Here is a 55,594-nt window from a genome sequence, read left to right as displayed (position 1 = left end):
GCCGTTACGCTCGGCAGGCTCGCCGTCGCCGTCCTCGCGGCCACGGCGGCGACGGCCACCGCGACGGCCGCGCCGGCGGCGGCGGTCGCCCTGCTCACCGTCAACGTCGCCTTCGCCTCGGGCTTCGGCCGGCGCCCCTTCGCCTTCATTGTTGCCCATCGGTTCGCTGTCGCTCTCCGGCGGCTCGTCGGCTGGCGGCGCGTCGTGGCCGTTCTCGGCGGCGGCGTAGGGACGATCCTCGCCCTCGGCCGAGCGCTCCTCACCACGGTCCTCGCCGTCGCGACGGCCGCGCCGGCGACGGCGGCGGCGGCGGCGGCCGCGGCCGTCGCGATCGCCGTCCTCGTCGCCCGCGGCGCGCTCGCGCTCGCCATCGGCTTCGCCTTCACCGTCTTCCGCCTCGGCTTCCGGGGCGGGCTCGCCCTCGACCGCGTCATAGGTCGCGCGCGCGAGCTCCTGCGGCGCACGGTCGTCGCGGCGCTGGCGCACGCGCTCGATCTCGCAGTCGGCGGCGTGCAGCTCGTCGTCGGCCTCGATGGTGACGTGGAAGGCGTAGCGCTGCTCGATCTCGGAGAGCGCATGGCGCTTCTGGTTGAGCAGGTAGAGCGCCACGTTGGGCGGCACGCTGACCACGATCTCGCTGGAGCGGCGGCGCACGCCTTCCTCCTCGATCGCGCGCAGCGCATGCAGCGCCGCCGATTCGATCGAGCGCACGCGGCCGGTGCCGGCGCAGTGCGGGCAGATCTCGGTAGAGTGCTCGAGCAGGCTGGGGCGCAGCCGCTGGCGCGACATCTCCATCAGGCCGAAGGCGCTGATGCGGCCGATCTGGATGCGGGCGCGGTCGTTGCGCATCGCGTCCTTCACCTTGTGCTCGACCTGGCGCTGGTGGCGATGCTCCTCCATGTCGATGAAGTCGATCACGATCAGGCCGGCGAGATCTCGCAGGCGCACCTGGCGGGCGACCTCCTCGGCCGCCTCGATGTTGGTGCGCAGCGCCGTCTCCTCGATGTTGCGCTCCTTGGTCGAGCGGCCGGAGTTGACGTCGATAGCGACCAGCGCCTCGGTCGGGTTGATGACGATGTAGCCGCCCGAGCGAAGCTGCACGGTCGGGTGGTGCATGGCGTCGAACTGGCTTTCCACCTGGTAGCGGTGGAAGAGGGGGATCGGCTCCTTGTAGAGCTGCACCTTCTCGGCTTGGTGCGGGATCAGTTGGCGCATGAACTCGCTGGCCACCTGGTAGCCCGCCTCGCCCTCGACCAGCACCTGGGCGATGTCGGTGTCGAACACGTCGCGCAGTGAGCGCTTCACGAGGTCGCCTTCCTCGTAGATCAGCGCCGGCGCCGTCGAGCGCATGGTGAGCTCGCGGATCGAGTTCCACAGCCGGATCAGGTATTCGTAGTCGCGCTTGATATCGAGATTGGAGCGCTCGAGGCCGGCGGTGCGCAGGATCACCCCCATGCCCTGCGGCACCTCGAGCTCGGCCAGGATCTCCTTCATCCGCTTGCGGTCGTTGGGATTGGAGATCTTGCGGGAGATGCCGCCGCCGCGGCCGGCATTGGGCATCAGCACGCAGTAGCGGCCGGCCAGCGACAGATAAGTGGTGAGCGCCGCGCCCTTGTTGCCGCGCTCTTCCTTGACGACCTGCACCAGCAGGATCTGCCGGCGCTTGATGACCTCTTGAATCTTGTACTGACGGGTCGGCTGGCGCCGGCGGCGCTCGCGCTTCTCCCGCTCTTCGCCCGCGATGTCCTCGCCGCCCAGAGTCTCGAGCGGCTCGGCCACCGGCTCGACGGCTTCGCTGGCCGCCGAGGGCTCCGACGACTCGGTCGCAGGCGCCGATTCGGCCTCGGCCGTTGCCGGCTCGGCAGTCGGCGCTTCCGACGCGCTTTCGATCACCGTCGGCTCGGCCGGGCCGGCCAGGCTCTCGACGGGGATGGCGGCCGGCTGGGCCTGCGCCTCCTGTACGGGCGATTCGGACTCGCCGATCGGATCGACCGGGGCAGACGGTTCCGCGGGCGCAGCCTCGGCGACTTCGGTCACCGGCTCCGCGGCCGCGGCTTCGTCCTGGGCGTCGGCGTCGGGCTGCTCCGGCTGATCGTCCGGCTGCTCCCGCTCGTAGGTGGTCCGCTCGGGGCGCTCGTCGGCTTCTTCCGCCTGCGCCCGCTGCTCGGCGAGGAGCCGCTCGCGGTCGGCGACCGGGATCTGGAAATAATCGGGATGGATTTCGGAGAAGGCCAGGAAGCCGTGGCGGTTGCCGCCGTACTCGACGAAGGCCGCCTGCAGCGACGGCTCGATGCGGATGACCTTGGCGAGGAAGATGTTGCCCTTCAGCGGACGGCGAGACGCGGTTTCGAAATCGAATTCGGTGAGCTTGGTTCCATCGACCACGACCACCCGGGTCTCTTCGGGGTGGCTGGCGTCGATCAGCATACGGCGGGCCATGGGCACGCTCCTCGAGACGTTGGGGACCAAACGATCCGGCGCGAGCGACCGGCGGGCCTTGCCGCCTCTCTAGAGCGAGGGGGACGGTGCGTTTCGACCCGCCGAACGGCCAACTCTCGGCCAAGACGGGGAAGCCTTCGCATCGCCGGGCCGGATGTCCGGCCCTGCCAACCTCGAGGTTCCTGATGAGCCGCCCGCCAGAGCGCGGACCCCCGAAGGGGCGCTGCCGACGCGGGCGACTGCTCGCGGCCGCAACATACGGTGTTCGGCGAAAACCGACAAACCAAAAGATTGAAGTCTGAGGAAATTGCGGTAACTCACTGAAAATGCTACAAAAGACAAAATGAATCGTCGCTCCCTCTTAGTTGCACCCCTGATCTTGGCGGCGCCAAGTGTTTGGGCGGCACCGGTCAAGAAGCCGGTGCCGAAGCCCAAATTGATCGCGCTCGACCCTGGCCATGGGGGGCGCGATCCGGGTGCGTTGGGCTACCGTGGGACCCAGGAAAAGGGCGTGGTGATCTCGGTTGCGCGCGACCTCGCGCGGGAGCTGCAGGCGCACGGCCGGTATCGGGTGATGCTGACAAGATCGTCGGACACCTATGTGCCCCTGCGCGAGCGGGTGGCTCGGGCGACCGACGCCAAGGCCGACCTCTTCCTCTCGATCCACGCCGATGCTCACCCCGACAACGACGTGCGCGGGGCCTCGGTCTATACACTGTCAGAAGAGGCCTCGGACCGCGAGGCGGCGGCGCTAGCGGCGCGCGAGAACCGCGATGACAGCTCGGTCGCGCCGTCGAGCGTGGTGGCCCGCACCCTGGTGGCTATGGCCCAGCGCGGCACGGTCAACGATTCCTGCCGCTTCGCCGACACCATCGTCGGCACCTTCGGCAAGTCCGGCATCCTTCTGCTGCCGCGCAGCCATCGCAAGGCGGGGTTCGCGGTGCTGACGTCGCCGGACATCCCGGCGGCGCTGGTCGAGCTCGGCTTCCTCAGCAATCCGCGCGACGAGAAGATCCTGACCGTGCGCCAGCACCAGATGGCCCTGGCGCGGGCGCTGCGCGCCTCGATCGACAGCCACCTCGCGCCGAAGTCGTCGCCGACCCGGAAGGCCTGATCAACCCTTCCGGGCGTGATGGGCGACGATCATCCGCGCCACCGCCGCGGTGACCCGCTTGCCGGTCGGGATGTGAAGGAACTCGTTGGGCCCGTGGGCGTTGGAGTGCGGTCCCAGCACGCCGGTGATGACGAACTGCGTATCCGGAAACTTCTCGCCCAGCATGCCCATGAAGGGGATCGAGCCGCCTTCGCCCATATAGGAAGCGGGTTTGCCGAAGGCTTCCTCGGAGGCCTGGGTCACCGCCTTCTCCAGCCACGGCGCGAGCTGCGGCGCGTGCCAGCCGGACTGGCCGTCCTTGCCGTCGAACGACACGATCGCGCCGTTGGGCGTGTCGGTCTCGAGCGCCTTCTTCATCGCCGCCGTCGCGGCCTTGGCGTCGAGCGTCGGCGGCAGGCGGAGGCTGAGCTTCGCGGTCGAGTAGGGCAGCAGCACGTTGCCGGCATTCTCCGGCGCCGGATAGCCGTCCATGCCGATCACCGCGAGCTGCGGCCGCCAGGTGCGGTTCAGCACCAGCTCGGCCTTCTCGTCGGCCATCGGTTTCGTCCCGCCGGCGAACGGATAGCGGTCGATCACCGTGTCGCCCAGCACCTGGGCTGCCTGCTTGGCCTGCTCGATGCGCTGCGGCGGGATCTGGACGTAGAGATCCTGCAGCTTGACCGCGCCGCTGGTCTCGTCCTCGATGCGCGAGATCAACTGGCGCAGCAGCCGGAAGGACGAGGGCACGATGCCGGACGCGTCGCCGGAATGGACGCCCTCGGTCAGGACACGCACCGTGAGCGAGCCCGAGGCGATGCCGCGCAGCGACGTGGTGAGCCACAACCGGTCCCAGTCGCCGCAACCCGAATCAAGGCAGACCACCAGCGACGGCTGGCCGATCTTGTCCTTCAGATGGTCGACGTAGTAGGGCAGGTCGTAGCTGCCCGATTCCTCGCAGGCCTCGATGACGACCACGCAGCGGGCGCGCGCGATCTTCTGCTCCTCGAGCGCCAGCAGCGCACAGAGGCTCGCATAGATCGCGTAGCCGTCGTCGGCGCCGCCCCGACCGTAGAGCTTGTCGTCCTTGCGCACCGGGATCCACGGGCCCATGCCCTCGGCCCAGCCGGTGAACTCGGGCTGCTTGTCGAGATGGCCGTAGAGCAGCACGGTGTCGTCAGCGCCGCGGGAGACCGCGGCGTTCTCTCCCGGGATATCCATCAGGATCAGCGGCGTGCGGCCGGGCAGACGCACCACCTCGAGCGTGGCGCCGGGGAAGGCGCCGAGCTGCCGGCGCGCCCAGGCTTCCATCAACTTGACGGCGTCATCCATGTAGCCGTGCTCGGCCCACTGCGGGTCGAAGGACGGCGACTTGTTCGGGATGCGGATGTACTCGGTGATCGAGGGGAGGATGGAGTCTTCCCAGAAGGTGTCGACAAATTGCTTGAGGCGTGCGGTGTCCATGGCCACGCTTATGACGCTCTGCGTTGCCCAAGAAAAGGCATAACTCCCCAGCAGGCTCTGGTAAGAGAATAACCGTGCTCAACCTGATGAAAATCGGCCTGGCCTTCGCCGTGGCCAGCCTGATTGTGGGGATCGCCACCGTGGGCGGCCTGTTCTGGCATTTCAGCCACGGCCTGCCCGACCACAAGCAGCTCGCCGACTACCAGCCCGCCACCGTGTCGCGGCTCTACGCCGCCGACGGCCGGCTGCTCGCCGAATACGCCAAGGAGAAGCGCGTGTTCGTGCCGGTCGCCGCCATGCCCAAGCGGCTGCTGCAGGCCTTCGTCGCCGCCGAGGACCAGCGCTTCTTCACCCATCCCGGCGTCGACATCCTGGGCGTCGTGCGCGCGACGGTCGCCAACGTCGCCAATCCCGGCAAGCGGCCGGAGGGCGCCTCGGGCATCACCCAGCAGGTCGCCAAGAACTTCCTGCTCTCCAACCAGGCGACGCTCGCGCGCAAGATCCGCGAGGCCATCCTCGCCTTCCGCATCGAGAACACCTATTCGAAGGAGCGCATCCTCGAGCTCTATCTCAACGAGATCTATCTCGGCTCGGGCAACTACGGCGTCTCCACCGCCGCGCTCAACTACTTCGACCGGTCGCTGAACGAGCTGACGCTGTCGGAGATCGCCTATCTCGCGGCGCTGCCCAAGGCGCCCAACCGCTACAACATCGTGCGCAACGAGAAGGAGGCCTACGCCCGCCGCGACTACGTGCTGGGCCGCATGCGCGACGACGGTTACATCACGTCGGAGGAGGAGAAGCAGGCCAAGGCCGAGAAGCTCACCTTGCGCAAGCGCGCGCCGACCGAGGTGGTGACCGCCGACTTCTTCGCCGAGGAGGTCCGCCGCAATTTGATCGCGGCCTACGGCGAGAAGGCGCTGTACGAATCGGGCCTCACCGTGATGACAACCCTGGATCCGAAGATCCAGGAGATCGCCGACCAGGCGCTGCGCGAGGGCCTGATCGCCTACGACCGCCGCCACGGCTGGCGCGGGCCATGGGCCAAGATCGCCGACATGAAGGAAGGCTCGAACTGGGAGGAGGAGTTCGCCCGCATCGCCCAGCGCAAGCCGCTGTTCGGGCCGCCGGGCTGGCAGCTCGCGGTGGTTACCAAGATCGAGGCGACCTCGGCCAGCATCGCCGGGCTGCCGGACGGCGAGGGCACGATCCCCTTCGCGGAGATGCAGTGGGCGCGGCCGACCCTGCCCGACCAGCGGGTCGGCGGCTTCCCCGGGCGGCCGGCGCAGGTCCTGAACGCGGGCGACGTCATCGCCGTCGAGAAGGTCGAGAAGGCGACCAGCGGCCCGCAGGGCACCGCCTACGCGGCCAACGCCAAGCCCTATCCGCCCAGGACCTACGCGCTGCGCCAGGTGCCCAACGTCAATGGCGGCGTGGTGGTGATGGACCCGCAGACCGGCCGCATCCTCGCCATGTCGGGCGGCTGGTCCTACGGCATGAGCCAGTTCAACCGGGCGGTGCAGGCGCAGCGCCAGCCCGGCTCGTCGTTCAAGCCGTTCGTCTACCTCGCGGCGATGGATGCGGGCTTCACGCCCTCGACCATCGTCGAGGACGCGCCGTTCGAGTACAACCCGGGCTACGGGCAGCCGGTGTGGCGGCCCTCCAACTACGGCGGCGGCTTCCTCGGGCCGCTCACCGTGCGCAACGGCCTCGAGAAGTCGCGCAACCTGATGACCGTGCGCATGGCCGCGCAAATGGGCATGAAGCGCGTCGTCCAGGTCGCCAAGGAATTCGGCATCGCCGACAACATGGGCGCCTACCTGCCGATGGCGCTGGGCGCCGTCGACACCACCTTGCTGCGCATGACCATGGGCCACGCCATGCTGGCCAACGGCGCACGCGAAATAACCCCGTCGCTGATCGACAGAGTGCAGGACCGCAACGGCAAGACCGTCTACCGCCACGAGCCGCGCAAATGCATCGGCTGCGGCGAGGTCGCGGCCGGCGGGCGGCCGGCGCCGCCGCAGATCGTCGACAGCCGCCAGCCGTTCCACGATCCGGCGAGCGTCTACCAGGTGGTCAACATGATGCTGGGCGTGACCACGCGCGGCACCGCCGGCCAGCTCGCGGTGCTGGGCCGGCCGATCGCCGGCAAGACCGGCACGACCAACGACTCGAGAGACAACTGGTTCATCGGCAGCACGCCCGATTACACGGTCGGCATCTATGTCGGGTTCGACGAGCCGCGCACGCTCGGCGACCAGGAGACCGGCGGCGGCACCTCGGCGCCGGTCTACGAGCGCATCGCCCGGGTGATCTTCAAGGACAAGCCGCCGGTGCCGTTCCGCATCCCGCCTGGCCTGCGCATCGTGCGGGTCGACCACGACAGCGGCCTGCCGAGCGGCTACGGCAACCCCAACGCCATCGACGAGGCCTTCAAGCCCGGCACCGAGCCCAACGAGTACGGTGCACAGGGTCCGCAAACCGCGGGCTATGGCGCGACGGTCGCCGGCGACCAGCCGGGGCCCGGCGGCGGCCAGTGGTGGAGCGGCGGCGCAGGCGCGGGTGGCGGCGATCCCAACGCGGCGACCTTCAGCCGCGAAGGCGGTGCTGCCACCGGATTCGGCGGCGGCGGCCGCCGGCCAGGGCTCTCCGGCACGGGCGAGACCTACTAACAGCCTTTGATCCTCTCCCTTGCGGAGAGGTGGTGACGTCGGCGAATCCTCTGCGATAGGTTGCGTCGCTGAGTGAGACCGGGACCGTGCCCTACGATACGATTGATTCGCAACGGGTTTCCGTTGCGAGATCCCGTCGAGCGATCCGCTGGCTCGGAGCGCTCGCCCTCGTGCTGGCCTCGATCGTCGCCGGCCTGCTGCTGCTGGAGATCGGCTGCCGCCTGCCGCAGGGGCGTCAGGCGCTGCCGCATTGGCCGAACCTCGTGCTCGAGGCGCGGCTCGAGGCGCGGAACCAGAAGAATGCCGAGCGCGATTCGGCCTACCGCTACGATCCCGCGTTCGGCTTCGCGAACCGGCCCGACTACCAGTCGTGGGTGCTCAATTACGATTCGCAGGGCTTCCGCACCATGCCGCGGCTGGCGGCAGGGGCCGTGCAGGATCCGCCGATCCTGGCGACCGGCGATTCCTACACCAAGGGCGACGAGGTCGCCGACGCGGAAGCCTGGCCGGCGCGGCTGCAGACCATCCTGGGCTGGCGCACGATCAACGCCGGCGTCGGCGCCTACGGCCTCGACCAGACCGTGCTGCTCACCGAGCAGTTGGCGAAGCAACTGAAGCCGGCCGTACTGGTCGTCGGCTTCATCGCCGACGACGTGCGGCGGGCCGAGATGAGCCGCCAGTGGGGCCGCGAGAAACCCTACTTCCAGCGCGTCGGATCGGAGCTCCGGCTGCGCAACGTGCCGGTGCCGATGACGCCCGATCCGCGCGAGACGCTGTCGCCGCTGCAGGCGGCGTTCGGCTGGTCGGTGCTGCTCGACACCGTGCTCGACCGGCTGCGGCTGCGCGACGCATGGCACACCGACGTCGCGCGCGCCCTGCGGCCGGGCGAGGGCGAGCGCCTCGCCTGTCCGCTGATGCGGCGGCTCGCGGCGCTGGGCGTGCCGACGCTGGTGGTGGCGCAGTACTTGCCCGCGGCCTGGGACGTGCCCGCATCGGCCGCCGAGGAGCGCCGCGTCGCCGGCGTGGTGCTGGACTGTGCCGCGAAGGCAGGCCTGCGGACGCTCGACACCTACGCCGCGTTCGACGCGGCCGTTCGGGCGGGCGGGCGCGATTCGGTCTATGGCCAGTGGCATCCCAGCTGGCGGGGATACCTGCTGATCGCCAACGAGATCGCCGGCGCGCTGAAGCGGGCGCAGCTCGTGCCTTGACGGCGCCGGCTGCGACGCTATTTACACCGTCTTCCGGACCGCGGACCTCCAGGTCCGCTCAGGAGTGCTTTTCGGATGCGCGCTGAAGCCCAGGCCATGGTGACCGAGATCGAGGAGTCGCTGGAGCTCCTCAGGAGGCGTCTTTGACTACGACCGTGCGGTCGTCCGTCTCGACGAGCTGAACGCGCGCGCCGAGGACCCGGCGCTGTGGAACGACCAGAAGGAAGCCCAGGCCGTCATGAAGGAACGGCAGCGGCTGGAATCGGCCATCGCCACCATCAAGCGCCTGCGCGCCGCGATCGACGACAATGCCGGGCTGATCGAGATGGCCGAGGCCGAGAAGGACGAGGCGATGATCGCCGACGCGGAGCGTGCGCTGGGTGAAGCGCGCACCGAGGCCCGGGCGGCACGGCTCGAGACGCTGCTGTCGGGTGAGGCCGACGGCAACAACGCCTACATCGAGATCAACGCCGGCGCCGGCGGCACCGAGGCCCAGGACTGGGCCGAGATGCTGGCGCGCATGTACACGCGCTGGGCCGAGCGGCGCGGCTACAAGGTCTCCTGGCTCGAGGAGAGCGCGGGTGAGGAGGCGGGCATCAAGAGCTGCGCCTACAAGGTCGAGGGCCCGAACGCCTATGGCTGGCTGAAGACCGAATCGGGCGTCCACCGGCTGGTGCGCATCAGCCCGTTCGACGGCAACGCGCGGCGGCAGACGTCGTTCGCGTCGGTCTGGGTCTATCCCGAGGTCGACGACGACATCGAGATCGAGCTCGCCGACAAGGACCTGCGCGTCGACACCTACCGCGCCTCGGGCGCGGGCGGCCAGCACGTCAACAAGACCGACAGCGCGGTGCGCATCACCCACATCCCGAGCGGCATCGCGGTGGCGGTCCAGCAGGAGCGCAGCCAGCACCAGAACCGCGCCAAGGCGATGCAGATGCTGAAGGCGCGCCTCTACGAGGTCGAGCTGCAGAAGCGCGAGGCCGAGCGGCTCGAGGCCGAGGCGAGCAAGACCGACATCGGCTGGGGCCACCAGATCCGGAGCTACGTCCTGCAGCCCTATCAGATGGTGAAGGACCTGCGCACCAACGTCGAGCGCAGCGACCCGCAGAAGGTGCTCGACGGCGACCTCGACGAGTTCATGGCCGCGAGCCTCGCGGCGAGAGTCGGGGAGGGCCAGGACAAGGACGCGGCTTAGCGGGTCGAAGCCCTGCTGTACCGCGATCGGCACGTCATTGCTTCTTGAAGGTTCCCGTCACCTGACCGTTGCCTGCGCGGGAATAGGTGCCGGCCAGGGTGGCCGGATCCACCAGCTTGTAGTCCATCGAGACGTCGTCTCTTCTGAGCATCAAGGTGTTGCCGTTGATCTTGCCCGACAATTGTCTGAACCCGGGCCTGATGTTCGACGACGGATTTGAGCCGTAGACGTACTTCGCCGTGACGGCTCCCTCTTTGGACACTTGTTCGACGATCAGAACGTGGCAGAGCTGGCGGTTCCAGACACCGGTCCACACTCCGGAGAAAGCACGCAACGCCTCGGGCACGTCGGCCTGCGGTGCGATCAGATTGTACTGGATGGTCTGTTCGCAGGCCGCAATGGATTGGGCGTTCGCTGTTGGGCCAAGCAATGTAGCGACGGACAATGTCGCCGCGCCAAACATGGTCTTCAATCTAATATTCGGCATCTCTCTGGCTCCCCCCGACTCACATGAACCTGCCGCGCTCGGCCTCGCACCGCTGCCTCTCCAATAGAGGGCGACGCATAATGAGAATCGGACCACGCGGTGCGCATCGCATCTCCTTCTTCGGGACGTCGGTCGCCGGCCTACTGGAGCAATCGGGCGAGCGCCGGAGCGATGACTCTGCCGCTGAGTGTGCCGTTGTGGTCTGCGTCCGCGACGGCTTGGAACTCGGCATCGACACCGCGGTCCTTCAAGAGCTTCACGTAGGCTTCGGCAAGCGTGTACGACGTATTCATGTCGTTCGTGCCCGTCAGCGCGAGCACCCGGGTTCCCTGAGGGACGCTGCCGACGAACTTGTTTGGCGACAGCGAACGCACCCAGGCATAGCCGGACTGGCGCCAACGGTCGATGTCGCAGGGGCATGAAAGCAGGACGACTCCGTCGGCGATGCCGGGGTGGCGGCCGATCAGCACGCCGGCGTAAGCGGCGCCGCCGGAATGGCCGACAATGACGGTCTGCGTCGGCCGGTAACGCATCTTCAAAGCGTTGATGACCGCCGCAATCTCATCGATGTTCGCCCCGGTGTAGCTGTCACGTCGATTGTAGTTTTCCCCGGTCGACTTGTTGCCTTGCTCGTCGCCATAGCCTGGCCGTAGGACGGCCACCTTGATCGTGCCCGGCGGCACCGCGACAGCGCCTGCGACCTTGATCGTGTAGACGACCGGGCCGCCATCGCTCTGGTCGCCATGAAGGAAGATCACGAGCTTGGGAGGGCCATCAGCCGAAGGCGCGAAGGTATGAATGACGATGCACTCTTTCTTCCCGGTGACGGTCGTCAGCATGTCGTTCGGACATTCGGCGTGGGCACTCGCCGCGCCGATTCCCAGAAAAAGAAGTGCTCCCCACAAGGTACGCCGCATTGCCTCTCCCCCTCCCGTATCCCTATGCTCGGCTCCACCGCGGTTCCACTTCTCGAGGTGCTGACCGTCCTGCATGCACGTTGCTAGCGCCAAGCTGTCCTGATGCGGAGTGAAGAGATATGAAATCAGGCGAAATCACTTCTCCGGGGCTCGTCGCGCCAGCCTTTTGAAATGTCCACGACCGACCAGAATTTTCGCCAATTGCGCTTTGGATCGTTCGTCCTCGATCTTTCGCGCAGCGTTCTCCTGCACGAGGGGCGCCAGGTGCCGCTCAGGCGCCAAGCGTTCGATACGCTGCGCTACATGGCAGAGCACAGCGGTCGCGTCGTCTCCAAGGGGGAGCTGGTGGAGGCGGTATGGGCGTCGCCGCCGGCCGATCCGGATGGATCGATTGTGCAGTGCGTCAAGGAAATCCGGAAAGCGCTGGGTACCGATGCGCGCTGGATGATCCGGACCGTTCCGGGGGCAGGCTACGAATTCAAGGCCGACGTTTTCAAGGCAGACGTTTTCAAGGCAGACGTCGAGCCGGCGCATCCGAAGACGGAAGCGTCCGAAAGCCCAATCCGCGTTTCGTCCTCGCGTGCGGCAATCGGGGAACTATGGCGCCGCCCGGCCCTGACCGCCACGGCGGCGGTCATCCTCATCGCCGTGTCTGCAGGCACGATTGTCCAGGTAAAAGAGCGGGCGCCCAACGCCAATGCCGCGCATTACGCGATCCTCGGCACGGCGCTCGCAGACAGACGCACCTCCAATGACAACAGAGAGGCGCTCACGCTTTTCGACAAGGCCCTGGACCTCGATCCCGACAATGTTCTGGCCCTCATAGGCTATGCGCGCGTGCTCGTGAACGACCTGACCGAGGGATGGGTACCATCCCAGGATCGCTCCGTCCGGCTCGCCCAGGCCGAAACCGCCCTCGACCACGCGCTGAAGATCGATCCCGACCACCCGGACGCCCATCAGATGATGGGCACCATCTGGCGTGTGCGCGGTAAGCCGGAGCAGGCGATTGCCGAGCTTGAGCAAGCACTGCGGCTGGCTCCGAACAGGGCGTGGGTTCGCTCAGAGTTGGGGCGTTCCCGGCTCGAAGCCGGCGACAGTGCAGGAGCGATCAGGGAGCTGGAGATCGCGATGCATCTCAGGCCGCAAGAGCCCGCGATCTACATCTGGTATTTTCAGGCCGGCATGGCCGCCGTCCACGCCAGCGACGGCGAAACCGCGCTGAGGTGGTTTCAGAAATCCGAGGAGGCGAGCCCCGCGTATCGCCGTTTCGTCGCGGTCTGGCGGGCCGTGGCCCTCGCCGATCTTGGGCGAGAGGATGAGGCCCGTTCCCTCCTTGTCGGGTATCTCTCGAACAAACCCGCAATAACCATCGCGAGCTGGCGCAGGAATTTCGTCGACGGCAGCGAGACCGTCGCCGCGCAGCGCGCTCGGATCGCCGGCGTGCTGCGCCGCCTCGGCGTTCCAGACGGCGACTTCACGAGTGGCTCCGTTCGGTGATGCGTTTATGAGGCAATCGCCACCGCTTGCCCAAGACCCTTTAGTTTGGATTCCGCTTCTCGCCGCGTGCCATGTTGGCGTAGGCCGCGCGCCATCTGGCAGCGACCTTCACCGTGACAAGTCGGGCCGACAGATAGGCGGCCAGGAGCGCCGCCAGGGCGCCCAGCACGCCGAAGCCGGCCGAATGCCGCCCGAGCAGGTCCGTCGTCACGAAGCGGGTCGACGCGAGAAGCAGCAGCAAGCCGGCCGCAGCGGCGCCGTCCCAGGTGCGTCGTATGCGCAGCAGGTCGTGCCCGGTGTCCCGTTCGAGGTGGTGCAGGGTGCCCAGCAGCAATCCGGCGACCCCGCCGAGCGCCAGGCCGGTGCCGACCGTGACCACCCAGAACGCGATGCGCTTGCCCGGCGACACGCCGAGCAGGATCGCCGCGACGACGACGGCGAGCGCCGCGGGCAGCGCCCAGTCCAGGCGCGTCGCGGCAGTTTCGGCAAGCTCGTGGCGTGTCAGCCACAGCGCCAGCGCGGCCAGCCCCACGGCGGCCAGGTGCAGTGTGAAAAGCATGTTCCCCAATCCCCGGCAGGACGCTCGCACACTTGGCGTGTGATCGGCAATACGGTCGGGCCTAGTTCTTCGGCCGGGCCAGCCGCCGGCGCAGGTCCGCCAGTTCGGTCCGGACCTCCTGCCACGCCACGGGATCGCAGACGCCGACGCGCTGGAGCCGCTCGAGCCGTTCCTTGAACAGGGCGAATTCCGCCGCGACACGGTGGAGCGGGGTCTCGAGGCCGCGCAGCTCGAATTCGCACTGGAGATCCACGACCGCGTCCCAGCGGCGATCATCGTCGAGCAGGACGAGGCCGCGATACTCCGTGATGAAGATTTGCTCCAGGTCGTGATCGTTGCAGCTCGCGAATTGCCGTCCGTCGGCCAGGTAGCGTTGCGTGCGTTCCATCGCCTTTTCGGCGATGTAGGCCTCGGCCAGTTGCTTCACGCTCATGCCGCTCATGCTCGTTCTCCCGATATCGATGCCGCCCGCCGGTCCTCGATCAGCCGGTCGCACACCGCCTCCAGTTCCGCCTCGGCCCGCTCGACGAGCGCCGGATCGGGCTTGCGCCGGCGCAGCGCCTTGCCGAAGCGCTCGGTGAACCGGGCGAGCTCCGGCACGACCAGGGACCATGGCGGCGTGAGGCCGCGCAGGTCGAATTCGGTGCCGAGATCACGCAGCTCGTCCTCGCGGCTGGCGTCGTCCAGCGCGTGGACCTCGAGATACGCCGCGATCCATTGCGCCTCGAGCGACTGCGCCGGCAGGCCGGCCAGCGGCCGGCCGCGCCCGAGATAGTCGCGGATGCGGCTCAGGATCTGCTGTTCCACGCACGTCGAGATGCGCCGCACGACCTGCAGGTACGCATCGTCGGGTTTCTGCGCGCTTGCTCGAATCGTTTTGCTCATGATCGTTCTCCCAGGTGACATCGCCGACCAGCTCCAGTCCGCGAATGAAGATGTGCAGGCGTCCGCTGTCGGCCGCCGCGCTGCGCCGCAGCCGTTTGGCCTTGAGGTCGTCCATGTTGACCTGCCGGGTGCCGAGGAAGAGGTGATCGGGGTTCACGCAGCGCCGCTCGTCGCAGCGGTGGCAGACCATGCTGCCCGTGGGGATCGGCCCGTTCGAGCCGATCCACGACAGGCGATGGGCGAGCCACAGTCTGTCGCGCCAGTTCACCACGCCATAGCCGCGCGGCATCGTCGCGGCCTGCCAGAGCCAGCAGCCCGAGAGCGGATCGCGGCGGCTGAGATGGGCGATCCGCTCGGCGATCGTCCAGTGCGGACGGCAGCGCGACGGCATCAGCTCTCTCCGCGGCCGAGGCCGAGCAGCGGCCGGATCGCCACTTCGCCCACCATCTCGAGCCCGCGATAGACGATGCGGATCTGCGCCCGATCCTCGCCGGCGGTCGGCGGGGCAGGCGGGGTCGCCCGCGCCTTCATCTTGGCCTTGCGGTCGGCGCCGTTGATCGCGTGCGTGCCGAGGAAGAGATGGTCGGGGTTGACGCAGCGCCGCTCGTCGCAGCGATGGCAGACGATGGCGCCTTCGGGGATCGGGCCGTGGCGGACTCTCCAGGCGAAGCGGTGCGCGAGCTGCTTGCCGCCGGGCCTCATGCAGACGCGGCCGTAGCCCTCGCGGTCAGGCTTGCCCTGCCAGATCAGGCAGCCGGAGAGCGGGTCGCGGCGTGTGTAGTGGGTGAGGCGCTCTTCAGGTGTCCAGGAACGCCGGTAGGGGGTACGCGTACTCATGCACGCGACCGTAAGCGCAGCCCCTGTGGATCGACGAATATGGGCAATGGCCGGCGAAAACACGCTGCAAAAGGCGGTCGTTTTCGCGGTCCATTGCCCATAATGATCGTTCGCGGCCGGTGTTATCCACAGGCCGCGCGGGCTTGGCCTTTAGCCGTCGTCGTGGGTCCGGTGACGCTTCTGGCCCGGTACCATGTCGTAGTGGATGGCACGCGGTGCCGTGTGGAGCTGGAAGGTGAGGACGCGCCCGACCTGGAAGGCGGCCAGCAGCGCCGCCAGCGCGCCCAGCACGCCGAAGCCGCCCGACGGGCGGTGCATCAGGTCGGTGCTCACGAACCGGATCACCGCCAGCAGCAGCAGGAGCGCCGCCGCCGCGACGCCGTCCCAGGTCCGGTACATCCGCGACAGGTTCTGCGCGAAGTCCTTCTCGGCCTTGACGATCACGCCGGCGGCGAGGCCCGCCACCAGGCCGACGCCGATGCAGACCGCCCACAGCTCCCAGCGCTTGCCCGGCGACACGATCAGCAGGATGGCCGCCGCCACGATGGCGAGCGCCGGCGGCACTGCCCATCGCAGCGGCGAGGCGGCCCGTTCGGAGATTTCGCGGCGCATGTCCCACATCGCCAGGGCGGCGAGAACGACCGCCACGACGTGATAAACCGGAAGTCCATTCATTGTGCCGACGGTGCCACGCCGGCGCGGTCAACCGCAACTCACGTTGCGCTCAGATCGGGCGACTGGAGTCGGGCTCTGAAATTCCTCCCCATTCAGATGGGGAGGTGTCGGCGTCTTACGCCGACGGAGGGGTCATGAGCCCCAATCTCGTTGCACCTTATGACCCCTCTGCCCCCGATTACGGGGGCACCTCCCCATGTGAATGGGGAGGAATTCTGAGCGCTACTGAGCCGCCACCGCCGCCTCGCTGTCGCGTTCGCGCTCGCGGGCCGTCACCTGCCGGGCGAACTGCTCGAGGTCGATGCCGGCGAGCTGCGCGATGGCGGCATGGAGAAGGGGATCGACCGGCTTGCCGTCGGCCAGCACCTCGAAGTGCAGATGCGGGCCGGTCGAGCGGCCGGTGTTGCCCGAGAAGCCGACCAGCTCGCCGCGCATTACCCTAGCGCCCGGCTTGAGCCCCGGCGCGAAGCGCGAGAGATGGCCGTAGGCGGTGGCGACGCCGTCGGCGTGCTCGATGCGGATGTAGTTGCCGTAGCCGCCGTTGTGCCTGGCCTCGCTCACCACGCCGTCGGACGCGGCATGGATCGGCGTGCCCTGCGGCACCGCGAAGTCGACGCCTTCATGCATGAAGAGCCGCGGACCGAAGCCCGCGAACGACCGCGTCGCCGGGGCTGTGCCGGCCCGCGCGCCGGTTCGGGCATGGGCCCGCGCCACCGCGGCCGCGACGATCGCCGCCGTCTCGTGTTGGCCTTGCGGGAGCGGCAAGGGCCCCATCGCGGCGCGGCCGTGCGCCGACAGCGGATCGGCACGGAAGCCGAAGCGCGAGGAGATGGCGATGTTCTCGATCGGCAGGGCGACGTCGGGTGGCGTCGCGGCCTCGCCGCCGGCCAGGAAGAACTGCTCGCCGCCGTCGCGCGGCCGGAAGCGATGGAGCGCCGTCGTGGCGCCGGACTCCGTGCGCAGCTCCAGCCACAGCACGCGGCCGACGCCGGTCGGATGGCCGTCGATGGAATACGTCTGCTCCCAGCGCACGTAGAAGGCGTCGCCGTCCTGCGGCGCGCGGCTGCCGGCCGCGGCATCGAGTGCCTGCAGCGCCTCGAGCATCGCCGCGCGCGGCACGCCGGCCGCTGTGGCCGAATCGGCCAGTGATCCGTTCACCGTGCCGCTTGCACCCAGCGCGCGGGTAAACGGCAGCAGGTCGCGGGTCCGCGCCTCCTCGTCGTCGCTGCCGAGAAGCCGCTGTTCGGCGGCGATGGCCTCGGTTTGCTCCGATTGCGCCCAGCCGGGCGCCACTGCCGCCAGCCCCATGAAAAAAGCGGCCGTCGCCGCGCCCCATGTCTTTTTTGTCACCGGCGTTTTCTACAGAGAACAAAACGGCCATGGTGTGACCAGCATGGCCTGTGCTCATGGGACGCACGGCACTGGAGAGAGGAATGCGCGGACGGCTGGCGTCGCTCCTGACGGTTCTCTGCCTGGTCACGTCGGTCGCACCTGCGGCGGACATGACGCAGGCTTTCCTGTCGCAGGCCGCTGCGCTCAACCGCTTCCAGGTCGCCAGCGGCAACCTCGCGCTGCGCAAGACCCAGTCGGCCGTCGTGCACGGCTTCGCCCAGCAGATGATCTTCGAGTACTCGGTGGCGGCCGGGAAGCTCAGGCAGGCGGCGGCGGACGCCAAGCTGCCGCTGCGCGACGCGCTCGACGAGCGGCACAAGGCGCTGCTCGATCAGCTCACCCACACGGCGCCGGGCAAGACGCTCTCCAAGGCCTACTTCGAGGCGCAAGAAAAAGTGCTGCGAGACGATACAGCGCTGCTCCAGGGCTACGCCGAGAGCGGCGACAACGAGCGGCTGAAGGTCTACGCCCAGGAGATGGTGCCGGTGCTGCGCGGCCATCTCGCGCAGCTCGGCAAGCTGCGCAAGTGACGCTTGTATGGCGCGACGAGCGGTCCCCCCGGCGACGTCATGCGATTCAGAGGCAGCGTGTGAAGGTCAGCGCCGGAACAGACGCTCGATGCTCTCCAGCAGCGGATCCTGCTGCTGTCGCCGCGGCGGGGGCGGCGGGTTGTAGGCCCGGCGCTGCGGCGGCGGGGCCGCCTGCGCCTGGGACTGCGGTTGCTCCAGGCGCAGCCGCGCCAGCAGGTCCTTGTCGAGCGTGCCGCTGGCCTCGAGCCCACGCGCCTGCTGGTACTGCTTTACCGCGCCGGTCGTCTGTGGGCCGGCGGCGCCGTCGACCGGGCCGGGGTTGAAGCCAAGCGCGCGCAGACGGCTCTGCACATCGCGCACATCGGCCGAGGTGAGCGGCTCCGGGGGGCCCGGCGGCGTGGCCGCTTGCGGCGGCCGCAGCGGCGGCAGCGCGTCGCGCGCCGGCGGCGCGGCAGCGCTCGCGGTATCGGCCTTCGCCGGCGCCGTGTCGCGCGGACCTGCGTTCGTGATCTCCGCCGGCGTGACCGGCGGCGCCGGCGACGGCGGCGCCACGTCGGCGATGGTGCGCGGCAGTGTCGTGCGCGGCGGCCCGTTCACCAGGAAGCCGACGAACGCGCCGGCCGCGACCGCGCCGACGCCGATCCCCAGCGCCCAGCCGACCGCGTAGCCCATGCCCGATCGCCGCTTCGCCGCCGCCCGCACGGCCGGCGCCGGATCGCCCGTCGCCGAGCCCAGCCGTGGCGCGGCCTCGGCCGGGCGCGGCGCGGCGGCGGGAGAGGGAACGGCCTTCACTGCCGCCGGCGCCGCGAGCCTCGGCCCCGGCACGCGCGCGATGGCGGCCTCGCGGCTCGTCGCCGCTGGCGCCGGCGGAGGAGCCGGTGCCGCCGGCGGCGTCGCCGGCCGCAAGTCAGGAACACGGGCAGCCGCGGCTTCGCGTGCCGGTGGCGGCGGCGGCGGCGGCTCGGGTGCTCGCGCAACGACGGCTTCGCGAACCGGCGGGGGTGGCGGTGCGGGCTTCGGCGGTTGAGGCGGCGGCTCGGGCGCTCGCGCAACGACGGCTTCGTGAACCGGCGGAGGTGGCGGTGCGGGCTTCGGCGGTTGAGGCGGCGGTTCGGGTGCTCGCGCAACGACGGCTTCGCGAACCGGCGGAGGCGGCGGTGCGGGCTTCGGCGGTTGAGGCGGCGGCTCGGGTGCTCGCGCAACGACAGCTTCGCGAACCGGCGGAGGCGGCGGTGCGGGCTTCGGCGGTTGAGGCGGCGGCTCGGGTGCTCGCGCAACGACGGCTTCGCGAACCGGCGGAGGTGGCGGCGCAGCCTTCGGCTCACGCGCCCGTGCAACGGCGGCTTCGCGACGCGGCGGCGGCGGCGTGGACGGCAACGGCGCGGGCTTCGGCTCGGCCGACCGCGCGACGACAGGCTCGCGGATCGGCTGTGGCGTCGGAGGCGTTGGCTCGGGCGCGCGAGCGGCCGGGGTTGGCACTGCCTTCGGCGGAGCGGGAACGGGTTTCGGCTCGGGCACGCGCGCGATGACGGACTCGCGGCTCGGCGCAGGCGCGATCGGCTCGGGCTTCGGCTCGGGGACACGGGCGACGATGGGCTCGCGACTCGCCGATGGCGGTGTCGGGGCCGGCTGCGGTGCCGGCGGCGCGCGACGCATCACGTCGCGGATCACGTCCTGCCGATCCGGCGTCGGGTTCGGCTCCGATGGCGCGATCGGCGGCTCGGCGCCGCGGGCACGCGGTTCCGGCGGCGGCGCCGGCGCGGGCTTGGGCCGCCGCAGCGGCGGCTCGCCGGTCGCCGACCGCGGGTTGCGCGCGGCGAGCTGTGCCGTCAGCCGCGCCAGCGACTGCTGGAAATGGGTGTCGTCGCCGGAAATTTGCGGCTTCTCGTCGTCGTTGGTGGCGTTGGGGCGTCGGTCGGGCTTGAAGAACAACGGGCTGCTCCTCGCTTGGGGCCGGTAAGCGCGGTGCGTCCGCCAACGTTGCCCGCAGCCGGGGCCGCAAGGTGGTGATCTTTCTGGGACCTCGGCGGTCCGCGGTTTTGCGGCCGGCACGAAAAAAAGGCCGCAATGCGCAGCCTTTGGCCTGAGCGAAGCCCACGGGCTCCGCTCAGGAGGCGATGGACGGCGGCGTTAGCCAGATGCGCGCGCGGGCGATACTGGTTTCACCAAGCACATTCCGTTCGGCTGATTCCAGCCGAACGGAATGCGCTCTAGCGGATCGCGATCGGATTTATCATTCCCTGCACGGCGCCGCGGTACTTGGAGTGGCCGAGCACGAACAGGAACTCGTAGGCCTTCTCGGCGGCGAGGGCCGAGGTGTCGACGTTCTCCAGGATGTAGGTGCCGTTGTGCGGCAGCATGATCTGGTGCACCTCGAAGACGCCGGAGTCCTTCTCGAACGGGATCACCTCGAGCGCCCAGGTGTCGGCGCCGATCGCGACCACGCCCTTGCCGGTGAGGTACTTGGCGCCGCCCTTGCCGAGGCCGGGCTCGCCCTTGCTGTAGCGCGCGTCGTCCTTGCCGATCAGCTTGATCCAGCCGGTATAGAACAGCACGACGTCGCCTTCCTTGATCTCGGCATGGTTGAAGGCGGTGCCCTCGGCCACCGGGTCCTGCTTGAAGTGCGCCGTCATGTCGAGCAGCACGCCGCGCGCCACGATCGGCGGGATCTTCTCGACGCCGAGCTTCTTGAGGCCGTCGAACGCGGCGAAGTCGGCCCACTTGTTGCCGTTGTAGTAGACGTCGCCGACGCCGATATGGCCGAGCCCGTCGATCTGCGTGCCGATGCCGACCCAGCAGTTCAGGATGTCGTCGTTGTAGGTGGTGTGGGTCGGCCCCAGGCCAGCCGACGAGCCGACCTGGCCCGGCTGCACGATCGAGACCGTGCAGCTGCGCGGCGGATAGGCCGGCGTCTTGCTGTCGACGATGATGCCCAGCGAATAGGTCTTGCCGGTCTTGACCAGCTTGGCGGCGTCCAGGACCCGTGCGGGCGTGATGTAGTTCGCCGCGCCGATCTCGTCGTTGGGCCCCCACTTGGAGGGCGAGACCGTGTTCTGCGCCGATGCCGTCGAGGCGAGCGCGAGCGTCGCCAGGGCGGCGATGCCGAAGTGCTTCATGGTTTCTCTCCCGTGTCGTTACGTCAGCGATGGTACGGACGCGTAACGCCGGGCGATCCTCGACTGGGGAGGTCGCCCGCGGGAAATGATGGGCCGGCATCCGCCGGCCCGGTAATGACAGTTATATTGCGGTTCCGTGACGGCGCTTCAGTCGGCCGCCAGCTTGTGCGGCTCGGGCTCGAGCGCGTCGAGCACCTTGGGCGGCGAGATCGGCAGATGATCGAAGCGGATGCCGATCGCCTTGTAGACGGCGTTGCGCACTGCCGCCATGCCCGGCACCAGCGGCACCTCGCCGACGCCCTTGACGCCCTGCGGGTGCTTGGGGTTCGGGATCTCGATGATGCCGCATTCGAGCTTCGGCAGGTCCGAGGCCACCGGCATGCGGTAGTCGAGGAAGCCCGGGTTATCGACCTGGCCGCGCTTGTTGTAGATGTACTCCTCGGTCAGCGCCCAGCCGATCGCCTGGGACATGCCACCCTGCAACTGACCCTCGACATAGTCGGGATGGATGGCGCGGCCGACGTCCTGGAAGCAGGTCATGCGGATGACCTTGACCTTGCCGGTGGCGGGATCGACCTCGACGTCGGCGACGTGGGTCGAGAAGCCGCCCTCGGCGCCGGCGGTGTTGAGCTGGGTGGTGGCGCCGATCGGGCCGCCGGTCTCCGACGCCCTGGCGGCGATCTGGGCGAGCGACAGCGGCTCGAACTTGCCGGCGTTGTCGCCGGCCGGGCGGGCGTAGCCGTTCTCCCAGGTGACGGCGTCCTCGTCGATCTTCCAGATCTTGGCGGCGCGGCTGCACAGCTGCTTGATCACCTTGTCGGCCGACTGCGTCACCACCATCGCCGAGGCGAAGGTGACGCGGCTGCCGCCGGTCAGGTTGGAGAAGCCGACGCTGTTGGTGTCGCCGATCAGCACGTTGATGCGGCTGGGATGGATGCCCAGCAGCTCGGCCGCGATGTTGGCGGTCGAGGCGCGGCTGCCGCCGATGTCGGGATGGCCGGTCATCACGATGACGTTGCCGTCCTCGGTGATGTTGACGTGCGCGCTCGATTCGCCTCCGGCATTGAACCAGTAGCCCGAGGCGACGCCGCGGCCCTGGTTGGGGCCGAGCGGCGACTTGTAGTGCTCGCTGGCCAGCGCCTGGCGCAGCGTCTCCTCGTAGCCGATCACCGGATAGACCGGGCCGTGCGCCGCCTTGACGCCCTGCTTGGCGGCGTTCTTGAGGCGGAACTGGAGCGGATCCATCTTGAGCTTCTCGGCCAGCTCATCCATCACGCTCTCGACCGAGAAGGCGCCGATCGGCGCGCCCGGCGCGCGGTAGGCCGCGACCTTCGAGCGGTTGGAGACGACGTCGAAGCCCTTCGACAGGACATTGGCGATGTTGTAGGGCGCGAAGGCGCAGCCCGCGGCGCCGCGGATCGGCGAGCCCGGGAAGGCGCCGGCCTGCAGGTACCACACGCCGTGGGCGGCGACGATGGTGCCGTCCTTCTTCGCGCCGATCTTGACCCAGCTCGACGAGCCCGAGGTCGGGCCCGAGGCGCGCATCACCTCCTCGCGGGTCATCACCATCTTCACCGGCCGGCCCGACTTCTTAGCCAGCACCAGCGCGACCGGCTCGAGATAGACGATGGTCTTGCCGCCGAACCCGCCGCCGATCTCGGCGGGGATGGCGCGGATGTCGCTCTGGGGAATGCCCGACATCAGCGCGCTCATGGCGCGCACCATAAATTGGCCTTGTGATGAGCTCCAGATAGTGACCTTGCCGTCGCCGGCGACGCTGACGAGGCAGGCGTGCGGCTCGATGTAGCCCTGGTGGACGGCCTCGGTCTTGAAGCTGCGCTCGACCACCACCTCGGCGGCCTTGAAGCCCGCCTCGATGTCGCCGAGCTTGTGCTCAAGGGTGCCCGCGATGTTGGAGGGCTTGCCGTCGAACTTGATGTGGTCGAACAGGGTGGGCGCGCCGTCCTTCTTGGCGTCGTCGACGTCGATCACCCAGGGCAGCACCTCGTAGTCGACCTTGATCAGCTTGCAGGCCTCGGCGGCGATCGCCTGGCTGTCGGCGGCGACGGCGGCGACCGGATGGCCGTGGAAGAGGGCGCGCTCGCGCGCCATGACGTTGCGGCACATCCAGCGCATGTCCTGGATGCCCAGCATCACCGGGCCTTTCTCGATCGGGAAGTCGACGATGTCCTTGGACGTGCAGACCGCCCTGACGCCCGGCAGCTTCTCGGCCTTGGAGGTGTCGATCGACTTGATGCGGGCGTGCGGATGGGGGCTGCGCAGGACCTTGCCCCAGATCATGCCGGGCATGGTGGCGTCGGCGGCATAGGCGGCGCGCCCCGTGACCTTGTCGGCGCCGTCCGGGCGCGGGGTGCGTTTGCCGATCCACTTGTTGTCGTCCGTCATGTGCATGCTCCCTACGAGGACTGGGTTTGGGGAGGGATGAAAGCGCGTTATCATGCGAAATTCAATTCGCATGCCGCTCTCCTGGACGATTTCCCGTCCCCAACGCCTGGTGATCGCCGTCGCCCGGGGCGACGTCGCGCCGCACGCGTTCGGGGCCTACATCGAGGCGATGCAGCCGGTCGGGCCCTATCGGCGCATGTTCGTGGTCAGCGGCATGTCGAGGTGTTCGACACCGCACTGATGCGCAGCGTCGGCAACGCCGCCCGCGACCGGGCTCGGCGCGAGAGGCTGGGACCGATCGCCATCGTCGCCGACAACGAGGCCGCCCACGCCTCGGCCCTGGTCTATGTCGACGCCGCACGGGGCATCGATCGGCCGATCCGCATCTTCCGCCAGCAGCATGAGGCGCGGCGCTGGCTCGACAGCCTGGCGCCGGCGGAGTCGGTGGCGAAGGCGTGAGCTATGCTTTGCTCTCTCGCTTGCGCACGCTGCCAGCGACCGACCGTCTGGAGGAACGGAAGACTGTAGAGCAGAAGCGCAATGGCCGACAAACGAGACGAAAGGGAATTGGTGGATCTGTATTCGCGTGACACGTTCCTGACTACCCTTCATGAGATTCTAGACATGCGTGCAATCTCGTAGAGTCTGCACGCACACAGTGAAAGTCTAGAGGCGGACAAAACCGGCTCAACCAATGCGCATGGTCCTACGGTTTTCGATATCGATCTTAAGGATCGGCGGGCGGTTCCTGTCAGGAGCAAGGAGCATGCTCCTGATCGTCTTATCGATTACCACCGCGAGCCCCGGCCAAGCCGAACCCCTTCGGCCGTCGATGGCAGATGTGGAGCAGATGCTTCCCAAAGAAGGGCCCGGCTACAAGATGCCCTACTATCACTGGCCGGATGGCGCGCCGATTTCGGTCTCGATGATCACGAGTCGGCAACAAGGTCCGTGCGTCAACTCGGCGTTTGCTGATGTCCGGACTCAAATCGACCCAATCCGGCGCGATGTTCCCGCGCTCAGGAACCTGCAAGACGCACAACTCGTAGACCGGGTTCTGGAAGTTTCTGACCCCCAACTCTTGTTGGTGCTGCCGACAGACGATTCTCGCGTAGTGGTTGCTCTTGAGAATCAACGACGCCCACAAGGAACTGCCCTAGAAATTGATCGCAGCTATGGCCTGGCCGGTTCTGGAGATGCAAAAGATCCACCGGTACGAAACGTCCAGGGGCATGACGGCTTTGTGATCTCGGACGCTCGGATAGTGCATGCCCGCCGCTACACCATCCGGCCGCGCGGGATGAGCGCGTATGCCGATATCTGCCGAAAAACCGATTTTTCATACAATCTTTACAACCCGCTGGGCGGTGAAAGTTTCTCCCCGGGCCGGGCGGCCGACCGGCTGTTGAGGGAAGGGAAGTCGGTTAAGGACCGCTGGCACCGGCATGCAGATCGAATGTTCCTTCTTGCGCTTCATTCGTGCTCCGAGAAACCGGCTGCTCGCGAGTGCCTCGTGAAATCGCTCTACGATTTCCTGAATGATTCCCGCCGGACGCCCGTCGACTGAATTCATAACGGCGCCAAGCAGCTTGGGTGGATTTGCCGAAGGGGGCGATAGATGGCCGACAAGCCGATAAAGACAGGAACTCCCATAGAAGTAGCGGTGCCGGGTGGGGGCAAGTTACCTTCTGCATAGATTATCGGTTGCCCGGCGAGGGCGTAAACAAGGAGATGGCCCCGGATATCATCGCTGCGATGACATCCGCAACGGCGGCGATTTTGAAGGCTGGAGCAGTCGCTGCCGAAGCAAATGGCCAAAGCGGGTGGGCAATCGTTCTCAATAATCTGAAAGGGAAGAACGTCTACATCATTGACGGCGACGCCTTGGCAGCCGCCAGAGGGAGTCCCGGCGAATTCGCGCTGGCGCGACAATTGTTTGCGTTAGTGGGTGTGAGATTTGGATGATGTCGCTCAGGACGATCTTCACTAGCGAGATGACAACGTAGGTCTATCTGATCCGATCATTCATTGCAGTAGCGTTGTGTTCGACTGCCGTCGGTGGCGCCAGCGCGGCGACGCTGGAACGAACGTCGGATGGCCGCATCATCCTCACCGCACTGGGCGAGAGATTGGCGTTTCGCGAACAAGACGCCGCGCGTATCGGGCTGCGATGGCCGTTTATCCATGCAAGCCGATGCCAGAGCGCGGTGTAACGCTCGCGCTGTGGCTTCAGGATCCGGCCGTCGCGAACTGCCTTGATGCTGCTATTCCGACGCAGCGGGTCGCCGACCACACCAAGTCGGTAACCCTTCGTGCTGTGCTCGCCTTCGAAAATGGAGATCCTTATCCGGGTGGCAGGCGGATAACAGAACCGCTGGGAAGTCCGCTGCCGCTCTATCCAGGCGACATTGCGAATGCTGAGCTTCCGAATCCGCCACGGTTAATGGGTGAGGTGTTGATCGGTATCGGGCCAGCCGATCTCGCGACGCAATGTTATCAGCCCCCCGATCGACCGCCGACGACACGCTCTTCTACAACGGCCAGCAGGTCGTATCGCCGCATCCGACTCTCGCGAGCGAATCGCATCAACAGCAGGACGATTATTTCGGCGACGTCAGCGCGCCGCCCACGAGGGTCCATCAGGAGAACACCTACCAGAGCTACGGGTTCACCCAGGCGGGATACGCCACCTTCCTGGATCAGGTCTCGGCTTCGGCCGACGGCTACCCCGACGGATACGACGCCAGCGTCGATCCCGGGTTCCGTATGCTGACCGTGAAGCCGCTCGGTCCGGGACAGACCGTCGGCGGCACGGAAACCTTCTACACATCGGACGCAACGACGGGCCTGAGCATTGCCAACTTCACGCAGGGCGCGTTCGGGATCACCGTTCCGGACAAGCTTTCGTCGATGCGTTCGTTCGTGCCGCGCCTGCAACGGCCATTCAGGAAACCCATGAGAGAGCGAGGGTGCTGGCTCTGCGCCGGGGAGGCCAGGCGCCAGAGTCGCTGCAGGTTCCGGTCGGTTGTGAACGCCAGGCGGGGCACGAGTGGCTTGATCATATGGCGGCCTTCGCGAGCACACTCTTCACGATGGTCCATGGCGCATGGGAAAGGCAGGAGGCCGACGCGAAGCTGGGGCCAATTGCCGAGGACAGCGCGTTCTATGGAAGCGTGAACCCGCCCTGGAACGGTCTCGAGCTGTTCGGCAACCTCAAGTGGCTCGTCCGGAATGGCGCCCTGCTGCGCCGGGATTTGTATACCGAGCGCTCGATGCGGCAGGTGTTGGGGATCGAACCTTTCATCACCAGAAACGCCTATGGTGGCCTTGGATTCGACTTCAGGCGATTGACGAGCTCCGAGCGAATGGCGAAGGCCTCGCGCGGGAGTGACGTGTGCACCTATCAAGCCGCTCTTGTGCCGCGGACGGACCATGCCGAGCTCATCTTCGAGTGCACCTATGTGCGGGGTGACATGCCGACCGCGGATCAGGTCGAGCTGACATTCGGATCCGGTTGGAAAGGTACCGTCCACGGGATCGAAGCCATGCGCTACGACGAACGATCTGATGGGGTGGAGCGCGGCCTGTTCATTCAGCTTTGGCCAGGGGGAAAAGGTGCGATCGTTCTCCCTCGCGGAGTGGCGGCACCCCTGAAGTCCGGACGGCGGCGAACTCCAGAAGACGTTGCTTGGTGCGATCGACTACCTCCGGTGGTGTCTGAAATTCGCGCAACGCAATCATCAATGGCCGGGATGGGCTTCTAGGTATGCGGGCAAGATGATTGTAAATACACGTGACACTCTGCGTTCTTGAGCTGTTCAGTTGGGCGAAGGGAGGGCTTGGTGGTCGGCGCCAACTTTGCATACACTTCCGATGTAAATGCGCGAATGCGGCGCGAGGTGAGCAAGGTGGCAACCCACGATGAAAACGATCCTGCGGGTCGCTCTACTCAATCGCCGCGAATGCCGGACTTGGTCGACTTCGTGGCGTCGCAAGTTGGCATCGACTTGACGACAATTCGCAAGCTGTCCCGCGAAGACGCGTTCACCGGAAGCCTTTCGGCGTGGCGGGTACTTAGAGGCCTCGCCGCCACTTTTGGCTATATTGGCTGGCATTTCATGAAACACCGAAGACTCTCGGATTTCGACCTCAGCGATAATCAGGCCGTTGACTGTGTTCGACTGGGCTTCCATTGCTCGAACCTTCCCGCGAACGACGCTCGACATATCGTCCTGGATTTGCCGCGCTCCAAGTCGATCTTTCCCGAGCTGTATTCCGTCGAGCGTGCGTCCAAAGCACACGACGAAGCCGTGCTCCACGAGCTTGGGACGTTCGCCGTCGCCCATCCCCTGCGCCTCGCGACGGTCTTAGCCGTGCGAATAGCCGATGAGCAGTCCTACATAGATTTCTGGATTGCCCAGGCTCGGGGGCAAATCGAGCACCATCTCGCGAACGAGCGGTTTGTTGCGGGGTTGGATGCGATGAGCAAGGGGTTGCTTACCTTTCACGGCTTGCTGGAGAAGGTGTACGGCGCCGAATACTGCGATCGCGTGCTGGCTCCGAAAGCCTGCGCTCCGTTCGACGCGCTCGACCCGGAACTGACGGCGAGGGTGGTCGTGACCCTCGCAAACCACGTCAATGAAGGGCGATTAGAGATCAAACGCAATCTCGAGAAGAAATATCCCGACATCTACGAATTCTATCAACCCGAACACTTCGGAACGCGTCGGCGTTTGGAGTAGCACAGGGTCGAAAAAAGGACGGGGGCAGGATGACCATGTATTTGTATGGACAATCTCGACCGGCTCAAGGACCCGCTTGCCTCAGTCGATGTGAGATGACGCCGGAGCTGCGCAGGGAGATCGCCGACCTGTCGCGCACGCCGCCGTCGGCAACGGACAGGCTGAAGGAGCAGAAAGTAGCGCGACATATGCGCCAGGGCGAGCGATCGATGCTCGGCGCTACGATTAATACGTGCAGTCCGTCATCAGTAAAGGCTGTCACAGGATTCTAGATATGCGTGCACGTGGTTTGATGATGCACGCAGACCATGCAACGTTCTGAGCGACGATATCATCAGGTGGGAGCGGGGAGCTTGACCTGTGCGTTGAGCGCTTGTGACGCTGCGGAGTCCAAATGAGGACTCCAGAGATGACATTCGTTCGGCTCGTTTCGTTCATCCTTCTCTGCTCGATCGTCCCGCTCGCGGGTAACGCCCAACCGGCAAACGCCGAGAGCGAAGCGACCGTGGCGTTGCTGCGCGCGGCCGACCAGATGTCCTCGAGCGCCCGATACTGGCAACAGGAGCAGACCCGAAGAACGCTCCCGGACTCATCCAGCGGCGACAAGTCCGACAGATCGGCAGCCTCGATGCATTGCGGCGCCGCGCAGCAGGCCATCGATCTCTTCGTCCGTTTCGCGCCGCAAGCCGCCATGGCGCAAAGCTATGAACGCATTCGCGACGTGTATGCCTCCTATGAGGTGCCGCTGCCGGCGTCACTTGCCGCTGCGAAGCCATGCCGAAACGATGGGCAAGGTGCCCTGAGCTCTTCCGACTTGTCTTTCATCGGGACGCTCACGGGAACTCTCGCCGTGCCGTTCCGCCTGACGGCGGAGACGCAGGAGGCGGCGGAGAAGCTCGGTCCGGTCGTCGCCGACCCTGCTCGTTATCGAGCCGTCACCCCGCCCGCGACCGGCGTCGAGCTCCTGCGCAACCTCAAGTGGGTAGTCGACAACGACGTCGTTCTGCGCCCGGACTTCTATGTGCCGGACAGCCTGCGCCGGGTCCTGGGGATCGATGCCTTCGTCATTCGACAGCGCGACGGCGGCCTCGGGCTCGACCACTGGGTGCGACCGACGAAGGAAGAGCAAGAACGGTCGCCGGATGCCGCGGCCAAGTATGCCAAGTGCCAGTACGGAGGGCTGTACACACCACAACCCAACGGTGCGTCGCAGGGTGGATTGACCTTCGACTGTAGCTACGCCCGGTCGGACAGGGCCAGCATCGAGCAGATCGAGAAGACGTTCGGCGCCGATTGGCTGTTCTTGCCGCCTTCGGTGCCGAGCCATGGTTCGGGCCTGCCGGCAGCAACGGCAGCGCACGGCAACGAGCGCCTCCACCGCGAGTCGAAGCGCGGCCGAAAAGCCCAGCGGGTCACGATCCAGCTCTGGCCAGACGCGACCCTGCGCAGCTTCACGTTGGACGAAACGGAGCAATAGGCATGGTTGACCTGACGCCGACGACCACCCAGTTCCTTGCCACGACGTTTCCCGGGAACCAGACCGCGATCGATCAGCTCACGAGCGTCGCCAGCCAATCGCCCTTCTTCGCAACGATGCTCAATACCTTTGCCGCTAATGTCGCAGCGGCGAAGGCGCAGAACCCCAACGCCGATGCTGGGCTCATCTTCGGTCAGTCGGCGGGAGGCGGAGCCACCTTCAGCCCGGCGAAGATCATGCTGCCGTCGGCACCCGTCGGACCGGACCCGACCTTCGATTTCGCCATACGCCTCGCGCACGAACTCGGGCATGCGCTGTTGCCGCACGGCAATGACAACAGCTCCGCAACGCCCAATCCCGACGCCGCCGTGACCATCGGCACGAACGACGAGGGCGTCGCCTTGACTGCAGAGTTCATCGTCACCGTGCAACTCGGCGTCAACGCAAGCGGCCTGCCGACACATCCCATGCACTCTGACCAGAACGGGCTGGTCACGCCAGGCTCCCTGACCCGGCAGCTCGCCGACATCGCGAGGAGCCAGAATGTCAATATCTCGGCCATCACGAGCCTGACCGATTCGAGCGTGTTGACCGCCACCAGCTCGGCCGCCCAGCAAGCGGCTCAGGGCTGGAACCAGAGCACCGAGACGGTCAACCGTACCCTGCTTTATCGCGACTACTACTATAACGGCTGGATCGTCAGCAAATGCCAGAACACTCAGCTCGGCTCAGCCGTCAACAACCTGACGATCGATTGGAATTCCGTCACCGGCCGGTTCAACTACTCGACGGGCCTGTCTGGTTCGTGCACGTACAGCTTGCCGCCCGGTGTCAAGCTGCTGAACGGCAAGACGGTCGGGATGTCGGGCACCGGCGACGCCCAAGGCAAGCCGACCAGCGTGACCGCGACGATCTCCGATCCGAACGGGACGCTGCTGCAGCGGGACACCTATACGCTCAATCTTGACGGAACCTCTTCGGAGAAGCTCGAGGCTTTCGATCCGGCCGGCGGCGGCAATCCGCGCAACGCTGTCTCGGTCAACACGGACACGGTCGGAAACGTCACCGGCGCCGTGGTCGGTGCGGGTGCTGTGATCGCGTTGAGCGGCGCGTCGGCGAGTTTCTCCGGCGGCTCCAGTGGAACGCTCTCGGGCAACAACAACACCGTGGACGTGGCCGACGGTGCAACCGCGACGATCGACGGCACGGGCAACACGGCGAACGCCACCGGCGGCGACGCCAGGATCATCGACGTCGGCTCGGGCAATACGAGCAACATCTTCGAGATTCGCGGCGTAATTGTCGACGAGGGTTCCGACAACACGAACAACATTAAGGGCAAGGACGGAACGGTCAACGAGAAGGGCTCGGGCAACACCAACAACATTGAGGGTGAAGGTGGAACGGTCAACGAGCAAGGCTCGGGCAATACCAACAACATCCAGGGCGAAGGTGGCACGGTTAACGAACAGGGTTCGGGCAACACCAACAACGTGACCGGCAATGGCGGGACCGTGAACGAGAGCGGCACGGGCAACACCAACAACATCGAGGGCCAGGGCGGAACGGTCACCGACCAGGGCTCGGGCAACACCACCAACGTCACCGGCGACGGCGCGACCGTGAACCAGCAGGGGTCAGGCAACACGACGAACATCGACGGCAACGGCGGAACGGTCAAGGAGCAGGGCAACAGCGACGCCATCAACGTTCGCGGCAACGACACCACCATCGAGGGGCCGGCGATCATCAGCCTACCGCCGGGCGCCAGGGTCGAGAGCCCGAGCGAAACCCCCGAGGGACTCCAGCCGGAAAAGATCATTGGTCCCGATGGCGAGGAAATCTATGTCCTGCCGACGATCGTGATCGAGGGCAAGCGCGCGAGCCTCGAGACCGATGGTGCGGCGGTGACGCTCGGCGATGGCGCCAGCGCCACCGCAAGCGGGACGAACAACCTGATCGTCGTGGGAGATTCGGCGACCCTGGCCCTCGATGGCGCGAGCGACGGCAATGCGGTGAGCATCCGCGGGGCTGACGCTTTCCTGTCCGATCTCGGCGTCGGCAACGTGTCGGGCATCTTTGGCGACAGGGCGACGGTCACGGCCGGGGATGTTTCGGCGATCGTCAACAGTTGGGGTGCGAACGAAACGATCACCCTGGCCGGCGGCACCGCCAACATCGACGACGGAAGCGCGGCGGTCTCGACCCAGGGCGGCACAGTGACGGTCGGCGAAGGCGCCGTGGCGCAGATCACCGGCGGCGACAACTTCATTACCGGAAGCGGCGGCAGCAACATCACGATCGACGGCGGCGAGAACAGCTTCGTGATGATCAACGGCAATGGCGCGACGCTGACCGACAGCAACGCCGACGATTTCGTGATCGCCAACGGCAATAACGAGACGATCTCGCTGTCCGGCAGTTTCTCCTCGCTGACCGTCAACGGCAACGACGCCATCGTGACGATGGGCGGGTCGATCAACAACATCACTATCAACGGCAGCGGGCTGACCCTGCTCGACACCGGCGACGGCGACCGGGTGACCCTGAACGGCAGCGGCAACTCGGTCCGCATGACCGGTACCGACAGCAGCGTCGGCGGCGCCGGCAGCGGCAACGACATCACGATCGACGCGACCGGCGTGGACGTCGACCAGTTCGGCTCGACCATTACCGTGACCGACGGCTCGGTCGGCATTGTGGGCGGCATTGGCAACGACGTCATCGTCAACAGCCTCGGCCACCTCACCGTGCAGGACCTGTTCAATTCGGTATCGATGATTGGCGACAATTCGTCGGTCATCGACGAGGGTTTCCACAACTTCATCAGCGCCTTCGGCACGGGCAACAGCATCACCAGCTTCAGCGATTTCGGCACGATCAGCTTCGGCGAGGATGGCTTCGGCAATAGCGGTTATCTGTGGGGGGACGGCGCCTCGTTCTTCGACGATGGGCTCGGCAACTCGGGGTACCTCGAGGGCGACAATCAGAGCGCGACCGTCAGCGGAGCAGGCGGCACCCTGGTGAGCGATGGCGACTTCAACACCGTTGCCCTGTTCGACGTCGAGGATCCGGTGTTCATCAACGGCAACCACTCGACGGTGGCCAACGGCGGCGTGGACAACGTGGTCTATCTCGCCGGCTCGGACAACTCGACCGACGTCACCGGCACCCACGACACCACCATCGTGACCGGCGACCGGGCGAGCGTGATCGACGAGGGCGTCGGCAACACCACGCGGCTCGATGGCACCAACAGCACGGCCGACCTGCACGGCAGCGATGGCAGCGCCGGCGTAAGCGGCAGCGGCAATACGGTCACGGTCGGCGGCACGGACAATTCGATCGATCTCGACGGATCGTCGACCGGCAACACGACAGTGCTGACCGGTGAGGGCTCGTGGGTTCGCGATGTCGGCACCGATGACACGACGACGCTCGCCGGCGACCACGAGGTCGGCGAGTTCTACGGCAGCAACGGCACGATCGTCAGCACGGGCCGTGGCAACTACCTGATCCTGACCGGCACGCAATCGGTGACGGTGACCGGCGAGGACACCGGCATCAACAACATGGGCGACAATATCGCCGTCACGCTGAGCGCCGCCGGTGACACCATGAACATGAACGGGTCGGGCGACACGACGACGGTGACGGGCGATCAGCCATCACCGTCGCCGGCAGCAATCAGATGGTGACGGTCACCGGCGAGAACACCCTGGTATTCAACGCCGGGACCGGCCTCGACATCAGTCTGGACGCCGCCGGCGATGCGATGGAGCTGACCGCCCAGTCGAGCGGCAACACGACCACACTCACCGGCGCCGGCCTGTCGGTGCGCGACTCCGGTACCGGCAACCTCACGTGGATGACCGGCGACCATCAGATCGGCGAGTTCTACGGCAGCGGTGGCACGATCGTCAGCACGGGCCGTGGCAACTACCTGATCCTGACCGGGACGCAATCGGTGACGGTGACCGGCCAGGACACCGGCATCAACAACATGGGCGACACCATCGCCATCACGCTCTCGGCGGCCGGCGACACCATGAACATGAACGGGTCGGGCGACACCACGACGGTGACGGGCGACCACATCACGGTGCCATCACCGTCGCCGGCAGCAATCAGATGGTGACGGTCACCGGCGAGAACACCCTGGTATTCAACGCCGGGACCGGCCTCGACATCAGTCTGGACGCCGCCGGCGATGCGATGGAGCTGACCGCCCAGTCGAGCGGCAACACGACCACGCTCACCGGCGCCGGCCTGTCGGTGCGCGACTCCGGTACCGGCAACCTCACGTGGATGACCGGCGACCATCAGATCGGCCAGTTCTCCGGCAGCGGTGCCATCGTCTCGAGCACCGGCGACCGCAACTACCTGATCCTGTACGGCAGCCAGACCGTGACGGTGACCGGCGCCGACACCGGCATCAACAATCTCGGCGACGGCTCGGCCGTGACCTTGGCCGGCGCCGGCGACTATCTCGGCATCAGCGGCGCCGGCAACACCACGACCATCGCGGCCGACGGAGTCTCGGTGACCGACAATGGCGGCACCAATCATTTCGCGATCGCCAATGGGGCGGGCAACGACGTCCTGCACATCCAGTCGGGCGATCGCACGGACGTGGCGAGCTTCGGCTCGGGGATTGCCTACGACCAGCTCTGGTTGGCGCAGTCCGGCCACGACCTGGTGATGTCGGTGGTCGGCCGGCCGCAGACCCTGACGCTCGCCGACTGGTTCGACGGCGGCGCCAACCATCTGGGCGAGGTCGAGACGGCGGACGGCTACGGGATCGGCGATGCCGGGGTCGAGCAGCTCGTGCAGGCGATGGCCGCCTTTTCAGCGCCGGGTGCCGGCCAGGCCACCCTGCCGCCGGACCTCGCCCAGTCGCTGGCGCCGGCACTGGCGGCCAACTGGCATCACGCGTGACGGCTAGAGCGACTGGGCGTTGCTGGTTTCAGCGGGCACATTCCGTTCGGCTGATTCCAGCCGAACGGAATGTGCTCTAGAGTCGGTTTTCGCGCTCGCGCTCGGCGAGCGAGGCCGCGACCTGCTTCCTGAAGGCCGTGAGGTCGGCGCCGCCGAGCTGCGGGCAGCGCATCGCCGGCGCCGTCGCCGGGTTGATCGGGCGGCCGTTGCTCTGGATCTCGAAATGCAGATGCGCGCCGGTCGAGCGGCCGGTGCTGCCGACGAAGCCGATCAGCTCGCCGCGCGTCACCGGCTGGCCCGCCGCGAGGCCCGGTGCGAAGCGCGACAGGTGGCCGTAGATCGTGGCCAGCCGGTCGGCATGCGCGAGACGGATGAAGTTGCCGTAGCCGCCGTTGGGGCCGAGGCTGGCGACCACGCCGTCGCCCGCGGCATAGACCGGCGTGCCGAGGTTGGCGAGCAGGTCGAGGCCCTCGTGCATGAAGAGCTGGCGTACCGCGGGCTCGGCCGGCGCCTCGACCTTCGGCTCGGGCGCGGGCCTGGGCGTGGTTGCGGCTTCTTCCTCGCGGTTGTGCTCCTCGGCCTCGAGCGCGCGCTGGCGGCGCGCGGCCATGATGCGGTCGATGTCGGCGTTGCGGCCGCCGGCGTCGCGCGCGCTGCCGAGCGAGCCGCCGTCGAAGCCGGCGAAGGCGCGGTTGGCGGCGCGAACCTCCTGCGGCGAGGCTTCCATTTCCGGCGGCTTCGGCGGCGACGCCGGCTCCGTCACCGTGACCACCGCCGGCATGGTGCCGCTCGACGGATGGTCGAGCGGATCGGCCCGCAGGCCGAAGCCCGAGGTGACCGTCATCGTGCCCAGCGGCTGGCTCATGAACGGCGGCGCCGCGCCGTGGCCGCCGGCCAGCCAGAACTGCTCGCTGCCGCCTTTCGGCCGGAAGCGATGGATCGCGATCGTGCCCCTGGCCTTGGTCGCGAGCTCGAGCCACAGCACGCGGCCGACGCCGATGCGGTCGCCCGCCAGCGTGAAGCTCTGCTCGTGCCGCACATAAAAGCGGTCGCCGGTCCTGACGTCGTGCTCGATGTCGAGCTGCGCGGCGAGCGCCTGCAATGCCTCGAGCTGGCTCGAGGCGGGCACGCCCGCGATCTCGAGCGAATCGGCGAGCGAGCCGGTGACGAAGCCGCTGGCCTGGAGCTGGCGCTTGAAGGGCAGCAGGGCCTGGTCGCGCGCACCCTCGTCGGCGGGCCCGAGCAGCCGTTCCTCGGCCGCGGCCATGTCGATCCCATCCGAAACCGCGGCGCGGCCGGTCGAGACGAGTCCGAACACCAGAAAGGCGGCCGTCCCCACAGCCGCGATGCCCCTGCCCATGGGGGTAGGTCTACACGACCCCAGGCGGCGAGTCTGTGAAGATGCAGGCCCCGCGTGTTCCTGGCGCGGTCACGGATAGTTGACGCCCGGATTTCGGTAACTGGGCCGTCTAGAGCATATTCCGTTCGGCTGGAATCAGCCGAACGGAATATGCCTGCTGCAACAACAACCCCCGTGCGCGCATTTCCGGGCAGATGGAACCGCGAGGGGTTCCATCTGCCCGGAAATCGCTCTAGCGCACGCCGCTCACGCGGCCGCGGACCGCACCATGTCGGCGCACTTCTCGCCGATCATGATCGAGGGCGCGTTGGTGTTGCCGGCCACGATCGACGGCATGATCGAGGCGTCGGCCACGCGCAGCCCGTCGATGCCATGGACCCGCAGTTGCGGGTCGACGACGGCGTCGACCTCGCGGCCCATGCGGCAGGTGCCGACCGGGTGCAGGTTGGAGACGCCACGGGCGCGGATGTCGGCCTTGAGATCGGCGTCCTCGACGACCTGCGGCCCCGGCAGGATTTCCTCGACGATGAAAGGCTTTAGCGCCGGCTGCCTGGCGATCTCGCGGCAGATCCGCATGCCCTGGATCAGGGCGTGGTAGTCGTTGGCGCTCTTCAGGAAGTTGAAGCGGATCTCCGGCGGCGCCAGCGGATCGGGCGACTTCAGCCGCACCGTGCCGCGGCCGTCGGGCCGCAGATGCACGGGGCTGAGGCCGAAGGCGGAGAAGGGCTGCGGCACCACGCCGTGCCGGCTCCGCTCGCGGATCGCCCAGGCGAACATGTTGATCTGCAGGTCCGGCCGCTCGAGCCGCCGGTCGCTGCGCACCATGGCGCCGACATAGAGGCCCATGCTGGCAAGCGGCCCGGTGCGGCCGAAGGCGTATTGCGCCGCCGCCAGGATGCGCCGCGGCAGGCTGTTGACCAGGTCGTTCATGGTGACGGGCTGGGCGCACTTGTACGCGACATAGGTATTGAAATGGTCGTGCAGGTGGCTGCCGACGCCCGGCATGTCGCGGACCACGGCGATGCCGTGCTGCTTGAGATGCTCGGCCGGCCCCAGCCCCGACAGCATGAGGAGCTGCGGCGAGCCGTAGACTCCGCCCGACACGATGACCTCGCGGCTGGCGCGCGCCTGCACCGGCCCGTCGGGCGTGCGGTACTCGACGCCGACGCAACGGCCGTTCTCTATCAGCAGACGCGTGGCGTGCGCCGAGGTGGCGATGGTCAAATTCTTGCGATTCTTCGCGGGGCCGAGATAGGCGCGGGCGCTCGACCAGCGGCGCGAGCGGCTGATGGTGGTCTGGTAGTAGCCGACGCCTTCCTGGTTGGCGCCGTTGAAGTCGGGATTGGCCGGGATGCCGGCTTCGACCGCGGCGTCGTGCATCGCCTTGGCGAGCGTCGGCTGCCAGGCATGGTCGGACACCTTGAGCGGGCCGCCGCTGCCGTGGAAGGGGTCGGGCCCGCGCCCGTTGTCCTCGGCGCGCTTGAAGTAGGGCAGGACCGAATCGTAGTCCCAGCCTTCGCAGCCGCGCTGGCGCCATTCGTCGTAGTCGGCTGAATTGCCGCGCATGTAGACCATGCCGTTGATCGAGCTGGTGCCGCCCAGCACCTTGCCGCGCGGCTGGTACATGATGCGGTCGTTCAATTCGGGCTCGGGCTCCGAATCGAACATCCAGTTCACGCGCGGATTGTTGAAGGTCTTGTGGTAGCCGAGCGGGATGTGGATCCACGGATAGCTGTCGCGCGGCCCCGCCTCGAGCAGCAGCACGCGATACTTGCCGTCCTCGCTCAGCCGGCCGGCGACGGCGCAGCCCGCCGAGCCCGCGCCGGTGACGATGAAGTCGTAGGTGTGTTCGCCTTGCATCCCGCGAGGGTAGGGGCTTTGCTGGAAGCAGGAAAGGGAATCGGCCGATGAGCAGGCGGAAAACCCGTTCCGCGCCGCGATTGAGCGAAGCGCCGGAACGATATATACCAGATGGTATAGACCAAAAGGACAAGCCGATGCAGACGGCCAGGCTCTTCAGGAACGGCCGCAGCCAGGCGGTGCGCCTGCCGAAGGAATTCCGCTTCGAAGGCGACGAAGTTTATGTGAAGCGCGTTGCCGGCGGGGTGATGCTGCTGGCGAAGGACGATCCGTGGGCTTCGGTCGAGGAGGCCTATTCGCTCGCAGATCCCAAACATCCGATACGCCGGCACACGGCCGCGCCGCAGAAGCGCGTCTTCAAATGGCCCTGACGCATCTGCTCGATACGGACATCTGCATCGAGGCGCTGCGACGACGTTCCGAACCGCTTTTGCGGCACCTGCGCCGGCACGTGCCGGGCGAGGTCGGTGTTTCGGCGATCAGCGAGGCTGAATTGGCGTTCGGGGCGCTGAAATCGGCTGCGCCAGAGCGCAACGCGGCCGCGGCGGCCGCTTTCCTTCGACCGTTCGTCGTCCTCGAGTTCGAGCGCGGCTTCGTGCCGGTCTATGCCACCCTTCGCTTGGACCTCGAGCGGGCCGGGACGCGCATCGGCGCTTTGGATCTGATGATTGCGGCGCAGGCGGTGGCACTCGGCCTGATGGTCGTCACCAACAATCTTCGCGAGTTCCGTCGCGTGCCGGGCTTACGGGTCGAGAACTGGCTGGTCTAAGTGGCCAACTGGCCTCACGCTTGAGGTAGCAGGGCTTCATTTCGACCGGACGGGCGAGCGGGCAGGCGCCTATACTCGCGGCGATGGCCAGCCCGACGCAAAGTCCTGCTCAGTTCCTGACAGCCCTGCTTTCGGCGGTGCGCGAGCTGACGGGGCGGCGGCCGCCGCCGACCTGGACGCATGTCGACAAGGTGCAAGGCAAGCTCGCGACCGCCAACCGCGACGCGATCGACGCGGCGATCCGCGTCGCCGTTGCGCGCGGCTGGCTGCGCGCCGACGGCGACCCGCCGGAATCGATCACGCTGACGGTCGACGGTGTGAAGCTGCTGGAGCCGGCAAAACCGAAGTGACACGAAGAAGCCGAAGCTTGCGGGCCGGGAACCGGCTGGCCTAGAACAGGCCATGAGATACAAGCTTCTCGGCCGCACCGGCGTTCAGGTTTCGCAACTGTGCTTCGGCACCATGTCGTTCGGCGGCGATGCCGACGAGGCGACGTCGGGCGCGATGTACAAGGCGTGCCGCGACGCCGGCATCAACTTCTTCGACACCGCCAACGAGTACAACAAGGGCGTCTCGGAGGAGATCCTCGGCCGGCTGATCCAGGGCCATCGCAACGACCTCGTCCTCACCACCAAGGTCAACGCCCAGATCCGGCCCGACCTCAACGCGCGCGGCACCTCGCGCCGTCACGTCATCGAGGCGATCGAGGGCTGCCTGCGCCGCTTGCAGACCGACCGGATCGACGTGCTGTTCCTGCACCGCTACGACGCCCTGGTGCCGATCGAGGAATCGATGCGCGGCCTGGAGGACCTGGTGCGCGCCGGCAAGGTGATCTATCCCGCGGTCAGCAACTGGTCGGCGTGGCAGACCCAGCGCGCGGTCGACCTCCAGGAGAGGAACAACTGGGCGCGCCTGCAGGTGACGCAGCCGATGTACAACCTGGTGAAGCGCCAGGCCGAGGTCGAGATCCTGCCGATGGCCGAGCACAACGGCATCGGCGTCATCCCCTACAGCCCGGCCGCGGCGGGGCTGCTGTCGGGCAAGTATTCGAGCAACGCCACCGGCCGGCTGCGCACCAACAAGATGTACGAGGCGCGCTACGGCGATCGGTGGATGTTCGAGGTGGCGGAGAAGTATGTCGGCTTCTGCAAGGCCAGGGGCCTCCATCCGGTGACGACGGCGATCGCCTGGGTCGGCGCGCATCCGGCGATCACCGCGCCGATCGTCGGCGCGCGCAATCTCGACCAGCTCAAGGACTCGCTCGGGTCGATCGACGTGAAGATGACGCCCGAGTTGCGCGCCGAGATCGCCGACCTCTCGCGCACGCCGCCGCCGGCGACCGACCGGCTGGAGGAGCAGAAGGTCGTCGCGCGATAAATTCGCTCCGCCGCGTCGGCAAAGCGAAAGGCTCTTTCCGACGTCGACGCATCTTTGGTTTTTTGAATTATTTACGCCGCGCATCGACCGGGCGATGCTGACGGCATGATGAGCCAGCAAGTCCTCATGACTTCGATGTGTCGCTGTCGCCGCTGACCGCCGCGACGCGCGCCTGACGGCGCCATCCTCTTTTTTCTGCCGAACCCGGAGGACTTCATGTCCCGCTTTCCCGCCATGACGGTCGACGCACGCGCCGTCCATGTTTGCCGCACGATTCGCGGCGTCCGCCGCGGCGACGAGGCTTTCGTCGCGCTCGACCGCCTGGTCGGCCGGCCGGGCCTGGAGCGTCGCACCGAAGTCGACGCCGCCGCGGCCTACGCGGCGGCAAAGGGATGGCTGGCGTTCGGCGATGCGGCGGCAGATTTCGCGCTGCTGCTGGAGCGTGCGCCGTGACCGCAGCTCAAGTTTTCTCGTGCGAAGCGCCACGAATTGTCGTGCGCCCCGACGGTTGGAAAGGCACGGGCCGATCCAACATCGATTCCCAAGCCGACTCTTGAGAGGAGAGCGTCATGTCCCTTGTCGCTGAAGTCGTTTCCAAGCCGCTGACCGCCACGTTGCACTACCTGAAGCGCGGAGCCGAGAAGCCCGTGCGCTACGTCTTCGATCCCCCGGCCGGCGTGCCGCAATGGAACGGCATCGACGATCCGCGCCGGATCGCGATCGAGGATGCACGCGGCCGCGAGGACGCGTTCTCGCTCGACCGCAACGGCTTCCAGCTCGTCCACGCGGCCAGCAAGGTCCGCGACTTCTACACGCCCGAGGAGGTCGAGCGCGTCTATTACCCCGAGGTCGAGTCGCTGCTGCGCGACACGCTGGGCGCCCGCAAGGTCCAGATCTTCGACCACACGGTGCGCAACGTCGCCCGCGCCGGCGCGCGCGAGCCGTCGCGCCGCGTCCACAACGACCACACGGTCAACTCGGCGCCGCGGCGCGTGCGCGACCATCTCGGCGCCGACGCGGACGAGCTGCTGAAGGGCCGCTTCGGCATCGTCAATGTGTGGCGGCCGATTCGTGGGCCGGTGCAGGATTCGCCGCTGGCGCTGTGCGACGCGCGGACCTTCACCGACGCCGACCTGATCGCCTCGGACCTGGTCTATCCGCACGTGCGCGGCGAGACCTCGTCGGTCGAGTACAAGCCCGGCCATCGCTGGTACTACTTCTCCGACATGCAGCCCGACGAGGCGCTGCTGATCCGCGTCCACGACAGCGCCGACGACGGCCGCGCCCGGCTGTCGTTCCACACCTCGTTCGACAACCCGCTGGCGCCCGACGCGCCGCCGCGCGAGAGCATCGAGGTGCGGGCGCTGGTGTTCTACTAGCGGTCCGGTCATGATCGCAGGACCTGCACGGGAGGAACCATGCAAGTCCTGCGGACCAGCGAGATCGAGCAGAAAGAACGCGGCGGCGGCCTGTTCAAGGGACGGGTCACCGTCCAGCCGGTGCTCGATTCGGACAGCAGCGATCTGCGCACCAACATCATCAACTTCGACAAGGGTGCGGTGAACGTCTTCCATGTCCATGACTTCGACCAGGTGCTCTACGTCACCAAGGGCGAGGGGATCATCGCGACGGAGAAGGAAGAGATCCATATCCGGCCGGGCGACTTCGTCGTCATCCCGGCCGGCGAGAAGCACTGGCACGGCGCCACGCCCGAGTCCGACTTCGCCCACATTGCCATCTCGATCCGCGGCAAGACGACCTTCTAGCCGTTTGCGCGAGGGGACGAAAAACCGTTATCTTTGTCCAGGAATAACGGTCGAGGTCGCCATGAAGATCAGCGCGCGCAACCGGCTCAAGGGCAGGATCGTCGAGGTCAAGAAGGGCGCCACCACCGCGCATGTACGGCTGGACGTGAACGGCACCGTCGTCACGGCCTCGATCACCAACGAGGCGGTCGACGAGCTGAAGCTCAAGGTCGGCGACACCGCCTATGCCGTGGTCAAGGCCTCGGACGTGATGATCGGCCTCGACTGAGGCCGTCATGGTTCGCCTCAACGAGGTCCGCCCCGGCGAGCTGGTGATCGACCTGCCGGCGCGCACCGACGCCGAGCTCTACTTCATCGGCCGCATCCACACGCCGTGGACCGACCGGCTGGCCTGTCCGCGCCAGGGCCGGCCGGACGGGCCGACCTGCCGCATCGAGCTGTTCGCACCCTGGGACAGGGGCCTCGACAGCATTGCCGAGTTCGAGCGACTCGAGGTGCTGTACTGGCTGCACGAATCGCGCCGCGACCTGGTGATGCAAGCACCCAAGAGCGACGGCAACGGCCGTGGTGTGTTCTCGCTGCGCACGCCGGCGCGGCCCAACCCGATCGGCACCTCGATCGTGCAACTCGTCGAGGTCGAGGGCTCGAGCCTGCTGGTGCGCGGCCTCGACTGCCTCGACGGCACGCCGCTGATCGACGTCAAGCCCGACCGCACGCTGTTCAAGCCGCTCGCTCCGGCGCAGGCCGGCGACTTCCAGGTCGGCGACAAGTCATGAGACGCCGGCACGCGCTGGCATTGCTCGGCAGCGGCCTGCTGGCGCGGCCGGCACTGGCGCAGAGCCGCACGGTCGTCGATTCGGCCAAGCGCGCGGTCACGCTGCCGGCCAAGGTCGAGCGCGTGTTCGTCGCCGGGCCGCCGGCCTCGGTGCTGGCCTATGTGCTGGCGCGCGACGCCATGGTCGGCTGGATCCGCCAGCCGTCGCCGGCCGAGAAGGAGTTCCTCGCCGCACCGGCGCGCGACCTGCCGGAGACCGGCCGCCTGACCGGACGCGGCGACACGGTGAGCCTGGAGCGCCTGGTCGCCGCCAAGCCCGACCTGGTGCTCGACTTCGGCTCGACCACGCAGACCTACGTCTCGCTGGCCGACCGCGTGCAGAGCCAGACCGGCATTCCCTATGTGCTGATCGACGGCCGCTTCGCCGCGACGGCCGAGTCGCTGAAGCTCGCCGCCGATGTGCTCGGGCGCCAGCCGCGCGGCGCGACGCTCGCGGCCTATGCGGACAAAACCTTGGCGCTGGTCGACGGGGTGCTCACCAAGGTACCGCCCGACAAGCGGCCGCGCGTCTATCTCGCGCGCGGGCCCGGGGGGCTGGAGACCGGCGCGCGCGGCTCGATCAACACCGAGATCATCGAGCGCGTTGGTGCGACCAACCTCGTCGAGGGCGTGGGCGGCCGCGGTAACATCGCGACCGCGTCGATGGAGCAGCTCATCGCCTGGCAGCCCGAGATCGTGATCACGATGGACCGCGCCTTCTTCGACGGCGTGAAGACCAAGCCCGGCTGGGACCAGGTGCGCGCGGTGAAGGAGGGCAGGGTGTTCCTCGCGCCCAGCCTGCCATGGGGCTGGATCGACGCGCCGCCGTCGCTCAACCGGCTGATCGGCCTGCGCTGGCTGCTGCAGACCTTTTATCCGGCCGAGGCCAGGCTCGACCTGCGCGCCGACACGCGCGACTTCTACGGTCTGTTCTACGGCGTGACGCCGAGCGACGCCCAACTCGATCGATTGCTCGGTGGCTCGCACTGACACCCCGCGGGTGGCGCTGGTCCTCGGGACGCTGCTGCTGATCCTGCTGGGCGCCGTGCTGCTCGCTGCGATGCTCGGGCCTTATCCTGCCAGGCCGGGCGAGGTCGTATCGGCGATCCTGCGCTGGGGCCAACCGGTCGCGCCGGTCGACACCGTGCTGTTCCAGATCCGCCTGCCGCGCATCGCCGCCGCGCTGGCGGTCGGCGCGGCGCTCGCCGGGGCGGGGGCAAGCTACCAGACGCTGTTCCGCAATCCGCTGGTCTCGCCCGACATCCTCGGCGTCTCGGCCGGCGCGGGCTTCGGCGCCGTGCTCGGCATCCTGCTGTCGCTGCCGGTGATCGGAATTCAACTGTTGGGCTTCTCGACCGGTCTCGCGACAGTGCTGCTCGTCTACGGCCTCGCCCGCGCGCTGCGCAGCCAGAACGAGATCCTCGTGCTGGTGCTGGCCGGAATCGTGGTCGGCGCGCTGGCCGGCGCCGGCATCTCGCTGGTGAAGGTGCTGGCCGATCCCTACAACCAGCTCCCGGCGATCACCTTCTGGCTGCTCGGCAGCCTGTCGGGCATCAAGGTCGGCGACGTGCAGATCGTCGTGCCGCTGGTGATCGTGGGCCTCGTGCCGCTGGTGGCGCTGCGCTGGCGGATCGGCGTGATGTCGCTCGGCGACGACGAGGCCCGCGCGCTCGGCGTCAATGTGCGGCTGGTGCGCGGCGTGGTGATCGGCGCAGCGACGCTGATCACCGCGACCGCAGTCTCGGTGTCCGGCGTCATCGGCTGGATCGGCCTCGTCATCCCGCACATGGCGCGGCTGCTGGTCGGGCCGCGTTACGACCGCGTGCTGCCGGCCTCGCTGCTGGCCGGGGCGGCGTTCCTGGTGCTGATCGATACCGTCGCCCGCACGGCCGCCCGTATCGAAATCCCGTTGGGCCTGCTGACGGCGCTCCTCGGGGCGCCGGTTTTCGTCTGGCTGCTGGCCCGCGGCCGGCGGATGTGGAGCTGACGGTGCTCGAAGCGCGCGCGCTCTCGATCGGCTACGGGCCGCGCCTCGTCGCCTCGGGCATCGACCTCGCGCTGGCGCGCGGCGAGGTGCTGTGCCTGCTCGGCCCCAACGGCGCCGGCAAGACGACACTGTTCAAGACCTTGCTCGGCCTGATCCCAGCCAAGGCTGGCGAGGTCCGGCTCGGCGGCCGCGAGATCGAGGCCCTGACGCGCACCGAGATGGCGCGAACCATCGCCTACGTCCCGCAGGCGCAGGTGATGGAGTTTGCCTACAGCGTCCTCGACCTCGTGCTGATGGGCCGCACCGCCCATCTCGGCCCGTTCGCCGGGCCGCGTGCGGTCGACCGTGAGCGGGCGCGGGCGGCGCTGGCCGATCTCGGCATCCTCGATCTCGCCGATGCCGACGCCAACCGCATCTCGGGCGGGCAGCGCCAGCTCGCCCTGGTGGCGCGGGCGCTTGCCCAGGATGCGCCGCTGCTGGTGATGGACGAGCCGACCGCCAGCCTCGATCTCGGCAACCGCCTGCTGGTGCTCGACCGCGTGCGCGCCCTGCGCGAGCAGGGCTTCGGCATCGTCTTCTCGACCCACGATCCCGACCAGGCGCACGAGCTCGCGACCCGCGTGGCGGTGATCGCCGATGGCCGGCTGGTCGTCTACGGCCCGCCGGATGACGTCCTGACCGGCGAACGGCTGTCGGCGGTTTACGGAGTCGCCGTCGCCATCGAGCGCACGCCCAGCGGGCGCGCGGTGATCGTGCCCTCCCGCCGCCGGATGTGAGCTTTCAACAGGTTGTCCGTCCGGCCGTCCGCGGGCGTCCGGCCGGGGGGTAGCGCCGGATTCCGGATTCTCGCCAAAAATCCTTATGGAATCGGCATCGGATGTGTCCGCCGGTCGGCCGGATTCCGGGCGGGATGCCGCCGGAGGGCCGGCTCAGATCTCGACCTGGCTGCCGAGCTCGACCACGCGGTCCGGCGGCAGGCGGTAGTACTCCATCGCCGAGCCGGCCAGCCGCACCATGATGGCGAACAGCGTCTCCTGCCACAGCGGCATCTTGGAATGCGCCGCCGGGATCAGGATTTGGCGGCCCAGCACATAGCCGATGCGCAGGGTTTCCTCCTGCCATTCGATCGGCAGGTAGCCCAGCGCCTTCGGCACATTGGGCTCGTCGCGGAAGCCGAAGGTCAGGATGGCGCGCGCGGTGCCCGGCGCCAGCTCCTCGAAGTGCAGCCGATGGATGTGCTTGACGTGCGGGATCAGAGCCGTGCGGATGGTCAGCAGCAGCACCTTGTCGTGCAGCACGTGGTAGTGCTTGAGGCTGTGCAGCAGCGCCACCGGCACGCCGCCGGGATCGCGCGTGAAGTAGATCGCCATCCCGGGCACGCGCTGGATGCTCGGGCAGGTGCGCAGGAAATCGGCGACCGGGAGCTTCTCCGCCGCCACGTGCGCGGCCAGCAGCTCGCGGCCGCGCGACCAGGTCATGAAGATCAGCATCAGTGCCGCGGCGATCGCCAGCGGCAGCCAGGCGCCGTCGGGGATCTTGGTCGCCGAAGCCGAGAACAGCGCGAGGTCGAAGGCGAACAGGACGGCGAACAGCCCGTACATCCAGACCCGGCGCAGGCGCCAGATGCGGAAGATGACGAAGGCCATGATGACGCTGGTCAGCACCATGGTGGCGGTCACCGCGAAGCCGTAGGCCGCGGCCAACGCCGACGACGAGCGGAAGCCCAGCACCAGGCCGAGCACGGCGGCGCAGAGCAGGGCGTTGATCGCCGGCACGAAGACCTGGCCGCGCTCGGCGGAGGAGGTGTGGACGATCTTCAGGCGCGGCAGGTAGCCGAGCTGGATGGCCTGCTGGGTGACCGAGAAGGCGCCGGTGATCGCCGACTGGCTGGCGATCACCGTGGCCACCGTCGCCAGCGCCAGCATGGGCCATAGCGTCCAGCGCGGCCCGAGCAGGAAGAATAGCTGGTCCACCGCACCTGGCTGTTGCAGCAGCAGCGCGGCCTGGCCGGCGTAGCAGAGCAGCAGCGCCGGCAGCACGACGAAGACCCACGCATTGGAAATCGGCTTGCGGCCGAAGTGGCCCATGTCGGCGAACAGCGCCTCGGCGCCGGTGATCGTGAGCACCACGGTGCTCATGGTGAGGAACGCCAGCATCGGCTCGACCGCGACGAAGGCGACGGCATGGGCGGGGCTGGCGGCCAGCAGCACCTCCGGCCGCTCGGCCAGGTTCACCGCGCCCAGCAGGCCGATCACCGCGAACCAGCCGAGCATGATCGGGCCGAAATAGCGGCCGACGGCGCTGGTGCCGAAATGCTGGATCGCGAACATCGCCAGCACGATCACCAGGGTGATCGGGACCACGGCGACGGCGAGGCCTTCGTCGACCAGCGCGAGGCCCTCGACGGCGGACAGGATCGAGATCGCCGGCGTGATCACGGCATCGCCGTACAGCAGCGCCGTCGCCAGCAACGCCGCCATCGACAGGAAAGGCAGCAGACGGGCGCGCGGCGTCACCCGGCGGATCAGCGCCAGCAGCGCGAACGAGCCGCCTTCGCCGCGGTTGTCGGCGCGCATGGTGATCAGCACGTACTTGACGGTCACCACCAGGATGAGCGCCCAGAAGATCAGCGACAGCACGCCCATCACGTGCAGCCGGTCGATCGGCAGGCGATGGGGGCCGATGAAGCTCTCGCGGAAGGCATAGAGCGGGCTGGTGCCGATGTCGCCGAACACCACGCCCAGGGCGCCGAGCGCCAGCCGCAGACGCGGCGGCGGCGTCGACGCCGGCAGCACCGTAACCGTCATGCCGGGCTCACCGTCGGGATGTCGATCATGACTGCTCCGCGAGGACCAGGACCGCAGGAGATAGCCTGCGCGTTACGGCAGGGTGATGGGGGCCGGCTTGCCTGTCCATCGTCACGAACCTTTCACGGCTTGATGGGCCAATGGGCTTCTTGGCGGGAACGATCGATGGGCGACGTGGCTGGCAACATCGGGGGTAACATCGGGCGCATCCTGAAGCACCGGGTGTGGATCGCCATGCCGCCGGAGGGCCAGGGTCGCGGTCCACGATGGGCATCGCGAGGACGGACTTTGAACCGACGGAGCCAACGCCGATGAGCGACACCAGGGATACGCCGGACATGCGGGCGCGCATCCACGACGAGATCCTCGACAGCCTCGACGAGGAGCGCGAGCTCGAGCTGGACGACGATCGCCTGGCCCTGCTGATCGAGGAGCACGACCGGGCGCCGGCCGCGGGCGTCGGGCGCAATCACTACTTCAAGGAGCTGCTGCGTCTGCAGCGCGAGCTGGTCCGGCTGCAGCACTGGGTGGTGCACAAGGGGCTCAAGGTGGTCGTGCTGTTCGAGGGCCGCGACGCGGCCGGCAAGGGCGGCGTGATCAAGCGCATCACGCAGCGCCTCAATCCGCGCATCTGCCGCACGGTCGCGCTGTCGGCGCCGACCGAGCGCGAGCGCACCCAGTGGTACTTCCAGCGCTACGTCTCGCACCTGCCGGCGGCCGGCGAGATGGTGCTGTTCGACCGCAGTTGGTACAACCGCGCCGGCGTCGAGCGGGTCATGGGCTTCTGCACGCCGGAGCAGACCGAGGAGTTCTTCCGCGACGTGCCGGAGTTCGAGCGCATGCTGGCGCGCTCGGGCATCATCCTGCTGAAGTACTGGTTCTCGATCACCGACGACGAGCAGAACCTGCGGTTCATGATGCGCATCCGCGATCCGCTGAAGCAGTGGAAGCTCTCGCCGATGGACCTCGAATCCCGCCGCCGCTGGGAAGATTACACCAAGGCCAAGGAGGAGATGCTGCACCGGACGCACATCCCCGAGGCGCGCTGGTGGGTGGTCGAGGGCGTCGACAAGAAGGCGGCGCGCCTCAACTGCATCCACCACCTGCTGCAGCAGATCCCGTACGACGACGTGCCGCATTCGGCGGTCATCCTGCCGGCGCGCCAGCGCAAGCCCGACTATCATCGCGAGCCGGTTCCGGCCGAGATGCACGTCCCTTCGGTATACTGATTGCACGCCCGCAGGCGCCCTTCCCGGAGATCCGAACGATGAAGCTCGACGACGTGCGCGCCAAGGCCTTCGCCATGCCGCTCAACAACCCGGCTTTCCCGCCGGGGCCGTACCGGTTCTACAATCGCGAATTCATCATCATCAAATACCGCACCGACCCGGCGCTGCTGCACAAGCTGGTGCCCGAGCCGCTGGTGCCGGCCGGCGACACGGTCAACTACGAGTGCATCCGGATGCCCGATTCGACCGGCTTCGGCGACTACACCGAGACCGGCCAGGTCATCCCGGTGCACTTCGAGGACAAGGACGGCACCGTGCAGGAAGGCGGCTACGTGCACGCCATGTACCTCGACGACGAGGGGCCGATCGCCGGCGGCCGCGAGATCTGGGGCTTCCCTAAGAAGCTCGCCAAGCCGGTGATCGGCCACGAAAGCGAGACGCTGGTCTGCACCCTGCATTTCGGCAGCGTGCTCTGCGTCAACGCCACCATGGGCTACAAGCACCGCGTGCTCGACCACGAGCCGATCCGCCAGTCGCTGGCGAAGCCCAACTTCATGATCAAGATCATCCCGCACGTCGATTGTACGCCGCGCATCTGCGAGCTCGTGCGCTACTACTGCAAGGACGTCACCGTGAAGGGTGCATGGTCCGGGCCGGCAGCGCTGCAGCTGTTCGACCACGCCCTGTGCGACGTCGCGCGCCTGCCGGTGCGCGAGGTCCTGTCGGCCACGCATTTCGTCACCGACCTCACGCTCGGTCTCGGCGAGGTCGTGTACGACTACCTAGCCAAGTAGTTACAGCGACGGCCGCCGCCACGCGGCGGAACGAAAGCGCTGTCAGGCATCCGGAACGACCGGGCGCGTGCTGCCGCAGTAGTCGCAGGCGAGGCTGGCGACGCCGCGCAGCCGCTTGCAGCCCGGACAGAAGCCGATGGTGTAACGGTTGATGTCGCGCGCGACACGGACGGTCGCGCTTTCGGGCGCAGCGAACAGCCGTTGCACAAAGGTTCGCCAGAACGGCGTCATCGCCCGATCGTAGCGGCCGAAACCGCACCTCGCCAGTGCAGGCGCTCTGTGTGAACCCTGTGATCGTTCTGAGGCGGTGACATATTCACGAGATTATTTGCGGACTCCGGCGTTGAGTATCCCGTGGCTATGGAAGGGAGCTCTCATGACAACGTCGTTCAACGCGCCCACAACGCACGCGGGGCCGCGTATTGGCACCGGCATGGGCAGGGGCAGGGAAGAGCTGCAGCAAACGGTCCGCTTGGTGTTGGTGGAGGATGACGACGGATTCCGCGAGGCTGCGGCCGCCGAGCTCGAGGATCTCGGCTTCGAGGTCGAGTGCTTCGCCGAAGGCGCGGCGCTGCTCGATGCCTTCGCCAACGGCGCCTCGGCCGACGTGATCGTGCTCGACTGGAACCTGCCGACGCTCTCCGGCATCGACCTGATCCCACGGCTGCGCCGCGCCGGCGTGCTGCTGCCGGTCGTGCTGCTGACCGGCCGCTCGACGCCCAACCTCGAGAACCTGGCGCTCGATCACGGCGCGCTCGACTTCGTCGACAAGACGCGCGGTCTGCCGATCCTCGCCAAGCGCATCCGGCTGATCCTCGACTCGTCGAAGAAGCCGGAGGTGATGCGGGCCGACGAATCGCTGGAGGTGGGGCTCCTGCAGCTCAAGACCCGCGTCTGCCGCGCGAGCTGGAACGGCGCCGACGTCGGCCTGACGCTGACCGAGTACAAGATCGTCCACCTGCTGGCGACCAACCTCGGCAACCATCTGACCTACCGTGCAGTCTACGACACCATGCACCATACCGGCTTCATCGCCGGCAGCGGCGAAGACGGCTATCGCACCAACGTGCGGTCCTGCATCAAGCGCATCCGCAACAAGTTCCGGGCGCTCGATGCCAACTTCGCCTGCATCGCCAACTACCCGTCGTTCGGCTACCGCTGGGAGGTCGACCCGCTGCCGCTTGGCTAGTCTAGTCACCGGGGCTGATTGCCCCGCTAGTCGCAGACATCGACCCATTCCGCCTCGACCAGCTCGGCCATGCGGGCCGGGCTGATGCGCAGGGCGGAGTGGGTGGAGCCCGCCGCGGGCACCACCTCGTCGAACGCCTTCAACGAGACATCGCAATAGACCGGCAGCGGCGTCGCCAGCCCGAACGGGCAGACGCCGCCGACCGGATGGCCGGTCGCCGAGACCACCTCGTCGGCGGTCAGCATCCGCGGCTTGCCGCCCAGCACGTCCTTGATCTTGCGGTTGTTCAGCCGCGCCGTGCCGGAGGCGACGATCAGCAGGGTGCGATCCTTGATGCGGAGCGACAGCGTCTTGGCGATCTGCGCCGGCTGCACGCCGTGGCCGATCGCCGCCAGCTCGACGGTGGCGGTGCTGCCGCTGCTCTCGAGGATCTCGATGTCGGGAGCATGGGAGGACAAGAACGCGCGGACACTTTCGACGGTCATTCCGCTATCCTAGCGCAGCGACGACGAAGGAGTCTGCGATGTGGTTCGTGTTCGAGGCCGAGTACGCCATCGAGAATGGGCGGGCGAACTGGAACAGGCCGCTTGCGGAGACCATGGCCTGGCACGGCCCGTTCGCGACGGCTGAGGAAGCGGACAAGGTGGTCCGCGGCCGCATGTGGGCCAAGATCGATGTCTATGCCCACAAAGCGCGAGCCGTGGACCTGACCGTCCCGGCCTGACGGCGCGCATTTCCGACCATGTCTGGTCGGAAATCGCGTCAGCGGATCACGATCTCGACGCGGCGGTTCTGCGCCTCGCGCACGCCGTCGGCGGTCGGCACCAGCGGCTGGCTCTCGCCGAGTCCGACGACCGAGATGTCCGACTCGCGCACGCCGGCCTGGACCAGCGCGTTCTTCACCGCGTTGGCCCGTCGCAGCGACAGCGCCATGTTGTAGGTCTCGGGGCCCGACCGGTCGGTGTTGCCGGTCGCCTTGATCTGCGCGCCGCCCTTGGTGCGGTAGGCCACGGCGGCGCGCTGGATGGTCTCCAGCGCCTGCGCGCTGAGGTCGGACTTGTCCCAATCGAAGAAGACCATGAAGGACGGCGCGACGATCACCATCGCGGGCTCGGCGCACCACACCGTGCGGTCGGTCGTGTCGTCGCGGTTGGAGCGGTCGGTCCGGTCGGTGAGATCGTCGCGCAGCCTGCGGTCGGTGCGATCGGTCAGGTCGTCGCGACTGGTGCGATCGGTACGGTCGGTGCCATCCCAGCACGGCCCGACGTAACCCACGCCCATCGGCGTCGCGCATGATGCCACCTGCCGGGCGACCTGGCGGTCGGCGCAGCCCGTCACGAGCACGAGCGCAGCAACCGCGAACCACTTCCACATATCGGCTCTCCCCACGCGCGGCATCATGACAGGGCAGGGCGGATTTGCAATTCTGCGGCCGGAGGAACGCCATGCCCGTCATCGACGCCCAGGTCCATTGCTACGAGCGCAACCATCCCGGCCGGCCATGGACTGCCGTGCTCGCCGGCCCGCCCGAGGTCACCGCCGAGGACATGATCAAGGCGATGGACACCGTCGGCGTCGACGGCGCGATCCTGGTCTCGGTCTACACCATGTATCGCTGGGACGCGTCCTACGCGGTGGCGGTGCAGAAGGCGCATCCCGGCCGCTTCGGCGTCGTCAAGCCGGTCAACGCCAACGATCCCAAGGTCGAGGACACGATCGCCGAATGGGCCGCCATGGCCGGGACCGTCGCCATCCGCATCATGATGACCGACGAGATCTCCAAGGATCCGGCCGATCCCGGCATCAACCGCATCCTCGCGGCGGCAGCCAAGTACGACCTGCCGGTCAACATGCTGGCGCGCGACCGGCTCGGCCAGCTCGACCAACTCGCCAGGCGCAATCCCGACACGCAGATCGTGCTCGACCATCTCGGCCTCGAGCAGCCCTTCGCCCCGCCGGCGCCGAACGAGCCGTGGAAGGAGCTGCCGCACGTGCTGAAGCTCGCCGAGAACAAGAACGTCGCGATCAAGATCACCGGCGCCTGCACGCTCAGCCACGAGAAGTTCCCCTACAAGGACATCTGGGATCCGCTGTTCCGCATCTTCGACGCCTTCGGCCTCGAGCGCTGCATGTGGGGCACCGACTGGACGCGCGCGGTCAACGTCCTGACCTATAAGGAAGGAGTCGAGTCCTTCCGCGTCACCGACCGGCTGGGCGATGCCGACCGCGCCAAGCTGATGGGCGGCACCCTCTCGAAGATCTACGGCTGGACGCCCGGCAAGAAGTAGGCGGCTTCAGCGCGGGGTGGCGGCGCGCAGGCGCCGCCACGCATTGTCCACCAGCAGCATGCCGTTCTCGGTCATGGCGCGGTCGAGCACGAAGGTCTTGCCACGCGCCGTCACCGACAGCCGCTCGACGATCAGGATCGGGGTCGAGGTCTCGCCGGACGCCACGCTGCCGCTCGACAGCGCCACGGTATCGAGGGCAAGCATCGGCCAGGCATATGTCTCGGGGCCGACCGACAAGGCTGCGGCATCGATGCCGAGCACGGTACCGACCGGCATCAGGCCTTCGCAGCGGCGCTCCAGCTTGCCGCTGAAGACGCGCACGCGGCGGTGCAGGATCCAGGCCATGAAGAGCACCAGCGCGCCGCTCATGACCAGCGCGAAGAGGATGAAGACGAGGGTGCTGTTCGGCTCGCCGACCGCACCGGCAATGACGATGCCGATCATCAGCACGAGTCCGATCGATCCGAAGATCATGAACCAGCGCCTGGTCTGGGCGATGAAGATGTCCGTGGCTTCGGCAGGCGTGAGTATCCTACCCTGCACCCGCTCCTGGACCTTGGACAGGAAGAAGGCGCCTTCCTGCTTCGGCGTGATATGAGATGATCCACCGGCTTGTCGTCGATCAGGATGCGCATTGCTTCGCTCCTCGCCGCATCGCAATCGCGAGCCTAGCGGGGCGAGGAGCCGGTGGGTGTATCAGTTTGTTTCGTCGGATACCCGGCTAGAGTGCCTTCAGCGCCTCTGCGACCTCGTCGACGTGGCCGTTCACCTTCACCTTGCGCCAGATCCTGCGGACCGCACCGTCCTTGTCGATCAGGAAGGTGGCGCGATCGATGCCCATGTACTTGCGGCCGTAGAGGCTCTTCTCGATCCAGGTACCGTATTTCTCGCAGATCTTGCCGTCCTCGTCGGACACCAGCGGGAAGTTGAGCTTGTACTTGGCCTTGAACTTGTCGTGGCGGGCGACGCTGTCCTTGCTGACGCCGACCACCTGCGCCTTGAGCTTCTTGAAGGCGGCCGCTGAATCGCGGAAGCCGCAGGCCTCGGTGGTGCAGCCCGGCGTGTCGTCCTTGGGATAGAAGTAGAGCACCACCGGCCTGCCGCGCAGCTCCGAGAGCTTGAGCTTGCCCCCACCGTCCGTCGCGCCCGTGAAATCCGGCGCCTTCTTGCCTTCCTCGACGCTCATGCCGCTCTCCCTGTCCAGCCCGCCGCGCGGGCCGGGGTATCGACGATCTTCTCATAAATAGCACGCGCCGCCGCCGTTTCCTCGGCGAGGCGGGCGCGCAGGGCCGCGATGTCGGGCACGTCCTGCGTCTGGGCGATCAGCCGGCGCTGGCCTTCCGGCGCCTTGCTCTCGTCGAACGACGATTCGTCGCCGTTGAGGGTGAGCCGCAGCAGGCTCTGCACGTCCGACATCGAGCGGCGGGCGGTGCGCAATTGCTGCGCATCCGCCGGGTCGAGCAGGCCGAGGCCGGCGGCGTGGCGCAGCACCTCGGCGGGATGAACGTCGAGGATCGCCGGCTGCTCGGCGGCATGGCGCAGCGCCAGGTACTGGGCGACGAAGTCGATGTCGAACAGGCCGCCGCGCAGGTGCTTGAAGTCCCACGGGCTCTTGGGCGGCGCGTGCTTGGCGATGCGGTCGCGCATGTCGGCGACGTCGCGCAGCAGCGCGGCGCCGTCGCGCGGCCGGCGCAGGGTGCCGAGGATGATGCTCCGAAGCCGCTCGACCAGCTCGGCCGGGCCGTGGATGACGCGGGCGCGGGTCAGCGCCATGTGCTCCCAGGTCCAGGCCGATTGCGCGTGATAGGTCTCGAAGCCTTCGAGCGAGTTGGCCAGCGGGCCGGCGCGCCCCGACGGCCGCAAGCGCATGTCGACCTCGTACAGCGCGCCCTCGTTGGTCAGCGCCGTCAGGGCGGTGACGATCTTGCTGCTGAGCCGCGTGTAGTACTGGGTCGGGGCCAGCGGCTGCGGCCCGTCCGACGCGTCGAGCCCGGGGGGAATGTCGTAGACGAAGATCAGGTCGAGGTCGGAGGTCGCCGACATCTCGCGGCTGCCGAGCTTGCCCAGCGCCAGGACGGCCAGCCGCTGGCCGCCGAAGGCGCCGTGCTGGCGGGCGAAGTTCTTCTCGACGCGATCGCACAATGCCGCGATGGTCGCCTGGGCGATATCGGAGTAGGCGAGGCCCGCCTGTGCCGGCCCCAGCATGCGCTTGAGCTGCTGCACGCCGACCTGGAAGCGCTGCTCGTTGGTCCAGCGCCGCGCGGCGTCGAGGATGTCCTGCTCGTCCTCGACCTGCGCCAGCAGGCGCGAGAGCTCGTCGGTCATGTCCGCGGTCGACGGCAGCGCGGCATAGAAGTCCGACGACAGAACCGAATCGAGCAGCACGGTGCGCCGCGCGAGCTGTGCCGCCAGCCCGGGGGCGCTGCCCATGATGGCGGCGACCAGCTCGAGCAGCGCCGGATTGGACTTGAACAGCGAGAAGAGCTGCACGCCCGCCGGCAGGTTGCTGAGGAAGAGGTCGAAGTTCAGCAGCGCCTGGTCGGGCGCCGCGGTCTCGCCGAGCGCCTTGAGCAGCGCCGGCATCAGCTCGGTCAGGAGCTCGCGCGCCCGCGCCGAGGTGGTCGAGCGGTAGCGGCCGTGATGCCAGCGCCGCACCACGCCGGCCGCCGCCGAGACGTCGCGGAAGCCCAGGCCGCGCAGGGTCTCGAGCGTCCCGGGATCGTCGTCGGTGCCGGTGAAGACCAGGTTGCCGCCCGGCCCGGCGAGGCTCGGCGCCTCCTCGAACAGGCGGGCGTAATGGCTCTCGACCCGGCGCAGCG

56 protein-coding genes and 1 pseudogene (2 of these 57 only partly in view) are annotated in these 55,594 nt (G+C 67.6%); 34 read left to right on the top strand and 23 right to left on the bottom strand.

The genetic code is table 11. The annotated features are described in order from the left end of the window. Window positions 1-2,439, bottom strand: the 5' portion of a protein-coding gene (locus J0J01_RS17955; RefSeq protein WP_296383012.1) for a ribonuclease E/G. The gene continues 321 nt to the left of window position 1, outside the view; only the first 2,439 of its 2,760 coding nucleotides appear in the window; its start codon is at window positions 2,437-2,439; its stop codon lies beyond the left edge, outside the window. A 343-nt stretch (window positions 2,440-2,782) separates the two neighbouring features. Between J0J01_RS17955 and J0J01_RS17950 the strand changes: the two genes are divergently transcribed. Further along, window positions 2,783-3,553 (top strand): N-acetylmuramoyl-L-alanine amidase, encoded by a 771-nt coding sequence (locus J0J01_RS17950; protein WP_296383011.1) that lies wholly within the window; start codon window positions 2,783-2,785, stop codon window positions 3,551-3,553. Here J0J01_RS17950 and J0J01_RS17945 read toward each other — a convergent pair whose 3' ends face one another. Beyond that, window positions 3,554-4,993 carry a M20 family metallopeptidase gene (locus J0J01_RS17945; protein ID WP_296383009.1) on the bottom strand — a complete coding sequence of 480 codons (1,440 nt, stop codon included), beginning with the start codon at window positions 4,991-4,993 and terminating at the stop codon, window positions 3,554-3,556. 86 nt (window positions 4,994-5,079) lie between these two features. On the opposite strand from J0J01_RS17945, the gene J0J01_RS17940 reads away from it, so the two are divergent. The 3 genes from J0J01_RS17940 to prfB all read left to right on the top strand — a co-directional run bounded on the left by J0J01_RS17940 (window position 5,080) and on the right by prfB (window position 10,074). Then, window positions 5,080-7,668, top strand: coding sequence for a penicillin-binding protein 1A (locus tag J0J01_RS17940; RefSeq protein WP_296383007.1), 2,589 nt, complete (start codon window positions 5,080-5,082; stop codon window positions 7,666-7,668). 170 nt (window positions 7,669-7,838) lie between these two features. Next, the gene (locus J0J01_RS17935; protein ID WP_296383005.1) at window positions 7,839-8,876 is read left to right on the top strand and encodes a GDSL-type esterase/lipase family protein; all 1,038 of its coding nucleotides are present in this window, start codon (window positions 7,839-7,841) and stop codon (window positions 8,874-8,876) included. 75 nt (window positions 8,877-8,951) lie between these two features. Continuing rightward, window positions 8,952-10,074 (top strand): peptide chain release factor 2 gene (gene prfB, locus J0J01_RS17930; RefSeq protein WP_296383003.1). Its coding sequence is split into 2 segments (ribosomal slippage): window positions 8,952-9,020 and window positions 9,022-10,074, totalling 1,122 coding nucleotides; the frame shifts between segments, so codons are not numbered across the junction. Between the two features lie 34 nt (window positions 10,075-10,108). Here prfB and J0J01_RS17925 read toward each other — a convergent pair. Both J0J01_RS17925 and J0J01_RS17920 read right to left on the bottom strand, forming a co-directional pair. After that, a complete protein-coding gene (locus tag J0J01_RS17925; RefSeq protein ID WP_296383001.1) occupies window positions 10,109-10,537 on the bottom strand; it encodes a hypothetical protein in 429 nt (142 codons plus the stop codon). Between the two features lie 164 nt (window positions 10,538-10,701). After that, window positions 10,702-11,478, bottom strand: a complete 777-nt coding sequence (locus tag J0J01_RS17920) for an alpha/beta hydrolase (RefSeq protein ID WP_296382999.1) — start codon at window positions 11,476-11,478, stop codon at window positions 10,702-10,704. A 171-nt stretch (window positions 11,479-11,649) separates the two neighbouring features. Between J0J01_RS17920 and J0J01_RS17915 the strand changes: the two genes are divergently transcribed. Beyond that, window positions 11,650-12,978: a tetratricopeptide repeat protein gene (locus J0J01_RS17915; RefSeq protein ID WP_296382997.1), complete on the top strand. Its 1,329-nt coding sequence runs from the start codon at window positions 11,650-11,652 to the stop codon at window positions 12,976-12,978. Between the two features lie 40 nt (window positions 12,979-13,018). Here J0J01_RS17915 and J0J01_RS17910 read toward each other — a convergent pair whose 3' ends face one another. The 7 genes and pseudogenes from J0J01_RS17910 to J0J01_RS17885 all read right to left on the bottom strand — a co-directional run bounded on the left by J0J01_RS17910 (window position 13,019) and on the right by J0J01_RS17885 (window position 17,284). Beyond that, a complete protein-coding gene (locus J0J01_RS17910; protein WP_296382995.1) occupies window positions 13,019-13,537 on the bottom strand; it encodes a hypothetical protein in 519 nt (172 codons plus the stop codon). Between the two features lie 61 nt (window positions 13,538-13,598). Then, window positions 13,599-13,979 (bottom strand): hypothetical protein, encoded by a 381-nt coding sequence (locus tag J0J01_RS17905; protein ID WP_296382993.1) that lies wholly within the window; start codon window positions 13,977-13,979, stop codon window positions 13,599-13,601. Further along, window positions 13,976-14,422: a hypothetical protein gene (locus J0J01_RS17900; protein ID WP_296382992.1), complete on the bottom strand. Its 447-nt coding sequence runs from the start codon at window positions 14,420-14,422 to the stop codon at window positions 13,976-13,978. The genes J0J01_RS17905 and J0J01_RS17900 overlap by 4 nt, the downstream gene beginning before the upstream one ends. A 124-nt stretch (window positions 14,423-14,546) precedes the next feature. Next, window positions 14,547-14,711, bottom strand: a pseudogene (locus J0J01_RS32740) (HNH endonuclease signature motif containing protein); the annotation flags it as partial. Window positions 14,712-14,812: 101 nt separating this feature from the next. Next, complete coding sequence (locus J0J01_RS17895) at window positions 14,813-15,259, bottom strand: HNH endonuclease signature motif containing protein (RefSeq protein WP_296382991.1); 447 nt, start codon at window positions 15,257-15,259, stop codon at window positions 14,813-14,815. Window positions 15,260-15,409: 150 nt separating this feature from the next. Then, window positions 15,410-15,934 carry a hypothetical protein gene (locus J0J01_RS17890; protein WP_296382989.1) on the bottom strand — a complete coding sequence of 175 codons (525 nt, stop codon included), beginning with the start codon at window positions 15,932-15,934 and terminating at the stop codon, window positions 15,410-15,412. A gap of 222 nt (window positions 15,935-16,156) precedes the next feature. Then, window positions 16,157-17,284, bottom strand: a complete 1,128-nt coding sequence (locus J0J01_RS17885; RefSeq protein WP_296382987.1) for a M23 family metallopeptidase — start codon at window positions 17,282-17,284, stop codon at window positions 16,157-16,159. Window positions 17,285-17,367: 83 nt separating this feature from the next. Here J0J01_RS17885 and J0J01_RS17880 point away from each other — a divergent pair, with 83 nt between their 5' ends. Continuing rightward, on the top strand, window positions 17,368-17,856 hold the full coding sequence (locus J0J01_RS17880; RefSeq protein WP_296382985.1) for a DUF4142 domain-containing protein: 489 nt from the start codon (window positions 17,368-17,370) through the stop codon (window positions 17,854-17,856). Window positions 17,857-17,922: 66 nt separating this feature from the next. On the opposite strand, the gene J0J01_RS17875 is transcribed toward J0J01_RS17880, so the two are convergent. Continuing rightward, window positions 17,923-18,648 (bottom strand): peptidoglycan-binding domain-containing protein, encoded by a 726-nt coding sequence (locus J0J01_RS17875; RefSeq protein WP_296382983.1) that lies wholly within the window; start codon window positions 18,646-18,648, stop codon window positions 17,923-17,925. A gap of 574 nt (window positions 18,649-19,222) precedes the next feature. Between J0J01_RS17875 and J0J01_RS17870 the strand changes: the two genes are divergently transcribed. After that, complete coding sequence (locus J0J01_RS17870; RefSeq protein ID WP_296382980.1) at window positions 19,223-19,816, top strand: hypothetical protein; 594 nt, start codon at window positions 19,223-19,225, stop codon at window positions 19,814-19,816. Window positions 19,817-20,066: 250 nt separating this feature from the next. On the opposite strand, the gene J0J01_RS17865 is transcribed toward J0J01_RS17870, so the two are convergent. Continuing rightward, window positions 20,067-20,972 (bottom strand): cyclase family protein, encoded by a 906-nt coding sequence (locus tag J0J01_RS17865; protein WP_296382979.1) that lies wholly within the window; start codon window positions 20,970-20,972, stop codon window positions 20,067-20,069. A 147-nt stretch (window positions 20,973-21,119) separates the two neighbouring features. Continuing rightward, a complete protein-coding gene (locus J0J01_RS17860; RefSeq protein WP_296382977.1) occupies window positions 21,120-23,384 on the bottom strand; it encodes a xanthine dehydrogenase family protein molybdopterin-binding subunit in 2,265 nt (754 codons plus the stop codon). A 64-nt stretch (window positions 23,385-23,448) separates the two neighbouring features. Here J0J01_RS17860 and J0J01_RS17855 point away from each other — a divergent pair, with 64 nt between their 5' ends. From J0J01_RS17855 to J0J01_RS17810, 10 genes are all read left to right on the top strand, one after another. After that, entirely contained in the window at window positions 23,449-23,619 is a 171-nt protein-coding gene (locus tag J0J01_RS17855; RefSeq protein WP_296382975.1) for a hypothetical protein, read from the top strand. After that, entirely contained in the window at window positions 23,601-23,837 is a 237-nt protein-coding gene (locus J0J01_RS17850) for a hypothetical protein (protein WP_296382973.1), read from the top strand. Before J0J01_RS17855 ends, J0J01_RS17850 begins: the two co-directional genes overlap by 19 nt. A gap of 307 nt (window positions 23,838-24,144) precedes the next feature. Then, on the top strand, window positions 24,145-24,945 hold the full coding sequence (locus tag J0J01_RS17845) for a hypothetical protein (RefSeq protein ID WP_296382972.1): 801 nt from the start codon (window positions 24,145-24,147) through the stop codon (window positions 24,943-24,945). A 137-nt stretch (window positions 24,946-25,082) separates the two neighbouring features. Next, on the top strand, window positions 25,083-25,343 hold the full coding sequence (locus tag J0J01_RS17840) for a hypothetical protein (protein WP_296382970.1): 261 nt from the start codon (window positions 25,083-25,085) through the stop codon (window positions 25,341-25,343). 1,004 nt (window positions 25,344-26,347) lie between these two features. Next, window positions 26,348-27,142, top strand: a complete 795-nt coding sequence (locus J0J01_RS17835) for a hypothetical protein (protein WP_296382969.1) — start codon at window positions 26,348-26,350, stop codon at window positions 27,140-27,142. Between the two features lie 78 nt (window positions 27,143-27,220). Further along, a complete protein-coding gene (locus J0J01_RS17830; RefSeq protein WP_296382967.1) occupies window positions 27,221-28,120 on the top strand; it encodes a hypothetical protein in 900 nt (299 codons plus the stop codon). A 409-nt stretch (window positions 28,121-28,529) separates the two neighbouring features. After that, complete coding sequence (locus tag J0J01_RS17825) at window positions 28,530-29,597, top strand: hypothetical protein (protein ID WP_296382965.1); 1,068 nt, start codon at window positions 28,530-28,532, stop codon at window positions 29,595-29,597. A 2-nt stretch (window positions 29,598-29,599) separates the two neighbouring features. After that, window positions 29,600-33,295 (top strand): hypothetical protein, encoded by a 3,696-nt coding sequence (locus tag J0J01_RS17820; protein ID WP_296382963.1) that lies wholly within the window; start codon window positions 29,600-29,602, stop codon window positions 33,293-33,295. Continuing rightward, complete coding sequence (locus tag J0J01_RS17815) at window positions 33,289-33,735, top strand: hypothetical protein (protein ID WP_296382961.1); 447 nt, start codon at window positions 33,289-33,291, stop codon at window positions 33,733-33,735. Before J0J01_RS17820 ends, J0J01_RS17815 begins: the two co-directional genes overlap by 7 nt. Beyond that, window positions 33,729-34,535, top strand: coding sequence for a hypothetical protein (locus J0J01_RS17810; protein ID WP_296382959.1), 807 nt, complete (start codon window positions 33,729-33,731; stop codon window positions 34,533-34,535). The genes J0J01_RS17815 and J0J01_RS17810 overlap by 7 nt, the downstream gene beginning before the upstream one ends. A gap of 76 nt (window positions 34,536-34,611) precedes the next feature. Here J0J01_RS17810 and J0J01_RS17805 read toward each other — a convergent pair whose 3' ends face one another. Both J0J01_RS17805 and J0J01_RS17800 read right to left on the bottom strand, forming a co-directional pair. Then, window positions 34,612-35,895, bottom strand: coding sequence for a M23 family metallopeptidase (locus tag J0J01_RS17805; RefSeq protein WP_296382957.1), 1,284 nt, complete (start codon window positions 35,893-35,895; stop codon window positions 34,612-34,614). Window positions 35,896-36,141: 246 nt separating this feature from the next. Beyond that, a complete protein-coding gene (locus tag J0J01_RS17800) occupies window positions 36,142-37,755 on the bottom strand; it encodes a choline dehydrogenase (RefSeq protein ID WP_296382955.1) in 1,614 nt (537 codons plus the stop codon). Window positions 37,756-37,892: 137 nt separating this feature from the next. Between J0J01_RS17800 and J0J01_RS17795 the strand changes: the two genes are divergently transcribed. The 12 genes from J0J01_RS17795 (at window position 37,893) to J0J01_RS17740 (ending at window position 45,244) form a co-directional block, all read left to right on the top strand. After that, on the top strand, window positions 37,893-38,126 hold the full coding sequence (locus J0J01_RS17795) for an AbrB/MazE/SpoVT family DNA-binding domain-containing protein (RefSeq protein ID WP_296382953.1): 234 nt from the start codon (window positions 37,893-37,895) through the stop codon (window positions 38,124-38,126). Further along, on the top strand, window positions 38,117-38,524 hold the full coding sequence (locus J0J01_RS17790; RefSeq protein ID WP_296382952.1) for a type II toxin-antitoxin system VapC family toxin: 408 nt from the start codon (window positions 38,117-38,119) through the stop codon (window positions 38,522-38,524). The genes J0J01_RS17795 and J0J01_RS17790 overlap by 10 nt, the downstream gene beginning before the upstream one ends. Before the next feature lie 83 nt (window positions 38,525-38,607). Further along, a complete protein-coding gene (locus tag J0J01_RS17785; RefSeq protein WP_296382950.1) occupies window positions 38,608-38,874 on the top strand; it encodes a hypothetical protein in 267 nt (88 codons plus the stop codon). 52 nt (window positions 38,875-38,926) lie between these two features. Further along, the gene (locus tag J0J01_RS17780) at window positions 38,927-39,901 is read left to right on the top strand and encodes an aldo/keto reductase (RefSeq protein ID WP_296382948.1); all 975 of its coding nucleotides are present in this window, start codon (window positions 38,927-38,929) and stop codon (window positions 39,899-39,901) included. 216 nt (window positions 39,902-40,117) lie between these two features. Next, window positions 40,118-40,354 (top strand): hypothetical protein, encoded by a 237-nt coding sequence (locus J0J01_RS17775; protein ID WP_296382946.1) that lies wholly within the window; start codon window positions 40,118-40,120, stop codon window positions 40,352-40,354. 116 nt (window positions 40,355-40,470) lie between these two features. Further along, complete coding sequence (locus J0J01_RS17770; protein WP_296382944.1) at window positions 40,471-41,280, top strand: CmcJ/NvfI family oxidoreductase; 810 nt, start codon at window positions 40,471-40,473, stop codon at window positions 41,278-41,280. 39 nt (window positions 41,281-41,319) lie between these two features. Beyond that, complete coding sequence (locus tag J0J01_RS17765; protein ID WP_296382942.1) at window positions 41,320-41,667, top strand: cupin domain-containing protein; 348 nt, start codon at window positions 41,320-41,322, stop codon at window positions 41,665-41,667. 61 nt (window positions 41,668-41,728) lie between these two features. Then, window positions 41,729-41,935, top strand: coding sequence for a molybdopterin-binding protein (locus J0J01_RS17760; protein WP_296382940.1), 207 nt, complete (start codon window positions 41,729-41,731; stop codon window positions 41,933-41,935). A gap of 7 nt (window positions 41,936-41,942) precedes the next feature. Continuing rightward, complete coding sequence (gene tsaA, locus J0J01_RS17755; RefSeq protein WP_296382939.1) at window positions 41,943-42,443, top strand: tRNA (N6-threonylcarbamoyladenosine(37)-N6)-methyltransferase TrmO; 501 nt, start codon at window positions 41,943-41,945, stop codon at window positions 42,441-42,443. Beyond that, entirely contained in the window at window positions 42,440-43,471 is a 1,032-nt protein-coding gene (locus tag J0J01_RS17750) for an iron ABC transporter substrate-binding protein (RefSeq protein ID WP_296382937.1), read from the top strand. The genes tsaA and J0J01_RS17750 overlap by 4 nt, the downstream gene beginning before the upstream one ends. Beyond that, window positions 43,458-44,468 (top strand): iron ABC transporter permease, encoded by a 1,011-nt coding sequence (locus tag J0J01_RS17745; RefSeq protein ID WP_296382935.1) that lies wholly within the window; start codon window positions 43,458-43,460, stop codon window positions 44,466-44,468. The genes J0J01_RS17750 and J0J01_RS17745 overlap by 14 nt, the downstream gene beginning before the upstream one ends. 2 nt (window positions 44,469-44,470) lie before the next feature. Continuing rightward, entirely contained in the window at window positions 44,471-45,244 is a 774-nt protein-coding gene (locus tag J0J01_RS17740; protein WP_365737401.1) for an ABC transporter ATP-binding protein, read from the top strand. Between the two features lie 153 nt (window positions 45,245-45,397). Here J0J01_RS17740 and J0J01_RS17735 read toward each other — a convergent pair whose 3' ends face one another. Next, entirely contained in the window at window positions 45,398-47,275 is a 1,878-nt protein-coding gene (locus J0J01_RS17735) for a KUP/HAK/KT family potassium transporter (RefSeq protein ID WP_296382933.1), read from the bottom strand. Between the two features lie 311 nt (window positions 47,276-47,586). On the opposite strand from J0J01_RS17735, the gene ppk2 reads away from it, so the two are divergent. Together ppk2 and J0J01_RS17725 are read left to right on the top strand one after the other, a co-directional pair. Further along, on the top strand, window positions 47,587-48,504 hold the full coding sequence (gene ppk2 / locus J0J01_RS17730; RefSeq protein WP_296382931.1) for a polyphosphate kinase 2: 918 nt from the start codon (window positions 47,587-47,589) through the stop codon (window positions 48,502-48,504). Window positions 48,505-48,542: 38 nt separating this feature from the next. After that, window positions 48,543-49,298: an acetoacetate decarboxylase gene (locus J0J01_RS17725; RefSeq protein ID WP_296382929.1), complete on the top strand. Its 756-nt coding sequence runs from the start codon at window positions 48,543-48,545 to the stop codon at window positions 49,296-49,298. A gap of 42 nt (window positions 49,299-49,340) precedes the next feature. Here J0J01_RS17725 and J0J01_RS17720 read toward each other — a convergent pair whose 3' ends face one another. After that, window positions 49,341-49,529 carry a hypothetical protein gene (locus J0J01_RS17720; protein ID WP_296382928.1) on the bottom strand — a complete coding sequence of 63 codons (189 nt, stop codon included), beginning with the start codon at window positions 49,527-49,529 and terminating at the stop codon, window positions 49,341-49,343. 244 nt (window positions 49,530-49,773) lie between these two features. On the opposite strand from J0J01_RS17720, the gene J0J01_RS17715 reads away from it, so the two are divergent. Beyond that, complete coding sequence (locus J0J01_RS17715) at window positions 49,774-50,487, top strand: response regulator transcription factor (RefSeq protein WP_296382926.1); 714 nt, start codon at window positions 49,774-49,776, stop codon at window positions 50,485-50,487. A gap of 26 nt (window positions 50,488-50,513) precedes the next feature. On the opposite strand, the gene J0J01_RS17710 is transcribed toward J0J01_RS17715, so the two are convergent. Beyond that, entirely contained in the window at window positions 50,514-50,972 is a 459-nt protein-coding gene (locus J0J01_RS17710; RefSeq protein ID WP_296382924.1) for a YbaK/EbsC family protein, read from the bottom strand. A 38-nt stretch (window positions 50,973-51,010) separates the two neighbouring features. Here J0J01_RS17710 and J0J01_RS17705 point away from each other — a divergent pair, with 38 nt between their 5' ends. After that, on the top strand, window positions 51,011-51,211 hold the full coding sequence (locus tag J0J01_RS17705; RefSeq protein ID WP_296382922.1) for a hypothetical protein: 201 nt from the start codon (window positions 51,011-51,013) through the stop codon (window positions 51,209-51,211). A 38-nt stretch (window positions 51,212-51,249) separates the two neighbouring features. On the opposite strand, the gene J0J01_RS17700 is transcribed toward J0J01_RS17705, so the two are convergent. Further along, on the bottom strand, window positions 51,250-51,861 hold the full coding sequence (locus J0J01_RS17700) for an OmpA family protein (RefSeq protein WP_296382919.1): 612 nt from the start codon (window positions 51,859-51,861) through the stop codon (window positions 51,250-51,252). Window positions 51,862-51,932: 71 nt separating this feature from the next. Here J0J01_RS17700 and J0J01_RS17695 point away from each other — a divergent pair, with 71 nt between their 5' ends. After that, window positions 51,933-52,775, top strand: a complete 843-nt coding sequence (locus tag J0J01_RS17695; RefSeq protein WP_296382917.1) for an amidohydrolase family protein — start codon at window positions 51,933-51,935, stop codon at window positions 52,773-52,775. A 6-nt stretch (window positions 52,776-52,781) separates the two neighbouring features. Here J0J01_RS17695 and J0J01_RS17690 read toward each other — a convergent pair whose 3' ends face one another. The 3 genes from J0J01_RS17690 to J0J01_RS17680 form a co-directional block, all read right to left on the bottom strand. Continuing rightward, a complete protein-coding gene (locus tag J0J01_RS17690; protein ID WP_296382915.1) occupies window positions 52,782-53,318 on the bottom strand; it encodes a hypothetical protein in 537 nt (178 codons plus the stop codon). Between the two features lie 178 nt (window positions 53,319-53,496). Continuing rightward, window positions 53,497-53,961, bottom strand: a complete 465-nt coding sequence (gene bcp / locus J0J01_RS17685; protein WP_296382914.1) for a thioredoxin-dependent thiol peroxidase — start codon at window positions 53,959-53,961, stop codon at window positions 53,497-53,499. Then, window positions 53,958-55,594, bottom strand: partial view of a bifunctional [glutamine synthetase] adenylyltransferase/[glutamine synthetase]-adenylyl-L-tyrosine phosphorylase gene (locus tag J0J01_RS17680; protein ID WP_296382912.1) — the 3' portion only. 1,303 nt of this gene lie beyond the right edge of the window; the window shows 1,637 of its 2,940 coding nt (coding positions 1,304-2,940); the start codon falls outside the window, past its right edge; its stop codon occupies window positions 53,958-53,960. The genes bcp and J0J01_RS17680 overlap by 4 nt, the downstream gene beginning before the upstream one ends.

Source organism: Reyranella sp., from assembly GCF_017305915.1.
In the GTDB taxonomy this organism is placed as follows: domain Bacteria; phylum Pseudomonadota; class Alphaproteobacteria; order Reyranellales; family Reyranellaceae; genus Reyranella.
This window is presented reverse-complemented; position numbering and strand designations above follow the sequence as displayed.

Bases quoted from the DNA above. Each gene is read 5' to 3' on its own strand.
- J0J01_RS17950 (WP_296383011.1), top strand. From the start codon at position 2,783: ATGAATCGTCGCTCCCTCTTAGTTGCACCCCTGATCTTGGCGGCGCCA.
- J0J01_RS17945 (WP_296383009.1), bottom strand. From the start codon at position 4,993: ATGGACACCGCACGCCTCAAGCAATTTGTCGACACCTTCTGGGAAGAC.
- J0J01_RS17940 (WP_296383007.1), top strand. From the start codon at position 5,080: ATGAAAATCGGCCTGGCCTTCGCCGTGGCCAGCCTGATTGTGGGGATC.
- J0J01_RS17925 (WP_296383001.1), bottom strand. From the start codon at position 10,537: ATGTTTGGCGCGGCGACATTGTCCGTCGCTACATTGCTTGGCCCAACA.
- J0J01_RS17920 (WP_296382999.1), bottom strand. From the start codon at position 11,478: ATGCGGCGTACCTTGTGGGGAGCACTTCTTTTTCTGGGAATCGGCGCG.
- J0J01_RS17915 (WP_296382997.1), top strand. From the start codon at position 11,650: ATGTCCACGACCGACCAGAATTTTCGCCAATTGCGCTTTGGATCGTTC.
- J0J01_RS17910 (WP_296382995.1), bottom strand. From the start codon at position 13,537: ATGCTTTTCACACTGCACCTGGCCGCCGTGGGGCTGGCCGCGCTGGCG.
- J0J01_RS17905 (WP_296382993.1), bottom strand. From the start codon at position 13,979: ATGAGCGGCATGAGCGTGAAGCAACTGGCCGAGGCCTACATCGCCGAA.
- J0J01_RS17900 (WP_296382992.1), bottom strand. From the start codon at position 14,422: ATGAGCAAAACGATTCGAGCAAGCGCGCAGAAACCCGACGATGCGTAC.
- J0J01_RS17895 (WP_296382991.1), bottom strand. From the start codon at position 15,259: ATGAGTACGCGTACCCCCTACCGGCGTTCCTGGACACCTGAAGAGCGC.
- J0J01_RS17890 (WP_296382989.1), bottom strand. From the start codon at position 15,934: ATGAATGGACTTCCGGTTTATCACGTCGTGGCGGTCGTTCTCGCCGCC.
- J0J01_RS17880 (WP_296382985.1), top strand. From the start codon at position 17,368: ATGCGCGGACGGCTGGCGTCGCTCCTGACGGTTCTCTGCCTGGTCACG.
- J0J01_RS17865 (WP_296382979.1), bottom strand. From the start codon at position 20,972: ATGAAGCACTTCGGCATCGCCGCCCTGGCGACGCTCGCGCTCGCCTCG.
- J0J01_RS17860 (WP_296382977.1), bottom strand. From the start codon at position 23,384: ATGCACATGACGGACGACAACAAGTGGATCGGCAAACGCACCCCGCGC.
- J0J01_RS17855 (WP_296382975.1), top strand. From the start codon at position 23,449: ATGCCGCTCTCCTGGACGATTTCCCGTCCCCAACGCCTGGTGATCGCC.
- J0J01_RS17845 (WP_296382972.1), top strand. From the start codon at position 24,145: ATGCTCCTGATCGTCTTATCGATTACCACCGCGAGCCCCGGCCAAGCC.
- J0J01_RS17825 (WP_296382965.1), top strand. From the start codon at position 28,530: ATGACATTCGTTCGGCTCGTTTCGTTCATCCTTCTCTGCTCGATCGTC.
- J0J01_RS17820 (WP_296382963.1), top strand. From the start codon at position 29,600: ATGGTTGACCTGACGCCGACGACCACCCAGTTCCTTGCCACGACGTTT.
- J0J01_RS17815 (WP_296382961.1), top strand. From the start codon at position 33,289: ATGGTGACGGTCACCGGCGAGAACACCCTGGTATTCAACGCCGGGACC.
- J0J01_RS17810 (WP_296382959.1), top strand. From the start codon at position 33,729: ATGGTGACGGTCACCGGCGAGAACACCCTGGTATTCAACGCCGGGACC.
- J0J01_RS17805 (WP_296382957.1), bottom strand. From the start codon at position 35,895: ATGGGCAGGGGCATCGCGGCTGTGGGGACGGCCGCCTTTCTGGTGTTC.
- J0J01_RS17800 (WP_296382955.1), bottom strand. From the start codon at position 37,755: ATGCAAGGCGAACACACCTACGACTTCATCGTCACCGGCGCGGGCTCG.
- J0J01_RS17795 (WP_296382953.1), top strand. From the start codon at position 37,893: ATGCAGACGGCCAGGCTCTTCAGGAACGGCCGCAGCCAGGCGGTGCGC.
- J0J01_RS17790 (WP_296382952.1), top strand. From the start codon at position 38,117: ATGGCCCTGACGCATCTGCTCGATACGGACATCTGCATCGAGGCGCTG.
- J0J01_RS17785 (WP_296382950.1), top strand. From the start codon at position 38,608: ATGGCCAGCCCGACGCAAAGTCCTGCTCAGTTCCTGACAGCCCTGCTT.
- J0J01_RS17780 (WP_296382948.1), top strand. From the start codon at position 38,927: ATGAGATACAAGCTTCTCGGCCGCACCGGCGTTCAGGTTTCGCAACTG.
- J0J01_RS17775 (WP_296382946.1), top strand. From the start codon at position 40,118: ATGTCCCGCTTTCCCGCCATGACGGTCGACGCACGCGCCGTCCATGTT.
- J0J01_RS17770 (WP_296382944.1), top strand. From the start codon at position 40,471: ATGTCCCTTGTCGCTGAAGTCGTTTCCAAGCCGCTGACCGCCACGTTG.
- J0J01_RS17765 (WP_296382942.1), top strand. From the start codon at position 41,320: ATGCAAGTCCTGCGGACCAGCGAGATCGAGCAGAAAGAACGCGGCGGC.
- J0J01_RS17760 (WP_296382940.1), top strand. From the start codon at position 41,729: ATGAAGATCAGCGCGCGCAACCGGCTCAAGGGCAGGATCGTCGAGGTC.
- tsaA (WP_296382939.1), top strand. From the start codon at position 41,943: ATGGTTCGCCTCAACGAGGTCCGCCCCGGCGAGCTGGTGATCGACCTG.
- J0J01_RS17750 (WP_296382937.1), top strand. From the start codon at position 42,440: ATGAGACGCCGGCACGCGCTGGCATTGCTCGGCAGCGGCCTGCTGGCG.
- J0J01_RS17735 (WP_296382933.1), bottom strand. From the start codon at position 47,275: ATGACGGTTACGGTGCTGCCGGCGTCGACGCCGCCGCCGCGTCTGCGG.
- ppk2 (WP_296382931.1), top strand. From the start codon at position 47,587: ATGAGCGACACCAGGGATACGCCGGACATGCGGGCGCGCATCCACGAC.
- J0J01_RS17725 (WP_296382929.1), top strand. From the start codon at position 48,543: ATGAAGCTCGACGACGTGCGCGCCAAGGCCTTCGCCATGCCGCTCAAC.
- J0J01_RS17720 (WP_296382928.1), bottom strand. From the start codon at position 49,529: ATGACGCCGTTCTGGCGAACCTTTGTGCAACGGCTGTTCGCTGCGCCC.
- J0J01_RS17710 (WP_296382924.1), bottom strand. From the start codon at position 50,972: ATGACCGTCGAAAGTGTCCGCGCGTTCTTGTCCTCCCATGCTCCCGAC.
- J0J01_RS17705 (WP_296382922.1), top strand. From the start codon at position 51,011: ATGTGGTTCGTGTTCGAGGCCGAGTACGCCATCGAGAATGGGCGGGCG.
- J0J01_RS17700 (WP_296382919.1), bottom strand. From the start codon at position 51,861: ATGTGGAAGTGGTTCGCGGTTGCTGCGCTCGTGCTCGTGACGGGCTGC.
- J0J01_RS17695 (WP_296382917.1), top strand. From the start codon at position 51,933: ATGCCCGTCATCGACGCCCAGGTCCATTGCTACGAGCGCAACCATCCC.
- bcp (WP_296382914.1), bottom strand. From the start codon at position 53,961: ATGAGCGTCGAGGAAGGCAAGAAGGCGCCGGATTTCACGGGCGCGACG.